Annotated in this window: 47 protein-coding genes and 2 tRNA genes (2 of these 49 cut by a window edge); 43 read left to right on the top strand and 6 right to left on the bottom strand. The window is 39.9% G+C overall.

Features of this window, described 5'->3' with window-relative positions:
• On the bottom strand, positions 1-617 hold the 5' portion of the coding sequence (locus tag BUA16_RS08675; RefSeq protein ID WP_072764360.1) for an isoaspartyl peptidase/L-asparaginase family protein. It extends 376 nt beyond the left edge of the window; 617 of the gene's 993 nt are visible here — the first part of the coding sequence; its start codon is at positions 615-617; the stop codon falls past the left edge of the window.
• Positions 618-659: 42 nt separating this feature from the next.
• Between BUA16_RS08675 and BUA16_RS08680 the strand changes: the two genes are divergently transcribed.
• The 3 genes from BUA16_RS08680 to BUA16_RS08690 all read left to right on the top strand — a co-directional run bounded on the left by BUA16_RS08680 (position 660) and on the right by BUA16_RS08690 (position 3,050).
• Positions 660-1,385, top strand: coding sequence for a copper homeostasis protein CutC (locus tag BUA16_RS08680; RefSeq protein ID WP_072764361.1), 726 nt, complete (start codon positions 660-662; stop codon positions 1,383-1,385).
• A 49-nt stretch (positions 1,386-1,434) separates the two neighbouring features.
• Entirely contained in the window at positions 1,435-2,664 is a 1,230-nt protein-coding gene (locus BUA16_RS08685) for a metallophosphoesterase (protein WP_072764362.1), read from the top strand.
• Positions 2,665-2,753: 89 nt separating this feature from the next.
• Positions 2,754-3,050 carry a thioredoxin family protein gene (locus BUA16_RS08690; RefSeq protein ID WP_072764363.1) on the top strand — a complete coding sequence of 99 codons (297 nt, stop codon included), beginning with the start codon at positions 2,754-2,756 and terminating at the stop codon, positions 3,048-3,050.
• 696 nt (positions 3,051-3,746) lie between these two features.
• On the opposite strand, the gene BUA16_RS08695 is transcribed toward BUA16_RS08690, so the two are convergent.
• On the bottom strand, positions 3,747-7,040 hold the full coding sequence (locus tag BUA16_RS08695) for a DUF2723 domain-containing protein (RefSeq protein ID WP_072764364.1): 3,294 nt from the start codon (positions 7,038-7,040) through the stop codon (positions 3,747-3,749).
• A 166-nt stretch (positions 7,041-7,206) separates the two neighbouring features.
• Here BUA16_RS08695 and BUA16_RS08700 point away from each other — a divergent pair.
• The 5 genes from BUA16_RS08700 to infB all read left to right on the top strand — a co-directional run bounded on the left by BUA16_RS08700 (position 7,207) and on the right by infB (position 12,635).
• A tRNA-Gln gene (locus BUA16_RS08700) sits at positions 7,207-7,278 on the top strand.
• Positions 7,279-7,413: 135 nt separating this feature from the next.
• A tRNA-Gln gene (locus tag BUA16_RS08705) sits at positions 7,414-7,485 on the top strand.
• 392 nt (positions 7,486-7,877) lie between these two features.
• On the top strand, positions 7,878-8,345 hold the full coding sequence (gene rimP, locus BUA16_RS08710) for a ribosome assembly cofactor RimP (RefSeq protein ID WP_072764407.1): 468 nt from the start codon (positions 7,878-7,880) through the stop codon (positions 8,343-8,345).
• A gap of 13 nt (positions 8,346-8,358) precedes the next feature.
• A complete protein-coding gene (gene nusA, locus BUA16_RS08715) occupies positions 8,359-9,591 on the top strand; it encodes a transcription termination factor NusA (RefSeq protein ID WP_072764365.1) in 1,233 nt (410 codons plus the stop codon).
• Between the two features lie 44 nt (positions 9,592-9,635).
• Positions 9,636-12,635, top strand: a complete 3,000-nt coding sequence (gene infB / locus BUA16_RS08720) for a translation initiation factor IF-2 (RefSeq protein ID WP_072764366.1) — start codon at positions 9,636-9,638, stop codon at positions 12,633-12,635.
• Positions 12,636-12,678: 43 nt separating this feature from the next.
• On the opposite strand, the gene BUA16_RS08725 is transcribed toward infB, so the two are convergent.
• Entirely contained in the window at positions 12,679-13,050 is a 372-nt protein-coding gene (locus BUA16_RS08725) for an SPOR domain-containing protein (protein WP_072764367.1), read from the bottom strand.
• A 231-nt stretch (positions 13,051-13,281) separates the two neighbouring features.
• Between BUA16_RS08725 and BUA16_RS08730 the strand changes: the two genes are divergently transcribed.
• From BUA16_RS08730 to tsaB, 32 genes are all read left to right on the top strand, one after another.
• Positions 13,282-14,631 carry a c-type cytochrome gene (locus BUA16_RS08730; protein ID WP_072764368.1) on the top strand — a complete coding sequence of 450 codons (1,350 nt, stop codon included), beginning with the start codon at positions 13,282-13,284 and terminating at the stop codon, positions 14,629-14,631.
• 35 nt (positions 14,632-14,666) lie between these two features.
• Positions 14,667-17,756 (top strand): TAT-variant-translocated molybdopterin oxidoreductase, encoded by a 3,090-nt coding sequence (locus BUA16_RS08735; RefSeq protein WP_072764369.1) that lies wholly within the window; start codon positions 14,667-14,669, stop codon positions 17,754-17,756.
• Positions 17,757-17,791: 35 nt separating this feature from the next.
• Complete coding sequence (gene nrfD, locus BUA16_RS08740; protein ID WP_072764370.1) at positions 17,792-19,519, top strand: NrfD/PsrC family molybdoenzyme membrane anchor subunit; 1,728 nt, start codon at positions 17,792-17,794, stop codon at positions 19,517-19,519.
• Positions 19,520-19,521: 2 nt separating this feature from the next.
• Positions 19,522-20,043 (top strand): DUF3341 domain-containing protein, encoded by a 522-nt coding sequence (locus tag BUA16_RS08745; RefSeq protein ID WP_072764371.1) that lies wholly within the window; start codon positions 19,522-19,524, stop codon positions 20,041-20,043.
• Positions 20,044-20,054: 11 nt separating this feature from the next.
• Positions 20,055-20,615 carry a c-type cytochrome gene (locus tag BUA16_RS08750; protein ID WP_072764372.1) on the top strand — a complete coding sequence of 187 codons (561 nt, stop codon included), beginning with the start codon at positions 20,055-20,057 and terminating at the stop codon, positions 20,613-20,615.
• An 18-nt stretch (positions 20,616-20,633) separates the two neighbouring features.
• On the top strand, positions 20,634-21,950 hold the full coding sequence (locus tag BUA16_RS08755) for a quinol:cytochrome C oxidoreductase (RefSeq protein WP_072764373.1): 1,317 nt from the start codon (positions 20,634-20,636) through the stop codon (positions 21,948-21,950).
• A 31-nt stretch (positions 21,951-21,981) separates the two neighbouring features.
• On the top strand, positions 21,982-23,040 hold the full coding sequence (locus tag BUA16_RS08760; protein WP_072764374.1) for a cytochrome c oxidase subunit II: 1,059 nt from the start codon (positions 21,982-21,984) through the stop codon (positions 23,038-23,040).
• 48 nt (positions 23,041-23,088) lie between these two features.
• Positions 23,089-24,909 (top strand): cytochrome c oxidase subunit I, encoded by a 1,821-nt coding sequence (locus BUA16_RS08765; RefSeq protein ID WP_072764375.1) that lies wholly within the window; start codon positions 23,089-23,091, stop codon positions 24,907-24,909.
• A 213-nt stretch (positions 24,910-25,122) separates the two neighbouring features.
• Complete coding sequence (locus BUA16_RS08770) at positions 25,123-25,947, top strand: GIN domain-containing protein (protein WP_072764376.1); 825 nt, start codon at positions 25,123-25,125, stop codon at positions 25,945-25,947.
• 111 nt (positions 25,948-26,058) lie between these two features.
• Complete coding sequence (gene ruvB / locus BUA16_RS08775; protein WP_072764377.1) at positions 26,059-27,081, top strand: Holliday junction branch migration DNA helicase RuvB; 1,023 nt, start codon at positions 26,059-26,061, stop codon at positions 27,079-27,081.
• Positions 27,082-27,292: 211 nt separating this feature from the next.
• The gene (locus BUA16_RS08780) at positions 27,293-27,574 is read left to right on the top strand and encodes a hypothetical protein (protein ID WP_072764378.1); all 282 of its coding nucleotides are present in this window, start codon (positions 27,293-27,295) and stop codon (positions 27,572-27,574) included.
• A 187-nt stretch (positions 27,575-27,761) separates the two neighbouring features.
• On the top strand, positions 27,762-28,682 hold the full coding sequence (gene queG / locus BUA16_RS08785) for a tRNA epoxyqueuosine(34) reductase QueG (protein WP_072764408.1): 921 nt from the start codon (positions 27,762-27,764) through the stop codon (positions 28,680-28,682).
• A 165-nt stretch (positions 28,683-28,847) separates the two neighbouring features.
• Positions 28,848-31,145: an NADP-dependent malic enzyme gene (locus BUA16_RS08790; RefSeq protein WP_072764379.1), complete on the top strand. Its 2,298-nt coding sequence runs from the start codon at positions 28,848-28,850 to the stop codon at positions 31,143-31,145.
• A 101-nt stretch (positions 31,146-31,246) separates the two neighbouring features.
• Positions 31,247-31,828 (top strand): Holliday junction branch migration protein RuvA, encoded by a 582-nt coding sequence (gene ruvA, locus BUA16_RS08795; RefSeq protein WP_072764380.1) that lies wholly within the window; start codon positions 31,247-31,249, stop codon positions 31,826-31,828.
• Between the two features lie 32 nt (positions 31,829-31,860).
• The gene (gene sov / locus BUA16_RS08800) at positions 31,861-39,000 is read left to right on the top strand and encodes a T9SS outer membrane translocon Sov/SprA (RefSeq protein WP_449371709.1); all 7,140 of its coding nucleotides are present in this window, start codon (positions 31,861-31,863) and stop codon (positions 38,998-39,000) included.
• Positions 39,001-39,226: 226 nt separating this feature from the next.
• Positions 39,227-39,607, top strand: a complete 381-nt coding sequence (gene gcvH / locus BUA16_RS08805; protein ID WP_072764382.1) for a glycine cleavage system protein GcvH — start codon at positions 39,227-39,229, stop codon at positions 39,605-39,607.
• Complete coding sequence (locus BUA16_RS08810) at positions 39,576-40,001, top strand: VanZ family protein (RefSeq protein WP_178338864.1); 426 nt, start codon at positions 39,576-39,578, stop codon at positions 39,999-40,001. Before gcvH ends, BUA16_RS08810 begins: the two co-directional genes overlap by 32 nt.
• A gap of 269 nt (positions 40,002-40,270) precedes the next feature.
• Entirely contained in the window at positions 40,271-40,972 is a 702-nt protein-coding gene (locus tag BUA16_RS08815; protein ID WP_072764383.1) for an energy transducer TonB, read from the top strand.
• A gap of 190 nt (positions 40,973-41,162) precedes the next feature.
• Positions 41,163-42,062 (top strand): heme o synthase, encoded by a 900-nt coding sequence (gene cyoE, locus BUA16_RS08820; RefSeq protein ID WP_072764384.1) that lies wholly within the window; start codon positions 41,163-41,165, stop codon positions 42,060-42,062.
• Positions 42,063-42,067: 5 nt separating this feature from the next.
• Positions 42,068-42,649 carry a cytochrome c oxidase subunit 3 gene (locus tag BUA16_RS08825; RefSeq protein ID WP_072764385.1) on the top strand — a complete coding sequence of 194 codons (582 nt, stop codon included), beginning with the start codon at positions 42,068-42,070 and terminating at the stop codon, positions 42,647-42,649.
• A 146-nt stretch (positions 42,650-42,795) separates the two neighbouring features.
• Positions 42,796-43,770: a cytochrome c oxidase subunit 3 gene (locus BUA16_RS08830; RefSeq protein ID WP_072764386.1), complete on the top strand. Its 975-nt coding sequence runs from the start codon at positions 42,796-42,798 to the stop codon at positions 43,768-43,770.
• 52 nt (positions 43,771-43,822) lie between these two features.
• A complete protein-coding gene (locus BUA16_RS08835; protein ID WP_072764387.1) occupies positions 43,823-44,206 on the top strand; it encodes a cytochrome C oxidase subunit IV family protein in 384 nt (127 codons plus the stop codon).
• Positions 44,207-44,326: 120 nt separating this feature from the next.
• Positions 44,327-44,968, top strand: a complete 642-nt coding sequence (locus BUA16_RS08840) for a hypothetical protein (protein ID WP_317045392.1) — start codon at positions 44,327-44,329, stop codon at positions 44,966-44,968.
• Positions 44,968-45,696: an SCO family protein gene (locus tag BUA16_RS08845; RefSeq protein WP_072764388.1), complete on the top strand. Its 729-nt coding sequence runs from the start codon at positions 44,968-44,970 to the stop codon at positions 45,694-45,696. The genes BUA16_RS08840 and BUA16_RS08845 overlap by 1 nt, the downstream gene beginning before the upstream one ends.
• Position 45,697: 1 nt before the next feature.
• Positions 45,698-46,231, top strand: a complete 534-nt coding sequence (locus tag BUA16_RS08850; RefSeq protein WP_072764389.1) for a DUF420 domain-containing protein — start codon at positions 45,698-45,700, stop codon at positions 46,229-46,231.
• A 33-nt stretch (positions 46,232-46,264) separates the two neighbouring features.
• A complete protein-coding gene (locus BUA16_RS08855) occupies positions 46,265-46,477 on the top strand; it encodes a hypothetical protein (RefSeq protein WP_072764390.1) in 213 nt (70 codons plus the stop codon).
• 516 nt (positions 46,478-46,993) lie between these two features.
• The gene (locus BUA16_RS08860; RefSeq protein WP_072764391.1) at positions 46,994-47,698 is read left to right on the top strand and encodes an ABC transporter ATP-binding protein; all 705 of its coding nucleotides are present in this window, start codon (positions 46,994-46,996) and stop codon (positions 47,696-47,698) included.
• Positions 47,688-48,917: an ABC transporter permease gene (locus BUA16_RS08865; RefSeq protein WP_072764392.1), complete on the top strand. Its 1,230-nt coding sequence runs from the start codon at positions 47,688-47,690 to the stop codon at positions 48,915-48,917. Before BUA16_RS08860 ends, BUA16_RS08865 begins: the two co-directional genes overlap by 11 nt.
• A 1-nt stretch (position 48,918) precedes the next feature.
• Complete coding sequence (locus BUA16_RS08870; protein ID WP_072764393.1) at positions 48,919-50,181, top strand: ABC transporter permease; 1,263 nt, start codon at positions 48,919-48,921, stop codon at positions 50,179-50,181.
• A 33-nt stretch (positions 50,182-50,214) separates the two neighbouring features.
• A complete protein-coding gene (locus BUA16_RS08875) occupies positions 50,215-51,345 on the top strand; it encodes an efflux RND transporter periplasmic adaptor subunit (RefSeq protein WP_072764394.1) in 1,131 nt (376 codons plus the stop codon).
• Between the two features lie 45 nt (positions 51,346-51,390).
• A complete protein-coding gene (locus BUA16_RS08880) occupies positions 51,391-52,821 on the top strand; it encodes a TolC family protein (RefSeq protein ID WP_072764395.1) in 1,431 nt (476 codons plus the stop codon).
• Between the two features lie 19 nt (positions 52,822-52,840).
• A complete protein-coding gene (gene tsaB, locus BUA16_RS08885; protein ID WP_072764396.1) occupies positions 52,841-53,512 on the top strand; it encodes a tRNA (adenosine(37)-N6)-threonylcarbamoyltransferase complex dimerization subunit type 1 TsaB in 672 nt (223 codons plus the stop codon).
• Here tsaB and BUA16_RS08890 read toward each other — a convergent pair.
• The 3 genes from BUA16_RS08890 to BUA16_RS08900 all read right to left on the bottom strand — a co-directional run bounded on the left by BUA16_RS08890 (position 53,509) and on the right by BUA16_RS08900 (position 55,676).
• Complete coding sequence (locus BUA16_RS08890; RefSeq protein ID WP_072764397.1) at positions 53,509-54,342, bottom strand: mechanosensitive ion channel family protein; 834 nt, start codon at positions 54,340-54,342, stop codon at positions 53,509-53,511. The genes tsaB and BUA16_RS08890 overlap by 4 nt on opposite strands.
• A 161-nt stretch (positions 54,343-54,503) precedes the next feature.
• Entirely contained in the window at positions 54,504-54,704 is a 201-nt protein-coding gene (locus BUA16_RS08895; protein ID WP_072764398.1) for a dodecin family protein, read from the bottom strand.
• Positions 54,705-54,773: 69 nt separating this feature from the next.
• Positions 54,774-55,676 carry a NifU family protein gene (locus BUA16_RS08900; RefSeq protein WP_072764399.1) on the bottom strand — a complete coding sequence of 301 codons (903 nt, stop codon included), beginning with the start codon at positions 55,674-55,676 and terminating at the stop codon, positions 54,774-54,776.
• A 117-nt stretch (positions 55,677-55,793) separates the two neighbouring features.
• Here BUA16_RS08900 and BUA16_RS08905 point away from each other — a divergent pair, with 117 nt between their 5' ends.
• The 3 genes from BUA16_RS08905 to fabD form a co-directional block, all read left to right on the top strand.
• A complete protein-coding gene (locus tag BUA16_RS08905) occupies positions 55,794-56,786 on the top strand; it encodes a PorP/SprF family type IX secretion system membrane protein (protein ID WP_072764400.1) in 993 nt (330 codons plus the stop codon).
• 243 nt (positions 56,787-57,029) lie between these two features.
• A complete protein-coding gene (locus BUA16_RS08915; protein ID WP_072764402.1) occupies positions 57,030-57,539 on the top strand; it encodes a gamma carbonic anhydrase family protein in 510 nt (169 codons plus the stop codon).
• A gap of 117 nt (positions 57,540-57,656) precedes the next feature.
• Positions 57,657-57,671 carry the start of an ACP S-malonyltransferase gene (fabD, locus tag BUA16_RS08920; protein WP_072764403.1) on the top strand. Its footprint extends 870 nt past the window's final position, so only the first 15 of its 885 coding nucleotides appear in the window; its start codon is at positions 57,657-57,659; the stop codon falls past the right edge of the window.

Here is a 57,671-nt window from a genome sequence, read left to right on the forward strand (position 1 = left end):
GCACCTGCAATATCCCCATTTTTATCGATGGCCAACATGCCTATAGTATCGTGGTTTTCTATGTTAATGATGGTTTCGTATTTAGAGGTCTCCTTCCATGCCAACCAATCTTTCTTGGCCTTTTCGGTCAGTAGGTTTACTTTAGGGAAGCCCTTTTCGTACGCGAATTGTTCGGCTCCTTTTCCTGCTAGCATTACATGAGGGGTGTCTTCCATCACCTTGCGGGCCACAGAAATAGGGTGTTCTATATTTTCCATGCACAATACCGCCCCGCAGTTGCCATCCTTGTCCATAATACAGGCATCAAGGGTTACATTCCCGTCTCTATCGGGCCTTCCTCCGTTCCCTACGGTTTCGTTGCTTAGGTCGGCCTCTTCAACCATAACGCCCTGCTCTACGGCATCAAGGGCAGAACCTCCTTTGTCTAAAACTTCCCAGGCTTTTGCCGTGGCATTCATAAAATTCCACGTGCAAATGGCAATAGGAATGATTGCTTTTCCTCCTTCGTTCGGTAGGATAGAGGCTTTTTTATCTTCTTGGCAAGAGGCTAAAATTGGGGCTGTAATTAGACCTGCGGTGCTAAGGGTCGAATTTTTAAGGAAGTTTCTTCTTTTCATTGCTTTGTGATACTTAAATTTAAGGCATTAAATATAAGAAATATGATTGTAGAAGTATGTGCCAATTCCATAGAATCTGCCATAAATGCCCAAAGTGCTGGCGCTGATAGAATTGAACTTTGTGCAGAACTGGCCGTAGGAGGGCTTACCCCCTCATCGGGGTTTCTGAAATTGGTAAAGGAATATATCAGCATCCCTGTCAATGTCCTTATTAGACCAAGAAGTGGCGATTTTAGTTATTCGGACTATGAGTTCCAGATTATGAAAAACGATATTCAACGCTGTGTCGATATGGGGTTTAATGGGGTAGTTGCTGGAGTATTACAGCGCGATTGTACCTTGGATGTAGTTCGCACCCAGGAATTGGTCGATTTGGCGAAACCGTTGGAATTTACCTTCCACAGGGCTTTTGATTGGGTGGCCGACCCTTGGGAGACTTTGGTGCAACTAGAATCTATGGGGGTCCAAACAATTTTGAGTTCGGGGCAGCAGCCTTCTAGTTTAAAAGGTATTGATACTTTGATGCAATTACAGGAACAAGCTGCAAACTGTACTATTATGCCTGGTGGAGGTGTGCGTCCAAATAATGTGAACAATTTTAAATCGAAGGGGTTTAAAGCAATTCATTTGTCGGGGGTGCAATTCCAAAAAAACTTGGAAGTAGTCCCTGTAATACCTATGAGTAGCCCTGGCTTTTTAAAGGACGACGAAATTCTGATCAGTAATTTAGATATTTTGAAAGAGGTAGTGCGGATTGTAAAAGAATAGACGGTGCTGTCATAAAATGAAATACCTTTAAACCTATTAAAATAAGCTTATGTTGCGTTGGATAGTTTTCGTTGTCATTTACATAGTACTTGGAATATATACTCTACAGGCCTTACGGACCGCCTCTCGATTTCCGTGGGTATATTATTTGTATATGTTGCTGTCGTTTTTGGTGTTGGGAAATTTTATTTACCAATTTACATGGGGCGATAACGAAGGGCGGGTGCTCAGTATCGCCAAAAGTTATTCCTTTGGTTTTTTATTGGCCATGCTTACCTTTAAGTTGATAACGATGGTATTCTTGTTTTCTGAGGATATGTTTAGGTTTCTTACTGCTGCCTACCATAAAATTTTCGGAAAATCCAAGGAGTTTAGTTTTCCCGAACGTCGCAGAATTTTAAGTCTTATAGCGATGGGCATTGCTGCGCTGCCGTTCTCGGCCTTGTTGTACGGAATGTATAAGGGGAAGTATAATTTTAAGGTGTTGAAGTACGAATTGGAATTTGAGGATTTGCCAAACGCTTTTAATGGTTACCAAATAACTCAAATCTCGGATATACATAGTGGCAGTTTCGATAATAGGGAGAAAATTACTTATGCCATAGACCTTATTAACCGACAAAAAAGCGATCTGCTTGTTTTTACAGGCGATATGGTTAATAATAAGGCAGAGGAAATGTATCCGTGGAAAGATCTTTTTGCTGGTTTGGAGGCCCAAGACGGCAAGTATTCCGTCTTGGGGAACCACGATTATGGGGACTATGTGAATTGGGAGACCGATGCTGCGAAAAAAGAAAATCTTGAGGCTTTAAAAGCCTTGCAGAAAGATATAGGGTTTAATTTGTTGTTGAACGAAAGCCAGTACTTGCAAAAGGGCAACGATAAAATAGCACTTATCGGGGTGGAGAATTGGGGAAGAGGTGGATTTAAAAAGGCTGGGGACCTAGGGAAAGCTACGGCACAGATAGGTGAAAATGATTTTAAAATACTGATGAGCCACGATCCCTCGCATTGGGAAGATGTGGTCCTTCATGATAAACTGCACTATCACCTTACCTTAAGTGGCCATACCCATGGGATGCAATTTGGTATAGAGATCCCTGGTTGGGTTAAATGGAGTCCGGCGAAGTGGCGCTATAAATACTGGGCCGGAGTGTATGAGGAAAGGGGGCAGTTGATAAATGTTAACCGTGGTTTTGGGTTTTTGGGCTACCCTGGTCGGGTAGGGATATGGCCAGAGATAACGGTGATTACCTTAAAAAAGAAGGCCTTGAGCTGATTTTAATGTAGCTTTAGAAGCAAAAGACTGCGTTGGGTTAACCTTTTCGTATTTTTTCTTACTTTTGAGTATAACCAAACACATGGTATATGTCTAAATTTGGCGAATTAATAGATGTTAATGTTCCGGTGCTGTTAAATTTTTATGCGGAATGGAACGAACCCTCGACTTCAATGCATCCGGTTTTAAAGGATGTGGCAGCTGCTTTGGGCGATAAGGGCAAGGTTATAAAAATTGATGTGGATAAGAACAGAGAGCTTTCTAGGGCATTAAGGGTAAGTGGACTTCCGACGCTGATGATCTACAGGAAAGGGGAAATGGTTTGGCGCCAAAGTGGGGAACAGGATGCCAATACCCTGATTGGGATCTTAAACGAATATATCTAAAAGTAGAATTCCCTTTGGTAGTATAGCGATAGTTTGTTGGTTTTTTCTTTGTGATAAAACCCAGCTGTTGTTATAAGGCTATCTTAATTCATTTTTTTTGCTAGTTGTAGAAGGCTATAATAGTACCTTATAAGAGTATCAGGTTTTTTTAAGATACTTTGTGAAGAAGACTATATAGTGCTTACTATAATGTTTACCTAAAATAAACCGGGTGCAAAACCTAGGTTTGATGGTTTGTGTATAAAATTTAGAGCCTCCATATTGGAAGGGATTTAAATTGGCTCCTCCTCCAAAACATCCTTGTGATTTTATTGATAAATGGGGTCGTAGGCTTTAGAATCGCTGCCATTACGGTTGATTCGGAAAAAGTAGGGCTATTTCTGTTGCTTGTTTCATTCTTTCCAAGGTTCTTCTTCTGTAAGAAATTTGATTATATCTGACTATGTATTCCTGTTTTGTATTAGTCCTTGTTCTAAATGATAGAATGAATCAATGGTGTTGGTTTGTGTTCTTATAGGGGTTTTTCTGCGTTAGGGACCGGGGCGGCATCCCCGCAGCGGAGCAAGGGATATAGCCAAGGGCCCGCCCGACGAAGGAGGGAACGCCCAAATAATAACCTTTATAACCATAAAAAAATCCCGAGCCATAGACCCGGGAATTTCTGTGTTACTTGTTTTGGTAAGTGAACTACTCTTTTTACTCGGGAATAGACTCCATTTTCATAGAATCTGGATTAGTAGCTGAGGGATCTATGTCATCTAAAGGACTGCTGCCGTAAAACCGTTCAAATTTATTGACGTATTCGTTAAAAATAAGCGTTTCTTTTTCGGCAAGTTCCTTGTCCCTATTTCTAATCAAGATATCTATATTTCTGCTGTACGCCTCTAAATCGGGGATAATTTCGCTTAAATTAAGCTGTTGTTCGTTAAAGGGTAAACCGGCATAATAATTTAATCTTTCTTGGTAAATAGTTTTAAGTTTATGGAAGAGGTCTCTAGCTTTTTGCGTTTCTCCAACTTTGTAATATCCATCTACAAAAGGCTCTACAAAGGTGTAGTAGCCATAATGCTCAACCGGCAAGTTTTTCATGGTAAGGTCAATGATGTCCTTTGCTTTTTCGATCTTGTTTTCATTGATCAAGGTTTCCGTAAGTCGGGCTAAATTGCCACGGAAAGACAATCCTTGGATCCTGATCTGCGCATCGTGGTAAATATCTGGGCTTCCTGAATTTCCCCAATCCCATTTTTTAACAATATCGTACATTAAATCGCTGTCGATACGGCCCATTTCATAGGCGCTCTGGTTTTTGGTTTTTATAGGAACCAATTTATATACCAAGCCATCTAACTGAAGGTAGTCCTTCATGTAGATATATTCGGCATTGTCAAAACTCCCGCCAGAGAAATAGATAGGACGTTTCCAGTCGTTGTTGGCCAATATATCTAACATTAAGATCCTGTTTTTTGGCAAGGCAGATTTAGGGAGGTCAATATCGATATAATCGACGATCAGGGCCGAGTCCTTTGCTTTTACCAAACCACTTTCAAGAACGTTTTTCTTGTTCACCGGAACCCTAATCTTATTGGTAGGGTAATACACTACATCTAAATTGCTTTCGGAGTACTGACTAAGATCGGCACCTTGTTTTTGAAGGATAGACCTGAATTTTGTTTGCTCCTTATCGCTGGCTACCCAGTTCATAAAGTCTTTAATATCCCATCGGTTTTCGGTAAGTCCGTTGTAATAAATAACGTCTCTAGATCCAAATCGGTACTTTTCATGGGTCAGTTGCGATGGAATAGGCTCGCTTTCATAGGCTTGCATTTTCATCTGGTCTATATACCAATCCGTAGCAAAAAGGCTGGTATTGATAACCCTTACATCGGTGCGGTAGCCTTCTATTTCTTGGGCATACCATAGCGGAAAGGTGTCATTGTCGCCTATGGTGAACAATATGGCGCCCGCGTTTTCTTGGGTAGATCCTAAATAAGAGTGTGCCGTAGAAGTGGCGGTATACCTATTAGACCTGTCGTGGTCGTCCCAGTTTTGAAAGGCCAGGACTCCTGGAACGGCAAAAAGACAAAGGACGGTAATTGCCGGGGCCAATATTTTTGGGTTGATTAATTTTCTGAATTCCTCAAAAAGTGCATACACGCCCAATCCTATCCAGATGGCGAAAATATAAAAAGATCCTACCAGGGAATAATCGCGTTCCCTAGGTTGAAAAATGGCAGGGTTGGTATAAAACTGTATGGCGATACCGGTAAATATAAAAAAGACAAAAAGGACCCAAAACTGTTTTGGGTTTTTACTGATCTGGAAAAATATACCAATGATGCCCAAGATAAGGGGTAAAAAGAAATAGGTATTTCTTCCTTTATTGTTCTTAATGTCGCTAGGTAGGTTTTCTTGGCTCCCAAGGCGGGCACTGTCTATAAAGTTAATTCCGCTCAGCCAGTTACCGTGGTTGTCGTATCGGCCTTGGATATCGTCTTGCTTACCTACATAATTCCACATAAAATAGCGCCAGTACATATATCCGAACTGAAACTCGAACATATAGCGGATATTTTGGGCGAGGGTAGGGGGGGTAACGTCTATATATTCGCTAAATTCCCTTAAAAAACGCACATATTGCGCGGTATCTATTTCTCCTTTGGCATAGCCGTCTTTAAATTGGTTCACGGCATTCCTTAGTTCTTGGTTCCCTAGGTAGGACGATTTGATTTTAAAGGTCAAGGGATCAAAATACTTCATGTAATTTTCGGCATTCTGTTCGCTCCACAACCTTGGCAATAGGCCTACATGGTTTGGGTTAGGGCCTTGTAATGCATTTTTATAGTGGTTGACGATGATATACTTGCCTGTTTTTTCGTCCTGCTCATATTTAGGTTTCTCGTCCATTTCTTCTCCAGCAGGGGCAAAGGAGTTAGAGTAATAGGACCCGTAAAAAGGGCTTTCTACGCCAGGATATTGTTCTCTGTTGTAATAGGCTAATAAGGAACGGGCATCTGAAGGGTCGTTTTCGTTGATCACTACATTGGCATTGGCCCTGATAGGGAGCATGACCCATGTAGAAAATCCTAGGAAAAGGAACATTAAACACAGCACAATGGTGTTTGCTGTAAAATAATTGTTCTTGCGGGTATATTTCAATCCAAAATAAAAGGCTGCTATAAAAATTAGGCCCATTATGATGGTTCCCGAATTAAAGGGGAGTCCGATAGTATTTATAAAGAACACCTCGCTCCAACCAAAGGCTTTTAAAACATAGGTAAGGGAAAATTTATAAACCAACATTAATATGGCCACTACGGTGATATTGGCAAGTAGAAAATTCTTGACAGTAGTGGTCTTGTAAGTTTTAAAGTAATAGAGTAAACCTACGGATGGAATGGCCAAAAAGCCCATGAATTGAACTCCAAAGGTAAGTCCGATTACAAAGAAAATAAGGACGACCCATTTATTGCCTCTCGGGTTTTCTAAATCGTCTACCCATTTTAGGCCAAGCCACAATAGTAGCGCCATGATTAAACTAGCCATGGCATATACCTCTGTTTCTACGGCGTTAAACCAAAAGCTGTCTGTAAAAGTAAAGGCCAGGGAGCCCACAATTCCGCTTCCTAATATAGCTATAGCCTTACTATTGGTAAGAGCTTCGTTTTTGACGATTAATTTTCTGGTCAGATTGGTAATGGTCCAGAACATAAACAGAATGGTAAAGGCGCTAGAAACCCCAGACACATAGTTGACCATTCTTGCGATCTGATCGGCCTCGAGGGCAAACATAGCAAAAAATGCGCCTATCATCTGTAATAATGGTGCTCCTGGAGGATGGCCTACCTGTAATTTTGCCGAGGTGGCTATATATTCACCTGCATCCCAGAAACTGCTGGTAGGTTCTACGGTTAATCCGTAAGTAATAAGGGCTATTGAAAATACAGACCATCCCATGATGGTGTCCCATTGCTTGAAATTCTTTGAAAACATGCGCTTTGTGGTTTATGCAAAAAGGCGAATTTAATAATTATAATAGAGATGATGACATTATTTTTATAAAGCTTTAACAAGGGGCAGGATTATTTTTTTATTTTTTTTGAAAAAATGTTTGCGTAATCGAAAGTAAGCTCTATCTTTGCACGCTCAAATAGCACGGTGGCCTATGGTGTAATTGGCAACACAGCTGGTTTTGGTCCAGTCGTTCTAGGTTCGAGTCCTAGTAGGCCAACAAGTACAGAAAACCCTTTAAACGTTCAAGTTTAAAGGGTTTTGTATTTATGAAGACCTTGTGTGTTTTTTTTAAGTAAAATATATTATTTTATTTCAAAAGTATATTTTATATTTGCACGCTCAAATAGCACAGTGGCCTATGGTGTAATTGGCAACACAGCTGGTTTTGGTCCAGTCGTTCTAGGTTCGAGTCCTAGTAGGCCAACTGAAAGTTGGGAATCCCGGAGCTGAAAAGTTTCGGGATTTTTTTTGCCTTAAAATCAACTTGGTTTAAGGTGTTAAAAGCGCTCTTGGTAATTGGTTTAGGTGTTTGGTGTTGGGGGTAGGATAGGGTTTGTGAAGGGTAATCTTTTTAGATTAAGTGATTTAGATTGTTGAATGATGCAAAAAAATTGTATATTTGCGCTGCTGAAAGGATATAAAGTATTCGGGAGGGGACAATTTGTCCCCTCTTTTGTTCACAATATTTTATCTGGAAGTAGAGAATAAAGACGGCTCTTAGGGGGTTGAAATAGTGGTTCTGCATATTTTTGCAGAATAGTGATGGCGCCTGGTTTTAATGTTGTTGAGGCTAGGTGTAGAGTAAAATTGAGATTTATGTTGAAAGATAAAGTTGTTGAGCTTTTAGAGGGGGTGTTAAAGGAGAATGAATCACTGTTTTTGATTGATTTTTCGATGACTCCAGATCATAAGATAAAAATTGTTATCGATGGTGATCACGGTGTGACGGTTCAGGATTGTATGACTGTTAGTCGGGCTATTGAACATAATATAGATAGGGATGAAGAAGATTTTGCATTGGAAGTTGCTTCTGCTGGAGCGGCATCTCCCTTGAAATTGCCAAGACAATACCGTAAAAATTTAGGAAGGACCATAGAAGTAAAGCTTCAGGGGCAAGAGGGAGAGCTCGAAGGGCAGTTGACCGAAGCAACGGAAGACGATATTACCTTAGAGTGGAAAGCTAGAGAGCCAAAACCTGTTGGAAAAGGTAAAGTTACGGTTCAGAAAAAGCAACAAATTGCAATTTCTGATATAAAAGAAGCTAAAGTTGTATTAAAATTTTAATTGTAGTACGAAAATGGAAAATATTGCGCTAATCGAATCTTTCTCGGAATTTAAAGATGATAAATTCATTGACAGAGTAACGCTAATGGCGATTTTGGAGGATGTTTTTAGGAATGCGTTAAAGAAGAAATTTGGTTCGGATGACAATTTCGATATTATCATAAACCCTGATAAGGGCGATTTGGAAATATGGAGGAATAGGGTTGTTGTGGAAGATGGGGAGGTAGAAGATCCTAATGAAGAGATTTCTCTAAGCGCGGCCAGAAAGATAGAGCCTGATTTTGAAGTAGGTGAAGATGTTTCTGAGGAAGTGAAATTGATTGATCTTGGAAGAAGGGCTATTTTAGCCCTAAGGCAAAATCTTATTTCTAAGATTCACGAACACGATAATACTACGATCTATAAGCATTTTAAGGATCTAGAAGGAGAGATCTATACGGCAGAAGTGCATCATATTAGGCACAAGGCTATCATTCTTTTGGATGACGAAGGAAATGAGATTATCCTTCCTAAGGATAAGCAGATTCCGTCCGATTTCTTTAGAAAAGGCGATAATGTTCGCGGGATAATTGAAAGCGTTGAGTTGAAAGGAAATAAGCCTACAATTATCATGTCTAGGTGTTCTCCATTGTTTTTGGAGCAACTGTTTTTTCAGGAAATACCAGAAGTTTTCGATGGTTTGATTACCATAAAGAAGGCGGTTCGTATCCCTGGGGAGAAGGCAAAAGTGGCTGTAGATTCTTATGATGATCGTATTGATCCTGTTGGTGCTTGTGTGGGTATGAAAGGATCAAGGATTCATGGTATTGTACGTGAGTTGGGCAATGAGAACATAGATGTTATTAATTGGACCAATAATCCTCAGTTGTTGGTTACCCGGGCTTTGAGTCCGGCCAAGGTTTCTTCAGTGAAGCTGAACGAGGAAAAAATGACGGCACAAGTTTACCTAAGGCCAGAGGAAGTATCCAAGGCGATAGGTAGAGGTGGTCATAATATTAGGTTGGCAGGACAGCTGACCGGTTATGAGATAGATGTGTTCCGTGAAGGAGTCGAGGAGGATGTAGAGCTTACAGAGTTCTCTGACGAAATTGAAGCATGGATCATAGAGGAATTTAAGAAGATCGGAATGGATACCGCTAGAAGCGTCTTGGAGCAAGATGTGGAGGATTTGGTGAAAAGAACCGATTTGGAAGAGGAGACAATCTTAGAGGTTGTGCGAATTCTTAAAGAAGAATTAGAAGATTAAGCTATATATTAGCAGTAAATTACAAGAATAGGAATTATTTATTTATGGCAGATAATGCAACGATAAGGCTTAATAAAGTCCTAAGAGAACTGAATATTTCATTGGACCGGGCGGTAGACTATCTCGGGTCCAAAGGGCATGACATAGAAGCAAGGCCTACTACTAAAATATCCAATGAGGTATACCAAGTTCTTTTGGACGGGTTCCAAACGGACATGAGCAAGAAAGTTGCGTCCAAAGAAGTTGGTGAAGAGAAGAGGAAGGAGAAGGAGGCTATAAGATTGCAGTTGGAGCAAGAGCAAGAAGAGAAAAAACTCGCAAGAGAAAAGCGTGCTAAGGAAGGGATTGTGAAAGCAAGAGTAGAGCTAGCCGGACCTAAAACGGTCGGGAAAATAGATCTGGACCAACCTAAGAAGGCCGCAACTCCAGTCGCTCCAAAGGAAGAAGAAAAAACAGTGAAAGAGCCCGAAACAGCTCCGGAAGTAACTGTTGGGAAAGCTTCTGAACCTGTAGTCGAAAAGACCGTAGACAAAGTGGATGCTCCGGTAGAAAAAGAAGAAGTGGCGCCCAAAGTGGAGGCTGCAGCTCCTGAATCTCAAAAGGCAGAGCCGGTAAAACCAGCTCCTGTAAAAGAGGAGTCGGTGAAAGAGGAACCTGTGAAAGCGGCGCCGGTGAAAGCTGAGCCTAAAAAGACAGGGCCCGTGAAAAAAGAGGAAGTGAAAGATGTTCCTGTAGTAAAGGAAACTGAGAAGAAGACCGACGAGGTTAAGCAGGCGCCAGTGAAGGAGGTAACAGAGAAAAAAGAAGCCGAGAAGGTGGAGACAGACAAAAAAGAAGCTATTGTTGGTGAAGACGGACGCGCTATAGAGACCGAAGTGATTACCACGAAATACCAGAAACTTTCTGGGCCGAAAATTATGGGGGCCAAAATTGACCTTACACAGTTTGAGAAACCTAAGAAAAAGAAGGAAGTAGCGAAGGCAGGGGATGCTGCCGATAAAAAGAAAAGAAGGAAACGAATTGTTACCAAGCCAGGAGCGGGAGGCGATGCTAATAAACCAGCAGCAGCTAGACCAAGAGGGCCGGTAGTAAGACGTGCGCCAGGACAGCGTTTTACTCCTGCCGCAAAGGTAGAGCCTACTGAAGAAGATGTTCAAAAGCAGGTAAGAGAAACCTTGGAGAAGCTTCAAGGGAAATCTAAAAAGGGTAAAGGCGCCAAGTATAGAAGAGATAAGAGAGATCAGCACCGTCAGCAGACTGAAAAAGATCTTGAAAAACAAGAGTTGGAAAGCAAGATCTTGAAAGTTACGGAGTTTGTTACGGCAAGCGAAGTGGCAACGATGATGGATGTGCCAACGACGAAGATTATTTCGGCCTGTATGTCTTTGGGTATCATGGTGACCATGAACCAACGATTGGATGCTGAAACCCTGTCTATTGTAGCTGATGAATTTGGGTATGAAGTAGAATTTGTTACAGCAGACCTAGAAGAAAGTATTGTAGAAGAGCCGGATGCAGAAGAAGATTTAGTGGCTAGAGCTCCTATTGTAACGGTGATGGGACACGTAGATCACGGTAAGACTTCTTTGCTGGATTATATTAGAAAAGAAAATGTTATTGCAGGTGAGAGTGGTGGGATTACCCAGCATATCGGAGCTTATGGTGTAACCTTGGAGGGTGGACAGAAAATTTCCTTCTTGGATACCCCGGGTCACGAAGCCTTTACGGTGATGCGTGCTCGTGGGGCTCAAGTAACGGATATTGCTATTATTGTAGTGGCAGCGGATGATGCTATCATGCCCCAGACTAAAGAGGCTATTAGTCACGCCCAAGCAGCGGGAGTGCCTATCATCTTTGCTATTAACAAAATAGATAAACCTCATGCTAACCCAGATAAGATTAAAGAAGGATTGGCGCAGATGAACCTATTGGTAGAAGATTGGGGTGGGAAAGTTCAATCTCACGATATTTCGGCCAAAATTGGTACGGGGGTTAAAGAGTTGTTGGAAAAGGTGCTTCTAGAGGCTGAGCTTCTAGAGTTGAAGGCTAATCCAAAGAAATTGGCTTCGGGTACTGTGGTTGAGGCTTTCTTGGATAAAGGTAGAGGATATGTTTCTACTATTCTTGTTCAGGCAGGTACTCTAAAAGTCGGAGACTATGTCTTGGCGGGTACTTGTAGTGGTAAAGTGAAAGCTATGCACGATGAGCGTGGGAAAATCGTAAAAGAGGCAGGTCCATCTAGGCCGGTATCCATATTAGGTTTGGACGGAGCGCCACAGGCGGGTGATAAGTTTAATGTGCTCTTGGATGAAAGAGAAGCGAAACAAATCGCAACCAAGCGTTCTCAGTTATTGCGTGAGCAATCTGTAAGAACACAACGTCATATAACCTTGGATGAGATCGGAAGACGTATCGCATTGGGTGACTTTAAAGAGTTGAACATAATCCTGAAAGGAGATGTGGATGGTTCTGTTGAAGCATTGACCGATTCTTTCCAGAAATTGTCTACAGCAGAGATTCAAGTAAACATCATTCATAAAGCAGTAGGTCCTATTACAGAGTCCGATGTTCTCTTGGCTTCGGCTTCAGATGCAGTTATCATAGGGTTTAACGTAAGGCCTATGGGGAATGCAAGAATGTTGGCAGATAAAGAAGAGATAGATATCAGAATGTATTCAATTATATACGATGCTATCAATGATCTTAAGGATGCTATGGAAGGAATGTTGTCTCCAGAGATGAAAGAAGAGATTACAGGAACTGCGGAAATTCGTGAGACCTTTAAGATTTCTAAAGTTGGAACAATTGCCGGTTGTATGGTAACTACAGGGAAGATCTATAGGAATTCTAATATTAGATTGATTAGAGATGGTGTGGTTATCTATACCGGAGAGCTATCATCGCTTAAGAGATTTAAAGATGATGTTAAAGAAGTGGCTAAAGGCTACGATTGTGGACTGCAGGTGAAAAACTATAACGATATTAGAGAATTGGATATCGTGGAAGCATTCCAAGAAGTTGAAGTGAAGAAGAAGTTGAAATAAATGACTTCTTCCTGAAAATGGAATTAAGACAAAAAAAAACGACCTATTTGGTCGTTTTTTTTGGTTTTAGCAACATCGCTTCTGGGTATTTTTTTCGCACATCCATAAGGGTGCGTTCCCCTTCTAGCTTTGTTTTAAATTTCCCTAAGCGCACTCGATAGCTGGGGTATTCGAAATCTATTGTTGCCGGTAGCGTAGGGTAGTCCTTGTCTATATTCGTTTTAAGGGCCTGTGCTTGTTGGTCGGTTCCAAAACCTACTTGTATGCGGTAATGGCTACTGGTTTCGTTAACGCTTTTGTAATGCGCTAACAAGCTGTTAATCTTTTGATCTTGTTGAATATTGACTTTGGCTTGTTGTGCTGTGCAAAAAGTTGCAGAGGCGAGTATAAAAGTAAGTAAAGAGGCAGTTTTCATAGCGTGATAATCTTTCTGTTTTAGCTTTGTGCAAATGTAAAATATTAAGAATCAATCAATATATTTTAATGTTATTTAGAACAGTTATAAATTATACATTATAGATCCCTTAACATTTCCCAAATAAAGTGTATTGTGTATTTTTGCCATCAATTTGGGCGTGGTTTAGAAAGGGTGTATTATTTACATACGAAAAAATCATGCCAAAAGTCCGACAGAAATATTTTTAATATGAAAAAGGTTCCATACCGCAATCTAATTTCTAGAATTTTAGGTGTCAGTTTGGTAGTTGTACTACTGCTTTCCAATTCGCTTCATGCAAAAGAAACTGCTGTTCTTCAGGAGTCGTCTGCTGTGTCGTCCGGGGAGGGCGATCCTGTAAAGGGGAAGCAATTATTTAATCAGAATTGTGCTGCGTGTCACTCTCTAACAAAGAAAATGACCGGTCCGCCCTTAGCTGGGGTGACAGAGAAGCACGATAGGGAATGGTTGTATTCGTGGATTAAGAATAGTTCAGCTATGATTAAGGCTGGTGATGCAGCAGCTGTAAAGATTTACAATGAGTATAATCAGGCGGCGATGACTGCCTTTCCAACCTTGTCTGATCAGGAGTTGGAGGATATTTTGGCGTATACCGATGCGCCTCCGGTGGCTCCTAAGCCTGTTGTTAGCGCAGAAGCCGGTGCTGGTGCGGGGCAAGTTCAATCATCCGGGATTTCCAATGAATTGATTCTTGGTGCCTTGGTGTTGGTTTTTGGTTTGTTGGTGGTGATGTTGTTTTTGGTAAATTCTACATTGAGACGTATTGCCGAGGCTAATGGGGTGTTGTTGGAAAAAGAAGCTGCTAAAAAAGGTACTCCGATTTGGAAAGCTTTTGCCAAGAATCAGTTTTTGGTAATTGTCTTTGTGATCTTTCTTTTATTGAATGGTGCTTACTTCGCTTATGGGTGGATGATGCAGGTAGGGGTAGATCAGGGCTATGCTCCTATTCAGCCGATACATTATTCGCATAAGATCCATGCCGGAGATAATAATATTGAGTGTAAGTACTGTCACTCTTCTGCTAGGGTTTCTAAAACCTCTGGAATTCCGTCATTGAATGTTTGTATGAACTGTCATAAGTCTATTGATGAGTATAAGGGGAATCCGGAAGGGCCTAGTGCAGAGGATTTGGCTAATGGGTATACAAATGAATTCTATACAAAAGAAATTCAGAAGTTGTATGATGCTGTTGGTTGGGATAAAGACAATCAGAGGTATACGGGTGAGACGAAACCGGTAGAATGGGTGAGAGTGCATAATCTTCCTGATTTTGCTTACTTTAACCACTCTCAGCACGTTTCTGTAGCGGGTATAGAGTGTCAGACTTGTCACGGTCCCGTTGAGGAAATGGAAGTGATGTATCAATATGCTCCTTTAACTATGGGATGGTGTATTAATTGTCACCGTGAAACAGATGTGAAAGTAGAGGGGAATGCTTATTATGAGAAAATTCATGAAGAGCTTTCTAAGAAATACGGTGTAGAGAAACTTACAGCTGCTCAAATGGGTGGATTGGAATGTGGTAAATGTCACTATTAATCAAATTAACTAGAAGATAATTTTAGATATATCATATGTCATCAAACAAAAAGTATTGGAAAAGCGAGGCGGAGTTAAATCCTAACGATTCCATTGTTGAGACGCTAAGACAGAATGAGTTTATTCAAGAGATTCCAACAGGTGAATTCTTGGAGGATAAGCAAACGTTGGCGGCTAGCTCTACTAATAGAAGGGATTTTCTTAAGTATGTTGGGTTTAGTACGGCTGCAGCTTCCTTAGCTGCTTGTGAAGGGCCGGTTACAAAATCTATTCCTTATGTAGTTAAACCGGATAATATTGTGCCTGGGGTGGCAAACTTTTATGCTACCACCATTGCCAATGGTTTTGACTTTGCTAGTATTTTGGTAAAGACTAGAGAGGGAAGGCCGATTAAAATAGAAAACAATACGGATGCCAAGGTTGCAGGCGGTGCAAATGCACGTGTCCAGGCTTCGGTACTGTCATTGTACGATAGCAATCGTTTGCAAGGGCCTTTGTTTAATGGAGAGGCGGTTTCTTGGGAAGAAATGGATTCGGCTGTAAAAGCTAAATTAGCATCTCTTAAAGGAGGGGCTCAGAAGATTGCTGTTTTGACGCAAACCTATGCGAGTCCTTCTACTTCTAGGTTGATTGCAGAGTTTAAAGAGGTCTATGGGAATGTGGATCATGTAACATATGATACTATTTCTGAAGATGCTGCGCTTTCTGCTTTTGAATCAAAATACGGCGAAAGAGCTTTGGCTGATTATGATTTCGAAAAAGCAGAATTGATTGTTTCTTTCGGTGCTGATTTCTTAGGAGATTGGCAAGGTGGAGGTTATGATAGTGGTTATTCAAAGGGACGTGTTCCGAAGAACGGTAAAATGTCGAGGCATGTGCAGTTCGAGGCAAATATGTCCTTGACTGGTGCGAATGCTGATAAGCGTGTGCCGTTAAAACCTTCTGAGCAAAAGCTTGCTTTGGCTTATTTCTATGGGAAATTAAGTGGAACTTCAGTTTCTGTTGGTCTTTCTGATAATGTGAAAGCTGCTGTCGATGCTGTGGTTGCTCAGGTATTGAAAAATAAATCCAATACGGTAGTAGTTACTGGTATTGATGATATAAACGCTCAGGCAATAGTCTTGGCGATAAATGAATTCTTGGGAAGTAAGGCTTTTGATGCTGCTGCTCCTAAGTATGTAAGACAGGGAAGTGTTAAGGCTGTTAATGCTTTAATAGCTGATATGAAAGCCGGTAAAGTTGGAGCCTTGTTGATAGATGGTGTGAATCCGGTTTACTCTTTGGCAAACGCTGCCGATTTTGTGGCAGGATTGGAGAAAGTGGCGCTTTCAGTAGCTTTTTCTACAACCCGTACGGAAACTACGGAAGTGGTTCAGTATGTAGGTGCTGCGAATCACTATTTGGAGTCTTGGGGTGATGCTCAGCTGAAAAAAGGATTCTATAGTTTGGCACAGCCTACTATTAAAGAATTGTTCGATTCTAGGCAGTTTCAAACTTCTTTGTTGAACTGGATTGGAAGTGATAAAACGTACTACAGCTATATAAAAGAGACTTGGTCTGCGGGAATACTTGGAGAAAGTGACTGGAACCAAGCTTTGCACGATGGTGTATTCACTACAACTGCAGCAGCTGTCGTAGAAGCAAGTGAAGAAGCTGAAGCTCCGGTTGATTTATCTGCTGCTCTAAGGAGGTTGTCTGCATCTGCTAATGAAGGAATGGAATTGATTCTTTATCCTAAAGTTGGTATGGGGGATGGGCAACAAGCCAATAACCCATGGTTGCAAGAATTTCCGGATCCTATTACAAGAGTGTCTTGGGATAACTACCTTACTGTTTCCAAAGCCGATGCTGAGCGTTTAGGTTTGGTTAATGAGAATGTGGCTGATGGTGGTTTAAACGGTAGCTATGTAAATCTTACGGTAGACGGTGTTGTCTTGAATAATGTTCCTGTTATCATTCAGCCAGGTCAGGCTAACGGTTCTGTTGGTTTATCATTTGGTTATGGTAAGAAAGCAGGAATGCAGGCAGAAATGCAGACAGGGGTAAATGCTTATACTTTGTACAAAGATTTCTCTAACGTACAATCCGTAAGCATCGAGAAAACCCAAGGAATGCATGAGTTTGCCTGTGTGCAGTTGCATAAGACTTTAATGGGTAGGGGAGATATTATAAAAGAAACTACTCTAGAGATATTTAATACGAAGGATTCGCGCGAATGGAATGTTGTTCCTGTGGTTTCTTTAGACCACCAAACGGTAGATGCTAGTTCTGTGGATTTATGGGGTAGTTTTGATCGTTCTATTGGGCATCATTTTAACTTGTCTATAGATCTAAATGCATGTACGGGTTGTGGCGCATGTGTTATAGCGTGTCACGCGGAAAATAATGTACCGGTAGTTGGGAAAGAAGAGGTTAGGAAGTCTAGGGATATGCACTGGTTGCGTATTGATAGATACTACTCTTCCGAAGAAACTTTTGAAGGGGATAACATTAAGAAAGAAGAATTCGATGGCTTGTTCGGGGATAAAGGTTCCTTGGGTGGATTTGGTCAAATGGAGGACCCTTCTGCAAACCCTCAGGTGGCTTTCCAGCCTGTAATGTGTCAGCACTGTAACCATGCTCCTTGTGAGACTGTTTGTCCTGTTGCTGCTACGTCACACGGACGTCAAGGACAAAACCATATGGCGTACAACAGATGTGTGGGTACAAGATATTGTGCAAACAACTGTCCTTATAAAGTAAGACGTTTTAACTGGTTCTTATACAACAACAATGACGAGTTCGATTACCATATGAACAATGACCTAGGGAAGATGGTTATCAACCCAGATGTTACTGTTCGTTCTAGAGGGGTAATGGAAAAATGTTCTATGTGTATCCAGAAAACTCAGAAGACTATTTTAGATGCTAAACGCGATGGTCGTTTGGTTGAGGATGGTGAGTTCCAAACAGCGTGCTCTGCGGCATGTAGCAACGGAGCAATGACGTTTGGGGATATTAACGACAAGGAAAGTAAAATAGCAGCATTAAAGGAAAGTGACCGTATGTACCATTTATTGGAGCATGTCGGAACTAAACCAAATGTTTTTTATCACGTAAAAGTGAGAAATACAAACGAAGCTTAATCAATTTATACAGGAACGTAACTATTAATTATATTATGGCGTCGCATTACGAAGCACCTATACGAAAACCCCTAGTTCTTGGAGATAAAGGATACCACGATGTAACTGTGGATATCGCAGCTCCAGTAGAAGGGAAAGCCAATAAGCATTGGTGGATTGTATTTTCCATCGCATTAGCGGCATTCCTTTGGGGTGTTGGTTGTATAATCTATACGGTATCTACGGGTATCGGTACATGGGGATTAAATAAAACAGTAGGCTGGGCCTGGGATATTACCAACTTCGTTTGGTGGGTAGGTATCGGGCACGCAGGAACCTTGATTTCTGCAGTACTATTGTTATTTAGACAAAAATGGAGAATGGCTATTAACCGTTCTGCTGAAGCAATGACCATCTTCTCGGTGGTGCAGGCAGGACTGTTCCCAATTGTACACATGGGGCGTCCATGGTTGGCATATTGGGTATTGCCTATACCAAACCAATTTGGTTCCCTATGGGTGAACTTTAACTCTCCCTTGCTGTGGGATGTATTTGCGATCTCAACCTATCTTTCAGTTTCCTTGGTGTTCTGGTGGACTGGTTTGTTACCAGATTTCGCAATGATCCGTGATAGGGCAGTAAAGCCGTTCCAAAAGAAAATATATAGTTTAATTAGTTTTGGTTGGACAGGACGTGCTAAGGATTGGCAACGTTTTGAGGAAGTTTCCTTGGTACTGGCAGGATTGGCAACGCCATTGGTGCTTTCGGTACATACCATTGTATCTTTTGACTTTGCTACTTCGGTAATCCCAGGATGGCATACCACTATTTTTCCTCCATACTTCGTTGCGGGAGCTATTTTCTCTGGATTTGCAATGGTGAACACCTTGCTTATCATTATGAGAAAGGTTTGTCACCTAGAGGCTTATATTACTGTTCAGCATATTGAATTGATGAATATCGTAATCATGTTAACAGGCTCTATTGTAGGTTGTGCCTACATTACGGAATTGTTCGTAGCATGGTATTCTGGAGTTGAATATGAGCAGTATGCTTTCTTAAACAGAGCAACGGGGCCTTACTGGTGGGCTTATTGGGCCATGATGACCTGTAACGTGTTCTCGCCACAGTTTATGTGGTTTAAAAGGCTTAGAACAAGCATCATGTTCTCTTTCTTTATCTCTATTGTGGTAAACATAGGAATGTGGTTTGAGCGTTTCGTTATTATCGTTACTTCATTGCACAGAGATTACTTGCCATCTTCATGGACGATGTTCTCTCCAACTTTTGTAGATATAGGGATATTTATCGGAACAATTGGATTCTTCTTTGTATTGTTCTTATTATATGCTAGAACCTTCCCTGTGATTGCACAGGCGGAAGTCAAATCTATCTTGAAATCTTCAGGAGAGAAGTATAAAAAATTAAGGGATGCTGGGAAACCAACTTATACGATCACTAAAACAACTGTGGTAAAGGAGGGAATCGTTAGCGAAACTGCTTTGTCTACCGAAAAAAATCAACAGAAATTAGCGGTACTTTTAGACGCGATTGGAAAATTCGACCCGTCAACAGGAGCACCAGACAATTTACAAGAGGTGAAAGGTATTGGTCCATTGATGGAGAAAGCTCTAAATCAGATGGGGGTGTTTACTTTTGCTCAGCTAAGTAAAATGACCCAAAAGGAATATGATTTATTAGATTCCATTACAGAGTCTTTCCCTGGAAGGGCCCTTAGAGATGATTGGGCAGGTCAAGCAACGATTTTAAACAATAAGAAATAATTATGGCGTCTAAAGTTATACATGCATTTTACGATGATGACGATGTGTTAATGCTTGCGGTTAAAAAAGTAAAAGCAGCTAAACATCATATAGAGGAAGTTTATTGTCCTTTTCCAGTTCATGGTTTAGACAAGGCAATGGGATTGGCTCCGACAAGATTGGCAATTACATCTTTTTTATACGGATGTGTTGGACTTACGGTAGCGGTAGTCATGATGAATTATATAATGATCGAGGACTGGCCACAGGATATTGGTGGAAAGCCAAGTTTTAGCTACTTGGAGAATATGCCGGCTTTTGTGCCTATTATGTTTGAGTTGACGGTTTTCTTTGCCGCTCACTTAATGGTAATTACCTTCTTTTTAAGAAGTAGGTTGTGGCCTTTCAAAGAGGCTGAGAACCCAGACGTAAGAACAACCGATGACCATTTCTTGATGGAAATAGAAATCCATAACAACGAACAAGAATTAAAAGACTTGTTGATGGATACTGGAGCGGTAGAAATTAATATTACAGAAAAGTAGTCAAAGATATTATGAGCAGTTTAAGCAAAATAGGAATCGTTTTATGTTCGGTATTATTCGTTGTTTCTTGTTCCGATAAAAATAACAGAAACTACCAGTTCATGCCAAACATGTACGAATCTGTAGGTTACGAAGCCTATCAGAAAGTAGACTTTTTACCTAATGGAATGGAAGCAAGTCTTCCTGCAGAACACACCATCGCAAGAGGGTGGATGCCTTATGGGATAGAAAATACTATTGAAGGTAAGGAAATAGCACGGGAGAATCCGAGTCCATTAGATGCTTCAAAAAACGAAGAGAATTTAAAAGTTGGTAAGGAAATGTACGATATCTACTGTGGAATTTGTCACGGAGATAAAGGAGATGGACAGGGGAACTTGGTAAAAAGAGAGAAGATTTTGGGGATTCCTTCCTATGCAGATCCTGCGAGAAATATCACTGTAGGATCTACCTATCATGCCATTTACTACGGATTGAACTCAATGGGTTCTTATGCCAGTCAATTGGATATCGAAGAACGTTGGCAGGTTGCTGAATACGTGATGAAATTGAAACAAGATTTAACAAAATAAGACCTAGATATTAGCAATATGTATACTTTTTCAAATAGATTAAAAATTGCCTCCTTCATTCTAATGGCTGTTGGCGTTTTAGGAATTGGTATCGGTTTTATGGCTGCGCCAAGTACTGTAGAAGAGGCAAAGGCAATAGTGGCCGCTCAGGGTGATGGTCATGGTGATGCCCACGCTGTGGTAGCCGAAGGCCATGGTGCCGATGCTCAGCATGGCGAAGCGCACGATGCTTCCCATGACGAACATTTATTGCATCAATTGCAAAATAAACCGTGGTCGGCGCTGTATGTGGCTGCCTTCTTCTTTATGATGATATCATTGGGAGTGCTGGCATTCTACGCCATCCAACGCGCTGCACAAGCAGGTTGGTCGCCCTTATTGTTTAGGGTCATGGAAGGAATCACGGCTTATTTGGTTCCTGGTGGAATAGCAGTATTTATAATATTGGCTTTATCGGTAGCTCATATGAACCACTTGTTCGTATGGATGGATGCCGATGTAGTGGCGAACGATAAGTTGTTATTAGGAAAAGCAGGGTACTTAAATGGTCCCTTCTTCTTAATAAGAGCTGCTATTTTCTTAGGAGGATGGATGTTGTATAGAGAGTATTCTAGAAAATTATCATTGGCACAAGATGAATCCAATGATGATGCTAATTTTAAGTTGAACTTTAGAATATCAGCGGCGTTTTTAGTATTTTATCTGATCACAGAATCGATCATGTCTTGGGACTGGATCATGAGTGTAGACCCGCACTGGTTTAGTACCTTGTTCGGATGGTATATCTTTGCTTCAATGTTCGTCTCAGGGATTACGGTGATAGCACTGGTGACCATCTACCTGAAATCTAAAGGATATTTGCCTGATGTAAATGATAGTCATATTCACGATTTGGCCAAATTCATGTTCGGGATAAGTATTTTCTGGACCTACTTATGGTTCTCACAGTTTATGCTGATTTGGTATTCCAATATTCCTGAAGAGGTAACGTATTTTGTATCGAGAATAGCCGATTATAAATTGCCGTTCTTTGGTATGGTTGCCTTAAACTTTTTGTTCCCATTGTTACTGTTAATGAACAGTGAGTTTAAAAGGGTAAACTGGTTTGTAGTTATGACTGGGGTGGTTATTTTATTTGGCCATTACTTGGATATTTATACCGCTATTATGCCTGCAACTGTTGGAGACCAATGGTCTATCGGGATACCAGAAATTAGTTCTGTATTGTTCTTTTTGGGGATGTTTATATTTTTCGTCTTCAGAGCCTTGTCTAAAGCGCCATTACAACCAAAACGTAATCCGTTTATAGAAGAGAGTAAGCATTTTCACTATTAGTAAATATTAAAGTATAATTTCATATCATACGATGACTCCATTATTAACCATAATTGTTTTAATTTTAGTTGCAATCGCTATCTGGCAAATGACCAAGATATTCGAATTGTCACAAATTAAAACCGACAATTCGCAAATAGCAAACGATAAGGATAATAAATACAATGGGTATTTAATGTTCGGTTTTTTAATCTTCATTTACGCTTTGACTATTTTCAGCTTTTGGAAATATTCAAAGGTACTTTTACCTGAGGCGGCTTCAGAGCACGGAGAGGAGTACGATTCATTGATGTTGGTTTCTTTTATCATTATTTTCTTTGTGCAAACCTTAACACAAGGATTATTGCACTACTTTGCCTTTAAATACCGAGGAGAGAAGGGTAGAAAAGCCTTGTTCTTTGCAGATAATGATCGCTTAGAGTTTATCTGGACCATTATTCCTGTAATTGTATTGTCTGGTTTAATTCTTTGGGGATTGTATGCATGGACTAATATTATGGATATTAATGATGAGGACGATCCAATTACGATTGAATTGTACGCACAGCAATTTAGCTGGACAGCGAGGTATGCAGGAGATGATAACGTTTTAGGGGATGCCAATGTAAGGATGATCGATATTGATAATGCCAATATCCTAGGAATAGATATGGCCGATCCTAATGCCGCGGATGATGTCATCGTGAGAGAAATACACTTGCCGGTAGGACGTAAGGTGAATTTTAAAATGCGATCTCAAGATGTGCTGCACTCTGCCTATATGCCTCATTTTAGAGCACAGATGAACTGTGTTCCCGGGATGATAACCCAGTTTTCATTTACTCCTACCATTACTACTGCCGAGATGAGACAAAAACCCGATGTAGTTGACAAGGTAAAAGGGATTAATAAACAAAGAGCTGAAAGAGCAGCAAAGGGTGAAGATAATACAGATCCCTGGGAATTTGACTATATTTTGTTATGTAACAAAATCTGTGGAAAATCCCACTATAACATGCAGATGAAAATTATTGTAGAAACCGAAGAGGAGTACAATAAATGGATGGCCGAGCAGAAAAGCTTTGGAGAAAGCATGGCTTCTGTACAATAATTTACGCTTTAACTAAGAACAATAATTTAAAACAATAAAAATACAACTATGTCTGTAACAGCACACGCACACGTAGAGGACCATTCTGATGATCACGGACATCATCACAAAGAAACCTTTGTGACCAAGTATATTTTTAGTGAAGATCACAAAATGATTTCTAAGCAGTATTTGGTTACTGGATTGATCATGGGCTTCATAGGGATTGCGATGTCGATATTATTTAGAATGCAATTGGCATGGCCAGGGGAAGCTTTTCCTTTGTTCGAGGCAGTATTGGGTAAATGGGCTCCAGGTGGAGTAATGGATGCCGATGTTTATCTTGCTTTGGTAACGATTCACGGTACCATTATGGTATTCTTTGTATTGACAGCCGGATTAAGTGGTACCTTTAGTAACCTGTTGATTCCATTGCAAATTGGTGCTAGGGATATGGCTTCCGGGTTTATGAACATGGTATCTTACTGGTTATTCTTTTTAGCTAGTGTTATCATTGTAATTTCCCTTTTCGTCGAATCTGGGCCTGCCGCGGCAGGATGGACAGTATATCCTCCATTAAGTGCCTTGCCAATGGCACAGCCTGGATCTGGTTTGGGTATGACTTTGTGGTTGGTGGCCATGGCCATTTTTATCGCATCTTCTTTGTTGGGGTCTCTAAACTATATCGTAACCGTTATCAACTTAAGAACCAAGGGTATGTCTATGACTAGATTGCCTTTGACTATTTGGGCATTGTTTGTTACCGCTATTATTGGGGTTATTTCTTTCCCTGTATTGTTCGCTGCTGCCTTGTTGTTGATCATGGATAGAAGTTTTGGTACTTCGTTCTTCCTCTCGGATATCTTTATACAAGGAGAGGTATTGCATTACCAAGGAGGATCTCCTGTTTTGTACGAACACCTTTTCTGGTTCCTAGGACACCCTGAAGTATATATTGTTATCTTACCAGCGATGGGTATTGTATCTGAAATTATGGCCGTAAATGCTCGTAAACCAATCTTTGGTTATAGAGCGATGATCGCTTCTATTTTGGCTATCGCATTCTTGTCGACAATTGTTTGGGGACACCATATGTTTATTTCTGGAATGAACCCATTCCTAGGATCGGTATTTACCTTTACAACTTTGTTGATTGCTATTCCATCTGCAGTAAAAGCCTTTAACTGGATTACTACATTATGGAAGGGTAACCTTCAGTTGAACCCTGCAATGTTATTCTCTATCGGAATGGTTTCTACCTTTATTTCTGGTGGTTTAACAGGAATTATTTTAGGTGATAGTACTTTGGATATTAATGTTCACGATACCTACTTTGTCGTAGCTCACTTCCACTTGGTAATGGGTATATCTGCTATCTATGGATTCTTTGCTGGTGTGTACCACTGGTTCCCTAAGATGTATGGTAGAATGATGAATAAGAATTTGGGGTATGTACATTTTTGGATCACCGCTATTTGTTCTTACGGGGTATTTTTCCCAATGCACTTTGTTGGAATGGCAGGTGTACCACGTAGATACTACGAAAACACGGCATTCCCAATGTTCGACGATTTAGCCGATGTTCAAATATTAATGACCGTATTTGCTATTATTGCGGCCTTGGTTCAATTGGTTTTCTGTTATAACTTTATAAAGAGTATGTTCTATGGTAAGAAAGCAGAGCAGAACCCATGGCAAGCAACTAGCTTGGAATGGACTACACCAGTAGAACACATACACGGAAACTGGCCTGGTGCTATTCCTGAAGTTCACCGTTGGGCGTATGATTACAGTAAAACCCATGAAAATGGGGAGTATATTATACCAGGACAAGATTATGTTCCACAAACGATACCTTTACAAAAAGATGAAGAGGAATTGCAACATTAAGCGACCTCATAATATATAGAAAAAAAAGTCCATCCAAAAGATGGACTTTTTTTGTATCTTCAAAGTAGCTATTCTTCCATAGAAGTGAGGAAAAACATGTGATTGAATAGGATAGTGTGAACGTTCCGGGCTAATTGCCCTTATAACAATGGCCAAAGCTTTCTATGTCTTTGGCAATACTGAGGTGCTAATTCTCTCTAAAATCATACTATTATGAAAAACTTCCTGCTACTTTGCATTCTTTGCTTTTACTGTATGTCCTATGCGCAAAGGAAACCTAAAATAAAAGGGAATAGAGTTGTTACGGAAGTCGTAGAATCCTTGCCCGCCTTCACTGCACTAAGGTTGGAAGACAATTTGGATATTGTTCTTCAAAAAGGATCCAGTACAGGCTATAATATTACTGCCGATGAGAATTTAATTGGTGTTCTAAAGCTTGAAGTCATCGCGGATACCTTGGCTATTAGTTCTTTTTATAAGATTACTTCCAGTAAAAAACTGAATATTGTAATCGATTTTGTAAATCTAAACGCCATTGCCCTTTACGATGGGAAACTCGAAATAAAGGATCATTTTACTACAGATCATTTAATGGTGAATACTTATGGTAATTCCAAATTGGAATTGAATGCCAGTGCCCAACAAGTAGATATCAATATGAAGGATCGCAGTTGGGGCAATTATAATATTGTTAGCGATTCTTTGTACCTCTTTATGGATGATAAAAGTGATTTAAAGTTATTCACTTCCAACAAGAGCCAGTATATTACGTTAAAAAATAATTCCAAGGCGGATATAGGAGGTACGGTAGACAGTTGTCATCTTCAGTTAACTGAAAGCGCTAGTTTAAAAGCATCGGAATCACAGGCTACTACCGTAGTAGCAAATGTATCGGGAACTACTACAGCGAAGATAAATGCCGCTACGACCATACACCTTTCTTCCAGGGATGATGCAAAAACCTATATATACGGGGATGCTACTATGACCCTCAAAGATTTTTTAGGCACTTCAGAACTCTACAAACGTAACAATTAAGGCGTATTAAGAGCATTCTTAGCTATTTTATGCTGCTTCTACATTCCATATGGCTTGCATTCCTAGATTCTGCTTAAAAGTATCCTTAAATTAAATTATCTTTGTTTTTGTATGAACGAAAACCTAGATCCTACTACGGGAAATTATTCGGCAGAAGAGCTGGACATCGATAGAGCTTTGAGACCTGTATCCTTTGATGACTTTACGGGTCAAGAACAGGTATTGGAAAATTTAAAGGTATTTGTAGAAGCTGCGAACTTAAGGAACGAAGCCTTGGACCACACCTTGTTTCATGGCCCTCCAGGACTTGGTAAAACCACCTTGGCAAATATCTTGGCCAATGAGTTGGGGGTAGGTATTAAAATTACCTCTGGGCCTGTATTGGATAAACCAGGGGATTTAGCCGGACTCTTGACTAATTTACAAGAGAGGGACGTATTGTTCATTGATGAGATTCATCGATTAAGTCCAATTGTAGAAGAGTACTTGTATTCGGCAATGGAAGACTATAAGATTGATATTATGATCGAGTCTGGTCCCAATGCGCGTTCGGTACAGATAAACCTAAACCCCTTTACCCTAATTGGGGCTACCACCCGTTCTGGATTGTTGACATCTCCGATGCGGGCCCGTTTTGGCATCCAAAGTAGGTTACAATATTACTCTACAGAACTATTGGCCACGATCGTCGAGCGTAGTGCAGAGATATTAAAAGTACCTATTACCATAGACGCAGCTATAGAAATTGCTGGTAGGAGCCGGGGAACACCAAGAATTTGTAATGCCCTACTGAGAAGGGTCCGAGATTTTGCCCAGATTAAAGGCAATGGAAAGATCGATATTGAAATGGCCAGGTATAGTTTGAAGGCATTGAATGTTGATGCCCATGGCCTAGATGAAATGGATAATAAGATTTTAAGTACCATTATCGATAAGTTTAAAGGAGGGCCGGTTGGGATAACTACTTTGGCCACCGCAGTCTCCGAAAGTGCCGAAACCCTGGAAGAGGTGTACGAACCTTTTTTAATCCAAGAAGGCTTTATCATGCGTACCCCAAGGGGTAGAGAGGTAACCGATTTGGCATATAAACATTTGGGAAGGATTAAAGGGGGCACTCAAGCTGGTTTATTTTAAAAGAACTAAGTGCTAACTGTAGGCTATGGCAAGTCAGCCAATATCGTTACGCAAAAGTATGGCGTTGTGGTCTTATAAAATTATGGTTATGCAGCACCCTCGCAAAACCGTGGTGCTGCCGGCCAATTTTAAAATCCACCTATTGATGCATAGTTCTATTTCTAGATTTTAACAACAGTACATTACCCAATTGAGCATAGCTTATTGTTACTTGATTCTCGCGTTAGGGACCGCGGCGGCATCCCCGCAGCAGGGCAAGGGGTATAGCCAAGTGCCCGACCGACGAAGGAATATTTTAAAAGCTTTTGAATATTATCAAGATATTAGGTTGCCTGGCAATTTAATAGGTGATATTCATAGGGAATATCCAGGATGGATACCGGATAATTCCAGATATATTGTGTCTTATGGCAGCAATAAGGAAGTGAAAAAAGTGTATAAACTTTGGTTGGCCAAGGATGATAGCCGTAAAAAATTGAAATTATCCCTGTAGAAAACCAAGAAGGCATATTTTAAGACTCCGTTTAAGTTTATGGCAACGGAGTCTTTAATTTGACAAGGAAGCAGTAGTGGTTATTCTAGATAACCAAAAGAGATTTGTACCTTAGCCATGAAATAGATTGCCTCCCTTATACGCCATAGTGCAGAAAGAATGTAAAGAAGTTAAAGCGATAGGACCCATGACAGCCCATCAAAAGAATACAGAACTCATAAAAACCGAAGCTAAACGCCTCGGTTTTTTGTCTTGCGGTATTTCGAAAGCCGAATTTTTGGAAGAAGAGGCCCCGCGTTTAGAAAAATGGCTCAACAATAACATGAACGGTGAAATGCAGTACATGGAGAACCATTTTGACAAGCGTTTAGATCCTACTAAACTGGTAGAAGGATCAAAATCTGTCGTCTCGTTGTTGCTCAATTATTATCCCGAGGAAAAACAGGTCGATGGCACTTATAAAATTTCCAAATATGCTTATGGCCAAGATTACCATCATGTCATAAAAACGAAATTGCGACAGTTGCAAGAATTTATTTCCGAGGAAATTGGCGCGGTAGATGGCAGGGCTTTTGTAGACTCTGCCCCGGTATTGGATAAGGCATGGGCAGCTAAAAGCGGCCTGGGGTGGATAGGGAAACACAGTAATCTGATCACCCAAAAGGTAGGTTCTTTCTATTTTATTGCAGAGCTGATCCTGGATTTGGAATTGGAGTACGATGCTCCGGTAACCGATCATTGTGGTTCCTGTACAGCATGTTTGGATGCCTGTCCCACCCAAGCTATTGTTGCACCCTATGTGGTAGACGGCAGTAAATGTATTTCCTATTTTACCATTGAGTTAAAAAATGAGATTCCTTCAGGTTTTCAGGGGAAATTTGACGATTGGATGTTTGGTTGTGATGTATGCCAGGATGTGTGCCCATGGAACCGTTTTTCCAAGCCGCATAGCGAACCGCTTTTTCAACCAAATCCAGAACTGCTGTCCATGACAAAAAAGGATTGGGAAGAAATTACCGAGGACGTTTTTAGAAAGGTCTTTCAAAAATCTCCTGTAAAAAGAACTAAGTTTTCTGGCCTAGAGCGAAATATTAAATTCCTGAAATAATTTTTTTATATTTCATGGTCCTGCTGTAGCCATAAGTTGACTATGGTGCTATTTTAGGAATAATTAATTTATAGGGCTTCTTTTTGGACCCAATTTGCATTAACTTCGATATTCTTATGAAATGCGAAGAATACGTTTAAATTTGTTATACAAAACCATAACTATATGAGTAAGGAAAAGACCAGACGGGAAGCATTGGTATATCATGCCAAGCCTCAACCGGGTAAAATTAAAATTGTTCCGACAAAACCATACGCTACTCAAAGAGATTTAGGGCTTGCTTACTCCCCTGGGGTAGCAGAACCTTGCTTAGAAATAGCCAAGGACAAGGATAATGTGTATAAATATACGGCCAAAGGAAATATTGTTGCCGTTATTTCTAACGGTACCGCCGTATTGGGACTTGGAAATATTGGTCCCGAGGCATCTAAGCCTGTCATGGAAGGGAAATGTCTTTTGTTCAAGATTTTTGCCGATATAGATGGTATAGATATAGAATTGGACACTACAGATGTTGATAAGTTTGTAGAAACCGTAAAAGCAATAGCACCTACTTTTGGTGGTATTAACCTAGAAGATATTAAGGCTCCCGAGGCCTTTGAGATCGAAAGACGTTTGAAAGAAGAATTGGATATTCCTGTGATGCACGATGATCAGCACGGAACTGCTATCATTTCTGCCGCGGCACTTTTAAATGCCTTGGAACTTTCCGAGAAAAAGATCGAAGAGGTCCGTATTGTAATCAGTGGCGCTGGAGCGGCAGCCGTTTCTTGTACCAGATTGTACAAGGCTTTTGGTGCCTTGGGTGAAAATATTGTCATGTTAGACAGTAAGGGCGTTATCCGTTCCGATAGAGAGTCCCTATCTGTGGAAAAACAAGAATTTGCATCGGATAGGAAAATAGACACCTTGGAGGAAGCCATGGTCGATGCCGATGTGTTTATTGGGCTCTCTGTTCAAGATATTGTTACTCCAGAAATGTTATTGTCCATGGCCGATAATCCAATTGTATTTGCGATGGCCAATCCAAACCCTGAAATCGACTATAATTTAGCCATTGCAACCAGGAAGGATATAATTATGGCCACCGGAAGATCGGACCATCCTAACCAAGTAAACAATGTTTTAGGTTTTCCTTTTATTTTTAGAGGAGCTTTGGATGTTAGAGCGACAAAAATAAACGAAGCCATGAAAATGGCGGCGGTAAAAGCTTTGGCGGATTTAGCAAAAGAATTGGTGCCCGAACAAGTGAATATCGCCTACGGGCAAACAAGGCTGGCTTTTGGAAAGGAATATATAATTCCCAAACCTTTTGACCCTAGACTTATTACCGAAGTTCCGCCAGCAGTAGCAAAGGCCGCCATAGAAAGTGGTGTGGCTAAAATGCCGATAACCGATTGGGAAAAATATAGGGAAGAACTTTTACAGCGTTCAGGAAACGATAATAAAGTGGTGCGATTGCTGCACGATAGGGCTAAAACAAATCCTAAGAGAGTAGTTTTTGCAGAAGCCGATCAATTAGATGTTCTTAAAGCAGCCCAGATAGTATACGAAGAAGGTATTGCAGAGCCAATTTTATTGGGGAATAAGGAGATTATTACCGAATTGAAAAATGAACTGGAATTTGATGCCGATATTCAAATCATAGATCCACATGGCGAAGAAACACTAGCGAAACGTAACCACTATGCCGAAAAGTTTTTCCAAAACAGACAGCGTAAAGGAGTTAGTTTGTACGGGGCAAGAATTAAAATGAGAGAACGCAATTATTTTGGTTCCATGATGGTGTTAGAAGGCGATGCCGACGGGATGATTTCTGGTTACTCCAGGGCCTATCCTACAGTGGTAAAACCGGTGTTCGAGGTTATAGGAAGGTCTTCCAAGGTTAAAAAGGTGTCCACGGTAAATATCATGATTACCGAAAGAGGCCCCCTGTTCCTGGCAGATACCTCTATTAACATAGACCCAAATGCCGAAGAACTTGCCGAAATTGCAAAAATGACCTCTCGAGTGGTCGCTACTTTTGGCTTTAATCCGGTAATGGCTATGTTGTCCTATGCTAATTTCGGGTCTTCTTCCCATGCCGATGCGACCAAAGTTAAGGACGCGGTGAAAATGTTGCACCAAGAAAATCCAGAATTGGTGGTCGATGGAGAAATCCAGATAGATTTTGCGCTGAATAAGGAACTGCATCAGAGTAAATTCCCTTTCTCCAAAATAGCAGGAAAAAATGTGAATGCCCTTATTTTTCCAAACTTGGAATCTGCCAATATTACCTATAAACTTCTAAAAGAATTGAATAAGTCCGATTCTATTGGGCCAATTATGGTAGGCTTAAGAAGACCAGTTCACATCCTTCAATTGGGGGCAAGTGTGGCCGAAATGGTTAATATGACCGCCGTAGTAGTTTGCGATGCTCAGGAAAGAGAAAAAAGGAAAGAGGCCAAAGCAAACGAAAAATAAGAACTGATTTTTTTAAATTAGATGGTTTCTATTGTTTTATAAGCTTGCTTATTTAACAGTAGAAACCTTATTTTTATCCACCTATTTATTCTATAAAAATTATGATTACCCATTTAAGAGGAAAACTTGTCGAAAAGAACCCCACCTATCTTGTGGTCGAATGTGCTGGAATAGGGTACTTTGTAAATATTTCTTTGCATACTTTTTCTAAAATCGGAGATTCCGAAAATGTTCAGGTGTTTACCCATCTTCAAGTAAAAGAAGATTCCCATACCTTATTCGGGTTTATGGAAAAATCGGAACGCGAAATATTTAGACTGTTATTGTCCGTTTCTGGTATAGGGGCCAGTACGGCAAGAACCATGTTGTCTTCCTTGACCCCTAGTCAAATAAGAGATGCTATAGCTGCCGGAGATGTGCCTACTATTCAAAGTATAAAGGGGATTGGTGCTAAAACAGCCCAAAGGGTGATCCTGGATTTAAAAGATAAAGTATTGAAAATTTATGGTATTGATGAACTTTCTGTACCGACGAACAATACAAATAAAGATGAAGCGTTATCAGCATTAGAGGTCCTGGGATTTGTTAGAAAGCAGGCGGAAAAAGTTGTGGAAAAGGTAGTAGGCCAAGACCCTGCACTAAGCGTAGAAGATATTATAAAAATTGCGCTTAAAAATTTATAGTAAATTTGAGAAAGGCAGATAAGTATTATCATATAAGGGTAGTTGGGTTTTTTGTACTACTCTTTATTTTCTTAGGCGCATCGCAGCTGTCGATGGCCCAAGAAACGGGAAAGGAGCAGGAAATAGATACCGTAAAAACGGGTGTGGCCTTAGGAAAATTGGTCATGGAAAATCCAGAGAGTATCGTGTCCAAATACACCTATGACCCTAATATGGACCGGTATATTTATACGGTTAGCTTGGGCGATTACGATATTAATTATCCCATTATTCTCACTCCCTCACAATACTTGGACCTTGTTCAGAAAGAAGGTATTAAAAACTATTTTAAAGATAAGGCCGATGCCGTAACAGGAAAGAAGGAAGGCAGTGAAGCCGCCCGGAAAAACTTGTTGCCCAATTTTTATCTTAACAATGATTTTTTTGAAACTATTTTTGGAGGTAACTCTATAGAAGTTATTCCGCAAGGTTCCGTAGCCATGGATCTAGGGGTGATATGGCAAAAAAATGACAACCCATCCCTTTCTCCCCGAAACAGGACCAATCTTTCTTTCGATTTCGATCAGCGAATAAGCCTTAGTATGTTGGGGAAAATTGGGGAACGCCTAAAGGTGAATGCCAATTACGATACCGAAGCAACCTTCGATTTTCAGAATTTAGTAAAGTTAGACTATACTCCTACGGAAGATGATATTCTTCAGAAAATTGAAGTGGGTAATGTGAGCATGCCACTTAACAGTTCGCTGATAACCGGGGCTCAAAGTTTATTTGGTGTCAAGACGCAATTGCAATTTGGAAAAACAAAGGTTACTGCCGTGTTTTCAGAACAACGCTCGCAAAGCAATACAGTGGTGGCACAAGGAGGAGGGACCCTTAATAAATTTGAGTTAAGAGCTCAGGATTACGACAAAGATAAACACTACTTTTTGGCCCATTACTTTAGGGATACCTATGACAAAGCCTTGGAAAATTATCCCTTTATAAGGAGTCAGGTACAAATAACCAGATTGGAAGTTTGGATTACCAATAGAAGTCAGCAAACCTTGAATGTCCGAAATATAGTGGCTTTGCAAGATTTAGGGGAGGCAGAGGCAGATAAAACAAGGATAGGTAGAAATAACGGAGATCCGGCAGGTTTTTTCAATTCCTCTCCCGCAGGGAATTTGCCTAGAAACAGTGCCAACGATTATAACCCGTTGCAAATAGGGTCGGGAGGAGCCCTGAACAAGAACATCCGCGATATTGCTACAGTGCAAAGCGGATTTAATATCCCGGGGTATACCGTTAACCAAGGCTTTGATTATGCCATCTTGGAAAATGCCAGAAAACTGGAACAAGGCCGAGATTTTACCTTCAATTCTCAGCTAGGTTATATTTCCTTAAATCAACGTCTTAGTAATGATGAGGTGCTAGGGGTTGCCTTTGAATATACCTATAACGGCGAAGTCTATCAGGTAGGAGAATTTGCCAATGGTGGTTTAGACGCTACTACCGTTTCTCCAGGAACCGAAATCCCGGTCAACAATAATACGCTCATATTAAAACTCTTAAAGAGTAATATTACCAATGTTGTAGATCCTATTTGGGATTTGATGATGAAAAATATTTATGCGACGGGTGCCTACCAACTGAGTCCCGAAGATTTTAAGCTCAATATATTATACGCAGAAACTACCCCTAGGAATTATATAACTCCTGTGGCTTCCGGTATTGGCTCTGGATGGCCAACGACACCGAAACCTTTGGAAGAACGGATTTTGTTAGATGTCTTTAATCTAGACCGCTTGAATTCCTATAACGACATTCAGTCCGGAGGAGATGGTTTTTTCGATTATGTTCCCGGGATTACCATAGACCCAAAATCGGGAAGCATTATCTTTACCAAGGTCGAACCTTTTGGAGAATTCCTGTTCGAACTCCTAGGTGGTGGTACCTATGATGTTGCTAATGATCAAGGGTATAACGAAAACCAAAAGAAGTACGTATTTAGAAATATGTATGCCTTACCAGCAGCAGCGGCACAGCAAGATGCAGAGAAAAACAAATTTATCCTAAAAGGTTCCTATAAGTCCCAAGGGATGAACGGTATTCCGATCGGAGCGTTTAATGTTCCTAGAGGCTCGGTAAGGGTGACCGCCGGTGGAAGGCAATTGCGAGAAGGCATAGATTATACCGTAAACTATCAGGCGGGAACTGTTCAGATATTGGATCCTAGCTTAGAGGCTTCCAATACTCCAATCAATATTTCAGTAGAAAACAATGCCGTTTTTGGTCAGCAAACAAGGCGTTTTACAGGTGTCAATGTAGAACATCAATTTAATAAGAACTTTGTGATGGGGGCTACTTTATTAAATTTAAACGAGCGGCCTTTGACCCAAAAATCAAACTATGGGATTGAACCGGTAAACAATACCATCTTTGGTTTGAACAGTAATTTCTCTACTGAAGTTCCCTTTTTAACTAGGTTGGTCAACAAACTACCGAATATAGATACCGATGTTCCTTCAAATCTATCGGTTAGGGGAGAGGTAGCCTTTTTGCAACCTAGTGCTCCCAAACATGCTAGTTTCGAAGGGGAGACCACTACGTATTTAGACGACTTTGAAGGGGCGCAATCCCTCATCGATATTCGTTCTTTTATGGGGTGGACCATGGCGAGTCCCCCGGTAGAATTCCTGAATCCCGATAATAGCTTGAAATCCGGATTTGGTAGGGCAAAAATGGCCTGGTATACCATAGATCCGGTGTTTTATTCTAATCAGCGTCCTTCGGCTCTGAATGATGATGATATCTCTACCAATGCCACAAGACGAATCTATATTCAGGATGTGTTCGACCAAGATGTGGCCCAAGGACAAACCTTGGCACAGAATACCTTGGATTTAGCCTATTATCCCAATTTAAAAGGGCCTTATAATGCCAATCCTAATTTTACTTCCGAGCAGCCCCAAGACAAATGGGCCGGGATAATGAGGTCTCTAAGCAGTACCGACTTTGAACAGTCTAACGTAGAATATGTGCAATTTTGGGTGATGGATCCTTTTGTAGATGGAATTGCTACCAGTGCCGGAGACTTGGTGCTAAACCTTGGAAACATATCAGAAGATATATTGCCCGACGGTCGAAAGCAATATGAAAACGGATTGCCCTTGAACGCAGACTCAAATGATCTTACCTATAAAACAGCCTGGGGGAAAGTGCCCGCGACACAGTCGCTTGTGTATGCCTTTGATGCCGACCCCAAGAACAGGGAAAAACTAGACCTAGGTTTCGATGGCTTAGGCGATGAAGAAGAGGCTGCCTATACCTTTGAAGGGGGAATTAGTTATAACGGCCCGGCAGAAGATCCTGCCTTGGATAATTACGAGTATTTCCTAAATAGGGAAGGAGGTATCCTAGAGCGATATTTAAACTTCAACAACCCTCAAGGCAACTCCCCAGTACAAGTAAGCAATACTAATAGAGGGTCTACGACCTTGCCCGATGTAGAAGATATTGATAGGGACGGGACTATGAATACGGTAAACAGCTATTACGAATACCGTATCAGGATAAAACCCAATACCAATATAAACGATAAATATGTTACCGATATTAAGGAAGGGGTCACCAGATCCTTGCCTAATGGAAAAACCTTAAATGAGCGATGGATTCAATATAAAATTCCATTGAGCGATTTTAGTAACGCTATTGGCGGTATCAACGATTTTAGGTCTATTAGCTTTATGAGAATGTACCTTACCGGATTTAGCAGCGATGTGGTATTGCGATTCTCTAACTTGGACCTGGTCCGTGGCGATTGGCGTTCCTATAATAAATCCTTACAGCCAGAGGTAGATCCCAATCCGTCCGATGATGGTACCTTGGTCGATGTCAATGCCGTTAATATAGAAGAGAATTCAAATCGTAGCCCTATTCCCTATGTATTGCCACCGGGTGTCGCTAGAGAACGGTTAAATAACAATAACACTATTATTAGACAAAATGAACAGTCATTGTCATTTGTGGTCGAAAATTTGGAGCCGCAAGATGCTAGAGGGGTGTTTAAAAACCTCAATATTGATATACGGCAGTACAAGCGGTTAAAAATGTTTATGCATGCCGAAAAGTTAATCAATGCTGATTATACCGATGACGATACGCCTTTGGTTGGATTTATCCGAATAGGGGCAGATTTTTCTCAAAATTTCTATCAGATAGAGCTGCCTTTGCAATTCACCCCCTTTGGAGCAACTTCGGCATCTGAAATATGGCCAGAAGTAAATGAGTTGGACATATCCCTAGAAGATTTATCAAAGGTGAAATCCTCGGGCATCGCCTCCCAAACGCTGAATACTATAAATTATTACGAACTTAATAATGGCGAAGTGGTTCAGGTAAACGAATCAGACCCAAGAACCCTAGGGAAGATAAGGATCGGTATTCGTGGTAACCCTTCTTTGGGAAGCATTCGAAGTATGATGGTGGGAATAAAAAACAACGATAACCTGCCAGCTAGAGGAGAAGTGTGGTTTAATGAGCTACGCCTCTCGGGACTGGATAATAATGGCGGCTGGGCCGCAGTAGCTGCCATAGATATGAACATGGCCGATTTTGCCAACCTATCGGCAACAGGAAGTAAAAGTACCTCCGGTTTTGGGGCTATAGATCAAATGCCCAATGAGCGGGCAAGAGAAGATGCTTTATCTTATGATGTGGTGACCAACTTAAATATAGGGCAGTTGTTTCCTAAAAATTGGGGCTTGCAATTACCCGTAAATTATGGGATTTCTGAGCAACTGATAACTCCAGAATTTGATCCGGTTTATGACGATCTTAAGTTAAAGGCCCGTATTGATGCCTCACAAACTCCCGAAGATGCCAAAACTGTGGCACAACAAGGGGAAGATTATACCAAAAGAACGAGTGTAAACCTTATAGGGGTGCGTAAAAATAGAAGCGAAGAAGGGGATGCTAATTTTTATGATATAGAAAACTTTACCTTTAATTATTCGTACAACGAATTAAACCATAGAGATTTTGAAATAGCCAATTTAAAAGATCAAAATGTGGTTACTGGTTTTGTGTACAATCATAATTTTAAACCCGTGCCGGTGGCGCCTTTTATTAAAAAAGACTCCCTCTTTACGGCTAGTTATTTAAAATGGCTAAAAGATTTGAATTTTAACCTCTTGCCAACTAGTATGGCTGTGCAATCCAATATCAACCGCTCTTTTAATCAGCAACAGTTTAGGGATGTTTTTGAACCCGGAGTAGAGAAATTGTCCTTGCCTTTTTTACAACAGCGGAACTACCTCTTTAATTGGCAGTATAATTTTGTGTATAGTCTGACAAAATCGCTGAAGTTAAACTTAACGGCATCGAACAATAATATCGTAAGAAACTATTTTTCGGACGAAGGTAGCCCAGGGTCGGCCATCGATCAGGACCTAGGGCTTTGGGATGGGTTTTTCGATTTGGGCGAACCCAATAGGCATTCCCAAGAAATGCAATTGAATTACGAGCTGCCATTGGATAAAATTCCTGGGCTTAACTTTATTACTGCACAATATAGTTATACCAGTAATTTTGATTGGCAACGGGGTGGCGATGCAATAAGAGAAGTTGCAGGGGAAGATGTCAATACCGTACAAAATGCCAATACCCATAATGTAACTGGTGCTTTTAACATGCAAAAGTTCTATGAGCTCCTAGGGGTTTCAAAGAGAAATAGCAATAGGAGACAGATAAAAAGTGCCAGATTGGACAAGGCAGGTAATCCTGCGAATATAGAAGCTGCTGCAGGAAAAGATAAAAGTGAAAACGGATGGGGCGCCCTAATAGATGTGCTGACCATGGTAAGACGCGTCAATGTTTCATATACCGAAAATAGCGGAAAAGTATTGCCGGGCTATACAAGGTCGATTGGTTTTATCGGTACCGCCAAGCCTACCATAGGTTTCGTTTTTGGTAGTCAGGCCGATGTGCGCTATGAGGCGGCAAAAAATGGATGGTTGACTAGCTTTCCAGAGTTTAACCAACAATTTATGGAGAACACTAATAAACGCCTTAATATAACCGCAACGGCACAACCTATGCCCGATGTGACCATAGATTTGGTTGCCGATAGAGAATACTCCCAAAGTTATCAGGAGAGTTTTAATGTTGCCGATAGTGGTAATGGGGTGTTCGACTATGTAAATCTTTTAGGTAATAATTATGGCCGTTTCAGTATTTCTACCCTAATGATAGGGACCGCCTTTAAAAAGAGTGACGAGTTTAATTCGGAAAACTTTGAAACCTTTAAAGAAAATCGGATGACCGTGGCCAACAGAATTGTTGCGGAAAGAAATCATGATACCGGAGTGGTCGATGAAGATGGCTTCCCAGAAAGATATGGCAAAACAAGTCAAGACGTATTGTTACCCGCATTTTTTGCCGCCTATACGGGTCAGGACGCCAAAAAGGTTAGCTTGGGTGCCTTTAGAAATATACCCATTCCTAACTGGAACGTAAAGTATACCGGGTTAATGCGGAATCCTTGGTTTAAGAAGAAATTTAAACGGTTCTCCCTTAGTCATGGTTACAGGGCGGCCTATAGTATGAATTCCTTTCAAACCAACCTGGCGCGTACCCAGCTTATTAATGATGGCTTGCAACCAATAGATCCGGAAACAAAAGACTTTTTGCCAGAAAACATTATCAATAACTTGGTGCTTACAGATCAGTTCAATCCTTTGGTGAAAGTAGATTTTGAAATGAGAAACTCTCTAAGTGTAATGGCCGAAATAAGAACGGATAGAACGTTGTCATTGAGTTTTGATAATAACTTAATGACCGAAATGAATGGAAAAGAATATACCGTAGGTTTGGGGTATCGATTTAAAGATGTAAAACTGGTTACCAACTTTGGAGGCGATCAACAACGATTAAAGGGCGATTTAAATCTGAAGACCGATCTAACCCTAAGAGATAATATTACCATTATAAGGAATTTAGATATCGATAACAATCAGATTACTTCCGGACAAAACCTGTTGTCGATGAAATTTGTAGCAGATTACGCCTTGACAAAGAATCTAAATGCCCTGTTCTTTTACGATCATTCCTTTTCTAAGTTTGCCGTTTCTACAGCCTTTCCTCAAACTTCTGTCAATACAGGGTTTACCTTGAGATATAATTTTGGGAATTAATGTACAGTGCATCAATACATTTCTAGGGATTTTTTAGTAAAAGAAACAGTTTGCTGTTTCTTTTACGTGGTAGGAACCTATTTGAATGGCTTCGTAGGTTTGGGAAAGGAGGTCCTTGCTAGTCTTCTTTTAATATCAAATTATAAGATTGCTGCAATTGCTCTCGTTTTTTTTTGATTAGCTAGTGATAATCTTATACATTTGTTTCTTTTAATAAATAGATATAATGAATATACCTTCTGATTTAAAATACACCAAAGACCACGAATGGGTTAAGATTGACGGTGATACCGCAACCATCGGGATTACAGATTTCGCGCAGGGCGAACTTGGCGATATCGTTTATGTAGAGGTAGAGACCTTGGATGAAACCTTAGATAAGGATGAGGTTTTTGGGACTGTAGAAGCGGTAAAAACTGTTTCGGATCTCTTTCTTCCCTTGAGTGGAGAAATTGTAGCCTTTAACGAAGCCTTAGAGGATGAGCCAGAAAAAGTCAATACAGATCCTTATGGAGATGGTTGGATTATAAAAATAAAGATCAGCGATACCTCAGAGGTAGATGGGTTGCTTAGCGATGCAGACTACAAAGAATTGGTTGGTGCTTAAGAAATACTTTTTTACGTTAACGTTTATAAGCTGGACGGTGTTTATTACACTGCTCAGCTTATTTTCGTTTAGTGAATCGAGCTTGCCAAGGGTCGATATTCCTAATGTTGATAAATTAGTGCACGCGGCTTTTTATTTCGGAGTAGTTGTTTTGGGATGCCTCTTTATCAGAGAAATTTCACAGGGAAAAATCTCTAAAAAAACAGGAATGACGGTAATGGGCTTGTTTGCAGTTGTTTATGGTATAGTTATTGAGGTATTGCAAGGAGCGCTCACACAAACTAGAGAGGCCGATTTTATGGATGCAGTGGCCAATAGTGTAGGCGTATTGTTAGGACTGTTTTTGATAAATGTAATTTTTTCGGGAAAAACCGCTTTTAAGTGGAATGATTAGTACTTTTTTTAGGTACTTTAGACCCCAATTAAGATTTATTTAAGATAAATTTGAACTGTTAATGAAATGCTGTTTACGGAAGCTAAAGGCAGTGTTAAGTTGATTATAAGTGTACTTTGACCTTAAATAAGGAAAATTAAGGAGGGGTAAAAAGGCTGTGATCGATAGAACAATACAGGAGAAGGTAAAATTTTTACATCATTTTTTTCTGAAAAATTTTAAACACATAAAATAAATATATAAATTAGCGAACCTTTAAATTAATAATTATGGAACTTAAAAAGAATCCAAAAGCAGACTTGACCAAAAATAGTGGACTATATTTTGTTATCGGTCTATTCTTGGTGATGTTATTGACGTACGTAGCCTTTGAATGGAAGACCTATGATGAGCAGAATGATTTTAACTATACCATGAATGTAGAAGACGTTTTGGATGAAGAAGTGCCCATGACGGAACAAATAAAAACACCACCGCCACCACCGCCACCAGCTGCACCAGAGATTATCGAGGTAGTAGAAGATGAGGTAGAGGTAGAGGAAACGGTAATAGAATCTACAGAATCAAGTGAGGAAAAAGTTATTGAGGTCGCAGATGTAGTGGTAGAAGAGGTAGAGGAGGATCTAGATATCCCTTTTGCTGTTATTGAAGATGTACCTGTTTTTCCTGGATGTGAAAACGAAAAGGACAAAAGAGCATGTTTTAACAGTATGATCCAAAAACATATTGCTAAAAACTTCCGTTATCCAGAAATTGCTCAGGAAATGGGTGTTCAAGGTAGGGTGAGCGTGATGTTCGTGATCCAGAAAGATGGAAGTATCGGAAACATTAGAATGCGAGGACCGGATAAAAACTTGGAGGCTGAAGCAGCAAGGATTATTGGTAAATTGCCCAAAATGACGCCAGGAAAGCAAAGAGGAAGAGCTGTGCGAGTTCCATTCAGTATTCCAATTACTTTTAAGTTGCAATAAGTACTCCTAATTATAAAACAAAAAATCCTGAGCGAAAGCCCAGGATTTTTTGTTTTACCCAAGTTCTTATATTTTATAGGATGTCTAACGCATTTTTTTGTCCAATTGATGCGGGGGTAATTAAAGATTGGTATTTGGTTGCAAAAAATTCGAATCCGATGTATCTTTGCGGTCTTATTAAAAAATGTGCATGAAAACGGCGGTTAGTTCAGCGAATAGTTCCAGATTGGCACTTGTGTTTGCTGATTTTAAGGAGATTACGAAGGCGAGACTGGCGGTTAGTGTGGTTTTTTCGTCTATAACAGGCTACTTACTTGGAGCCGTTGAAATCAATTATTTCTCCCTTTTGTTATTAGCTTTTGGAGGATATTGTATGGTTGGGGCTTCTAATGCCTATAACCAAATCATCGAGAAAGATCTCGATGTTCTAATGGATCGTACCAAAAATAGACCTATCCCCTCCGGTAGAATGTCGGTAAATACCGCTATGTTCATAGCTGTATTGTTAACCGTACTTGGGTTGGTTTCCTTATATTTTTTAAACCCCAAAACTGCTATGTTTGGGGCCATTTCAATTTTCTTATATACGAGCGTGTATACGCCCTTAAAAACAAAGACGCCTTTGGCCGTATTCGTAGGGGCTTTTCCAGGAGCCATTCCTTTTATGTTGGGGTGGGTGGCTGCGACCAACGAATTCGGGGTAGAACCAGGTGCGCTGTTTATGATTCAGTTCTTTTGGCAGTTTCCACACTTTTGGGCCTTGGCTTGGATGTTGGATGACGATTATAAAAAAGGCGGATTTAAAATGTTGCCAACTGGAAAAAAAGATAAAGGTACTGCCCTGCAGATAATTATGTATACCATTTGGATGGTCATCATCTCTATTGTTCCGGCCTTCGGCTTTACAGGGAGATTGCAGTTGTCAGTGGTCGGCGCAACGGTGATATTTATTATGGGATTGTTTATGTTATTCTTTGCGTTCCGGTTGTACGAAAACAGAGATAATGTCTCCGCTAAAAAACTAATGTTGGCAAGTGTCAGCTATATCACCTTAATGCAGGTGGTTTTTGTAATCGATAAATTTATTTAAATACAATGGACTTAACTCAAGGAACCTCTAAAGAAAAAAGAGATAGAGCACAGAAAATGATGCTTTGGTTTGGGATCGTTAGCTTGCTGATGGGCTTTGCCGGATGGACAAGTGCATACATCGTAAGTAGCGCCAGAGAAGATTGGGCCAGTGATGTGGCACTTCCTGCTTCGTTTTTTGCCAGTACTATAGTTATTATTATAAGTAGTATTACTTATGTTCTTGCTAAAAATACCATAAAAAAAGGTGACGTTAAAAAAACCACTACCTGGCTGTTAGTTACTTTAGGATTGGGAATAGCCTTTATAGCCTTACAGTTTAACGGCTTTTCTCAGTTGATAAATGAGGGGTATTATTTTACGGGGCCTACTAGTAGTATAAAAATGTCCTATGTGTTCTTAATAGCAGCCGTGCATATTGTGCATGTGGTAGCCGGGATGATCAGTTTATTGGTGGTGCTGCGGAATACTTATAAAAATAAATATTCCGCAGAAGAAACCCTTGGTTTAGAAATGGGGGCTACTTTTTGGCATTTTTTAGATATACTTTGGGTATATTTAATTCTTTTTATGTATTTCGTTAACTAATTAACGGAAAAAAAGGAATCTTTGATTCCTTTTTAGTGAAGGCTTATTTAGAATGTATTTTTTTTGCCTTTTTTAAAAGGCAAAAATTTTGTTTAGCCGAAAAAAATGTAAATTTGTGAAAATTTTATTAACGCGATTATTTTAATATGGATTCTACGGTTACTACGGGTACAGAGGAAAACGTTTGGGGAGGGGGAAACCAACCACTAGGTGTTAGTTATGGAAAATTAATGATGTGGTTTTTTATTGTTTCGGATGCTTTAACATTTTCGGGCTTTCTTGCTGCGTATGGTTTTTCAAGATTTAAGTTTGCAGATACTTGGCCAATAGCCGATGAAGTATTTACACACGTGCCATTCTTTCATGGGAATTATCCTATGTATTATGTGGCTTTTATGACTTTTATCTTAATTATGTCTTCTGTGACGATGGTGTTGGCCGTGGATGCAGGGCATAAATTACAAAGAAACAAGGTTACTTGGTACATGTTCTTTACTATTATTGGAGGTATTATATTCGTCGGGTCACAAGCCTGGGAATGGAAAACCTTTATAAAAGGAGATTTTGGTGCCTTGGAAACAAAAGGAGGTAGAATACTGCAGTTTGTCGATGCCAATTCCGGTGAGCGTTTGGCTTTAAAGGATTTCTCGGAAACAATTCCTTCCGAACGTGTAAACCACGAAAGAAACAAAGGAATTTGGTATTATGGCGAAACAGCCTTACCAAGCTACTCACTCAATGAGGTTGTTCAAGGGGTCAAGGCCAATGATAACGTGCTGATCCGTACGGAGGTCATTAATGACGAAGGACACAAAACCTTATTGACAAGAGAAGAAACTATAGAGAAATTGAACGATGCCGTTCTTGTAGTAGAAGGAGCCAACCTGATACGTAATGAATACGGAAGCCGTTTGTTTGCCGATTTCTTTTTCTTTATTACAGGTTTTCATGGTTTTCACGTAGTTACTGGGATACTGATAAACCTTATTATATTCTTTAATGTCCTATTGGGGACTTATGAGAAAAGAGGACATTACGAAATGGTAGAGAAAGTCGGATTGTACTGGCACTTTGTAGATTTAGTGTGGGTATTCGTATTTACGTTCTTCTACTTGGTATAATAAAATTAAAGCAACACTTTTCCGCGGAGCGGACATTTAAAAAAATATAATAATGGCACACGGACATAAACTAGAAATCTTTAGAGGTCTTTGGAAATTTAAATCCAATACCCAAAAAATATGGGGAGTATTAGCTTTTCTTACTTTTATTACTGCAATTGAAGTAGGACTAGGGATCGCTAAACCAAGAATATTTACCCACAACTATTTCTTGGGAATGAAATTGTTAAACTGGATATTTATAATCTTGACCATTGTAAAGGCGTATTATATCGCTTGGGATTTTATGCACCTAAGAGACGAAAAAAGCTCTGTGAGAAGGGCTATCGTATGGACTCCCGTGTTCTTGGTGTCTTACCTAATATTTATAATGTTGTTCGAAGCAGATTATATCTATAATGTGTACCATTCTGGGTTTATAAAATGGAATTTCTAACGAATAATTAACAACTTTAAAAGACGGTATCACTACCGTCTTTTTTATTTTTGTACAACGGCTATTGAAGCGTGTTTTTATAGTTTTTTCAATAGTTTTTAATTTGGTAATAGCATGCATATGGCACAGATAAAGAAACCCCTGGTATTAATAACCTTGTTTGTATTACCGGTCTTAATTTACTTGTTTTTTGCCTCAGGAGTAACCAAGTTCGGAAAACTGTCCCTTATGACAGAAAACGTACCAGAAATATCCACCTCTTCTACTGAAGTCGTCCTAAAAGATAAAATAACAATACTAGGGTTTTTAGGGTCGGTCAACAACGAAAGAGAAGTGGTTGCCTTTAACTTAAATCAAAAAATTTACAAGCGCTTTTATAAGTTCAATGATTTTCAATTCGTCATGATGGTTCCAAAAGGTGCCGAGGAGAAAGTGGAAGAATTGAAAAAAGAATTGGGCCAATTGGAAGATATTAGCAAATGGAACTTTGTTTTTGCCGATGAAAGCGAAATTCGAAACTTGTTCAAGGGCCTGCAAACCAACCTTTCCTTGGAAGATGATCTAGGGTCGCCAAAGGTTTTTATCATAGATAAAAATAAGAACCTAAGAGGAAGGGATAATGACGAAGATGAGGGACTAAAATTTGGCTATGATTGTACTTCGGTGTCAGAATTGAACAATAAGATGGTCGATGATGTAAAGATTCTTTTGGCCGAATATCGGATGGCTTTAAAAAGTAATAACGCAGAACGGATTAAATAATGAAAAAGAACAATTATACCTACGTATGGGTATCCTTTATCTTATTGGTTTTTGGAATCATCTTTGTACCTAGAATAATAGAAAGGGTTAACAGTGGAAAAGTGGTGCAAACCGGGCGCCTAAACCTAGAAGGTCCCAATGAAAAACTGGCCTTTATAGAAATCAACGGGGAAAAACGTAAAGTGCCGCCCTTCGCCTTTATTAATCAAGATAGCATAATGATTACCAATCAGGATTATGCTGGAAAAGTGTATGTGGTCGATTTCTTTTTTACTACCTGTCCGACCATATGTCCTATCATGAGTAAAAACTTGGTGCAGCTACAAGATCAATTTAAAGATTTTGAGGATTTTGGTGTGGCTTCTTTTACCATCAATCCCGAGCACGATACCCCAAGGGTTTTAAAAACCTATGCCGAGGACTACGGAATCACCCATATGGACTGGCATTTAATGACCGGAGACCTCACCGAAATTTATGAGTTGGCCAATACTGGCTTTAGCATTTTTGCAGCACAGGTACCAGAAGCGGCCGGTGGCTTCGAACACTCCGGTTTATTCGCTTTGGTCGATAAAAATGGATATATTCGCTCACGGAAAGATCAGTTCGGAAATCCAATTGTGTACTATAGAGGCGCTATAACACAAGAAGAAGGTGAAAACGACCATGGGGAAACAGAACAGATGTCTATCCTAAAAGAAGATATTAAAAAACTATTGGAAGAGTAATATGGATACAATCGCCTTAAAAGAAAAAAAATTCAATATTTGGATTAATGTTGTTTCTGTGGTAATACCACTTGTGGTAGCGATATTGTTTGGGGTAAAATTGCCCAATGTAGAGCCCTTGAGTTTTTTACCGCCCATTTATGCGACCGTTAACGGACTTACCGCTGTATTATTAGTGGTGGCTGTGGTAGCCGTTAAGAACGGAAAATTGGCGCTGCATCAAAAATTAATGACTGCCTGTATTGGGCTGTCCTTATTATTTTTGCTGATGTATGTGGCCTACCATATGACATCCGATTCTACCACTTTCGGTGGAGAAGGATGGATAAAATACGTGTACTATGTTATTTTAATAAGCCATATTATTCTATCTATTGTCATAATTCCTTTGGTGCTGCGTACCTTTGCCAAAGGGTATTTAAAACAATTTGAAGCACACCGAAAATTGGCAAAAATAACCTTCCCAATCTGGTTGTACGTAGCGGTTACTGGGGTGGTGGTCTATATAATGATAGCCCCGTATTATAATTATTAATTTGTCTCTGCCAAAGAGAATTTGTATCCTATTATGAGAAAAGTTGTAGTGGTCTTAGTGGTGTTGTTTCTTTTGGTGCCTCAATTTTCCGAAGCCCAATGCGCCATGTGTAGGGCCGTGCTAGAAACCGAAGAGGCCGGTGATGCCGCTAAGGGAATAAACAATGGAATAATGTATTTAATGGCAATTCCGTATTTATTGGTTGGTGGCCTGTTTTTCTTCATCTATCGAAAAATGAAGACCTAATCGCCTTTTTTAAGGTCAATAGCGATGGCTGCCAAATAAGAAATAATTTTACAGCCTGTCTAATAATCAGTAGGGCGTTCCCTCCTTCGTCGGTCGGGCTCTTGGCTATATCCCTCGCTGCGCTACGGGGATGCCGCCGCCATCCCTAACGCAAAATAAAACCTCGCTCAAAACCATCTCCCAACTAATTAAAAAGCTAAGCCGTAACTAAGAACAATCTTTATTGTTGGGTTTTATTATCTTGTATAGCTAATCCTTAGTTCCCTACTACATCCTAGAAGCTCTATTCTTTTAAAAAAAACTTAAAGCCTTTCAGGAAAACCGATAAAACAAGAGTTTGATGTGACTTCACTCCTTAAAGAAAGGGCTGTTAGGCCTTTTCTTACCTACACGCTTGGTGAAGGATTAAGTTTTTTTTATTTTAACATAATTTTTAGAGTCCTAAGTGTAACAACATTTTTGTAAATTAGTCTTATTACCAACTATTTGTAATCTTCAACGGCTAATCCTTATAATATGATTGAAATAAAAGATCTCCATAAGTCCTATAAAATGGGGAAAAATTCCTTACACGTACTAAAAGGCATAAACTTTTCGGTCGAAGAAGGAGAGTTGGTGGCCATTATGGGTTCCTCGGGCTCGGGAAAATCTACCTTGTTGAATATTTTAGGAATGCTCGATGTTCTCGATGAAGGGTCTTATTCCTTGGATAAGGTGCCCATTATAAATTTAAACGAAACCAAAGCTGCCCAATATCGAAATAAATTTTTGGGATTTGTATTTCAGTCCTTCAACCTAATCAATTATAAGACTGCCTTAGAAAACGTGGCTTTACCACTGTATTATCAAAGAGTAGGAAGAAAGGAACGCAATATAAAAGCCTTGAAGTATCTAGAGCAAGTTGGGCTTAAGGAGTGGGCAACACACCTTCCCAATGAACTGTCTGGTGGTCAAAAACAAAGAGTGGCAATAGCTAGGGCAATGGCGGCCGAACCAAAAGTGTTGTTGGCCGATGAGCCCACAGGAGCCTTGGATAGTAAGACCTCTTATGAAGTTATGGATCTAATCCAGAAAATAAATGATTCGGGAAATACTATTCTTATAGTAACACACGAACCAGATATCGCCAATATGTGTAAACGCGTGGTGCATTTAAAAGATGGGGTCATTGTTGAAGATAAAAAAATAACCCAGGTAAGAGCGTCACAATATGTTCAGTAGAGATAATTGGAAAGAAATTTTTGATACCATTAAAAAGAATAAACTCAGGACCTTTCTCTCGGGGTTTACCGTGGCCTTGGGTATCTTTATTTTCGTGGTGCTATTCGGTTTTGGAAACGGCCTTATCAATACCTTCGATGATTTTTTTGGAGACGATGCTACCAATGTGTTTTTTATCTTCCCAGGTAAAACCACTAAACCCTACAAAGGATATAAATCTAATCGGCAAATAGAATTTGATAACAGTGACCTGGCCGATATAGAAAAGAATTTTACCATGTTTTTAGAGTATACAACACCTAGGATAACTAGGGGGGCATTGGTGAAATACAACAATGAATCTAATAACTATACCACAAGGGCTGTGGCTCCGGCCCATCAATATGCCGAAAAGACCATCGTTATGAAAGGTCGTTTCTTAAACCAAGAAGATATAAAGAACAAGACCAAATATGCCGTCATTGGAAGGCTTGTAGAAAAAGACCTTTTTGGTACTAAGAATCCTATTGGTGAATACATAGACATTGGAGGAAGCGCCTATATGGTCATAGGGGTTTTTCAAGATGAAGGTGGTGACAATGAAGAGCGGTATATCTATATCCCCTATACTACCAGACAATTGATAGAAAAAAATACCGATAAGATAGATCAGATTATAGTGGGCTTTAGACCAGAAATAGGATATGTGGGGGCCATGGCATTCGATAAAAGTCTCGATAGGTTTATTAGAGACAAGAAAAATATCAGTCCAGAAGACCAAAGTGGGATTTTTATTAGAAATGTAGCGGACCAATTAAAGCAAAACCAGCAGTTTGCCAGAGTGCTTCAAATTATTGTCGCTTTTGTGGCCTTTGGGACCATTATAGCCGGAATTATAGGGATTAGCAATATCATGGTTTTTGTGGTAAAGGAACGCACTAAGGAATTGGGAATACGGAAAGCATTGGGGGCAACGCCAAGATCCGTCATAAGTACCATCTTGTTAGAATCTGTTTTTATCACCACTTTTTCAGGCTTCACAGGAATGCTGGCCGGAATCGCGCTCTTGAGTTCCATGGGTGAAAAATTAGAGGATTTCTTTATTACCAATCCTTTTATAGATCTGGGTACAGCCATCTTTGCCACCTTCATTTTAATACTTTTTGGGGCAATTGCCGGATATATCCCTGCAAAAAGAGCGGCAAATATTAAACCAATAGTAGCATTAAGGGACGAATAATATGCGATTTATATTTGATAGTAATACCTGGCAAGAGATTTTTGGTTCTATAGGAAAAAATAGAACCCGTACCATCATAACCATTATCGGTGTTTTATGGGGGATATTTATCTATATAGCCCTCTCGGGTGCGGCAAAAGGATTGGACAACGGCTTTGAAGAGCAGTTCGAAAATGTAGCCATGAACAGTTTGTTTACTTGGGCACAAACCACAAGTATGCCTTATGAAGGATTTAAAACCGGTAGGCCGCTGCAATTAAAACTCAGCGATGTTACCGTATTGGAAAATAGAATTCCCGAAATCCAATACATCGCTCCCAGAAACGTAAAAGGAGTCTTTGGAGGATCGCCTGGACTTATAGTAAGAGGAACCAAATCGGGGAATTATAATGTGTACGGCGATTATCCTGTGTATACCAAAATTGCGACCAAAAAGATATACGATGGCGGCAGGTTTATCAATGATAAAGATATTGAACTTACTAGAAAAGTCTGTGTCATTGGCGAACGAACCCAAAAAGAACTGTATGAGAAAGAAGAAAATCCTATAGGAACATTTCTTCGAATAGATAATATTTATTTCCAAGTGGTGGGGGTACATAAATTTACCCCAGGAGGAGGCTTCGAAAGCGATAGCGATATCTATATTCCATTTACAACCTATAGAAAACTCTACAATACCGGGGACGATGTCGGATGGCTTACAATAGCCGCCTATGATGATGCCGATGTGGTACAGGTAGAAAAAGATGTAAAAGCAATTCTGAAAAGTATCCATAGAGTAGACCCTAGGGACGAACGTGCCTTTGGATCCTTTAATCTAGGCGAGATATTTACCAGGATTAGTGGGTTTGCGAACGGACTTACCTTTATGTCATTGGTAGTGGGGATAGCGACCATCTTAGCAGGTGTTATCGGCATTGGAAATATTCTGCTCATCTCGGTAAAGGAACGAACCAAAGAATTGGGCGTGCGCAGGGCCTTGGGAGCAACCCCAAGAGAAGTAAAAGCACAAATTATTCTGGAATCGGTCTTTTTAACCATGATTGCCGGGATTATGGGAATTATTTTAGGTGCGATAACCTTATACGGTATCAATTTAGGGACCGAGGACCTAGACTTCCCTTATACCAATCCAACAGTGCCTATACCCTATGTCCTAGGGGCGTTGGTCATTATGGTAGTGCTGGGCACCCTGATAGGATTAATACCCGCACAACGTGCGGTGAGCATAAAACCAATAGACGCATTGCGCGAAGAATAAACTAAACCATTATAAATACTAATTCAATCTAAAATGAACAAAATCTTGAAATATGTAGGGATCGCTATCTTGGTGCTGGGAGCATTATGGGCTGCGGCCTTTTTTGTGAAATCAAATAGTAAGTCGGCTATTACCTATGAAACTACAAATCCCTTTACCGCTAGTATCGAAAAGAAAACCGTGGCTACAGGGAAGGTAATTCCAGAGGACGAAGTAGAAATCAAACCTCAGATTTCCGGGATTATTGAAAAAATATATCTGGAAGAAGGAGCTGTGGTAAATGCCGGGGACCTGATCGCTAAAATTAAGGTGGTGCCCAACGAGCAATCCCTAAATCAGGCCCGGGGAAGGGTGAAAAATGCCGAGATTACCTTGAATAATACTAAAGTTGAGTTCGATAGAAACAAACAACTATTCGATAAAGGAGTAATCTCGAGCCAAGACTTTAATACGCAGAATTTAAGATATGATCAGGCCAAACAAGAACTCCAAAATGCCCGGTCCGATTATCAGATTATTCGCTTGGGATCGGCAGATGGTTCCTCAACAGCAAATACCAATATTAGGGCTACCGTAGCAGGGACAGTATTGGAAATCCCCGTGAAAGAAGGAGATCAGGTTATTCAAAGTAATAATTTTAACGATGGTACTACTATTGCCACCATCGCCGATTTGAGTAAAATGATTTTTGAAGGGAAAGTCGATGAAGGTGAAGTAGGGAAATTGGCAATTGGGATGCCCCTAAAAATAAGCCTAGGAGCCATTCAGGATAAGTCCTTTGATGCAAATTTACGCTTTATAGCCCCTAAAGGAATAGAAGAAGCCGGAGCGGTACAATTTAAAATCGAAGGGGATGTTACCGTAGAGGACGATTTTTTGATTCGTGCTGGGTATAGTGCTAACGCCTCCTTGGTACTAGAAAAGAAAAACGATGTATTAGTAATTCCCGAAGCCCTTTTGCAATTCGATAAAAAGACCGACGAGCCCTTTGTTGAAATAGAAATAGGAGATCAAAAGTTTGAACGCAAGGATATTGAAATAGGTATTTCCGATGGGGTGAATGTCGAAATTGTTTCGGGACTGACAAAAACTGACAAGGTGAAAGTATGGAACAAGACCGAACCGATTAAAATTGGAGACGATCAGGAAGAAGAAAGTAAATAATTAGGAACAAAACATTAATCTTAGAGATAACTAATACCTAGATAAATGAAGCTAAAATTAACAGCAACATTATCCATATTCTGTGTTGGAATAATGATGGCTCAAGAAAAAAAATGGACCTTGCGCGACTGTGTAGAGTACGCCTTGGAACATAATATTTCCATAAAGCAATCGGAGTTGGATTTGCAAAATGCCGATTTGGCCAAGGCCGATGCCAAAGGAAACTTTTTACCGACCGTAAACGCCAATGCTTCCCATTCGTGGAATATTGGATTGAACCAAAATATCACTACAGGGCTATTCGAAAATATTACGACCCAATATACCTCGGCAGGAGTTAATGTAGGGGTCGATATTTATAACGGCTTGCAAAACGTAAACCGATTGCGAAGAGCTAACCTGTCCATTCTGGCAAATCAGTACCGATTAGATAATATGAAGGACGATATTTCCTTGGCCGTAGCCAATGCCTATTTGCAGATTTTGTTCAATAGGGAATACCTAAACATATCCAAAGCTCAAATATCGGTGACAGAACAGGACCTAAAAAGAACCAAAGAATTGGTGAGTTCCGGTGTAGTTCCCAAAGGCGATTTGTTGGAAATTCAAGCCACGGCAGCCACCCAAGAACAACAAAAGATAAATGCAGAAAATGCCCTTCGATTGGCAAAAATATCTTTGGCCCAATTATTATTGATCCAAGAGTATGAAAGCTTCGATGTGGTCGATGAAGACTTTATGATTCCCTCTACCGTGATTTTGGACTATACTCCTAAAACAATTTATGAGAAGGCCTTGACGGTTAGAAATGATATTAAACTTTCTGAAGCCAATGTGGCCCTGGCAGAAACAGATATAAAAATAAGCAAGGGAAGCCTGTATCCTAGACTATCGGCTTTTTATGGTTATAATACCCGAGCCTCATACCAAGATATCGTTTCCGGAGCAGAACAAGACCCAGACAATCCCAACAGGCAAATAGGTGTGGTCCAAGAAACAGGGCAGTCGGTCGTAACGCCCAATTTTAGATCTATTATTTCTGGCCCCAATAATATCTTCGAGCAGTTTGGAGACAATGGCGGACATGGGTTTGGAGTGCAACTCGCAATCCCTGTTTTTAACGGCTTTGCCACTAGAAATAATGTCATGCGAAGCAAGGTAAATTTAGAGCGATCGAAACTTCAATTACAACAGGATAAGCTTAACTTGGAGAATACCATTAATCAGGCCTGGAACGATGCCATAGCTACTTATAAAGCTTATGAGGCTGCAGAGAAAACCCTAGAAGCGCGTAGCGAGGCTTTAAAGTATGCCAAGGAACGTTTTAATGTCGGCCTAATGAATTCCTTCAATTTTAGCCAGGCACAATCTAGAGTAGACAATGCCGCCGCAGAATTGATCCGGACAAAATATGATTATATTTTTAGGCTAAAAGTATTGGAGTTCTATTTTGGACTGCCAATTTCAATAAACTAACTTATATTTGTAGCCAATTATGGCTATCATTTTAAATTTAGAAACAGCAACGACCAATTGTTCGGTAAGTATCGCCAAGGATGGCGAACTAATAGTGTTAAAGGAAGATAATACTCCTGGATATTCACATGCAGAACAATTGCACATTTTTATAGAGGAAGCCTTGGTAGAGGCTTCCTTAACTTTTAAGGATATAGACGCTATTGCGGTTAGTAAAGGCCCTGGTTCTTATACCGGTTTGCGCATAGGAGTGTCCGCAGCAAAAGGACTTTGTTATGCCCTGGACCTGCCTTTAATATCGGTGCCTACCTTAGAAAGCTTGGCTTGCCAAGCAGATCGCACTGAAATTGAATACATCATACCGCTTTTAGATGCAAGGCGAATGGAAGTATATTCGGCTGTATTCGATCATAAAGGAACTGAAATTAGAGCTACCAAAGCCGAAATTATCAATGAAGAATCCTTCTCGGAATATAGCGCTAAAGGAAAGGTATTACTTATCGGAGATGGCGCAGAAAAGTGCAAGGAAATATTGAAGCATTCCAATTTTAATTTTCTTGCCGCTTCTCCATCGGCTTCGGAAATGAGTAGGTTATCAAATAAAAAGTTCAAAGCAAACGACTTTGAAGATGTCGCCTACTTTGAACCTTACTATTTAAAAGATTTTATTTTGCAGACCAAAAAGTCCTAAGACCCTTGGTGAATAACACGTTGTGGGAACGGGATATCTATACCTGCCTCGTCAAATCTAAGTTTTAATTCTTCCATTACATGGAAATGTGCAGCCCAAAAAACTGGCGTTTCTGCCCAAAATCGCAACGATAGGTTTACAGAACTATCCCCTAGTTCTGCGACAAATACTTGTGGAGCAGGATCTTTTAGGATGTCCTCGTTCTCGGCACATATTTGCAAGAGGATTTCTCTAGCTTGTTTAATGTTAGAGTTGTACCCGATACCAACAGTAATATTATCCCTTCTGGTACTTTGCGCATTGTAATTAATAATATTGTTGTTAGACAATTGTCCGTTTGGTATAATGGCAATCTGATTGCCAGCTGTACTCAGCTTGGTGGTAAATATGGTAATCTCCTTAACAGTTCCGTCAACACCTTGTGCGGATATCCAATCCCCCACCTTAAAAGGCTTAAAAACTAAAATCAATACTCCTCCTGCAAAATTGGCCAAAGAGCCCTGTAAGGCCAAACCAACGGCCAGACCCGCAGCACCTATAACCGCAACAAGAGAGGTAGATTGGACACCGAGTTGTTGAATGACAACTACAAATAACATTAGCTTTAAACCAATATTGATAAAGCTTTGCAAAAAGGACTCCAAAGAAGGGTCGTAATCGGTCTTTTGGAAGAATTTTTTAACCATTCGGTTAATAAATTTAATGACCCATAACCCTAATACAAATATTATGATGGCGGTTACTAAGGTGGTCACCGCTCCTGGGAGGTTTTCCCATAACCAAGTTTCTAATTGCTTAATGTTTTCTTCGTAATCTGAAATTAAACTCATATATGTTTTATTTTGTTAACGGTCAATAATATAATAATTAATGATTTTAAGACAAATATAAATTATTAAACAAATGTTAATAGTATTTATAAAATGTCACTTTAATAAAAAGCAAAAAAAAACGCCTTTCAAGGCGTTTTTTTGAGTACGGTTATGGACCGTTAATTTACTTCGAAAGTGATTTTTACATTCACTCTATATTGGTCTATTTTTCCATCTTTAACAGTAGCACTTTGCTCGTGCATATAAACGGATTTAATGTTTTTGACGGATTTAGAGGCGTGCGCAACAGCTTTCGCTGCGGCGTCCTCCCAACTTTTATCAGAATTCGATAATATTTCAATAACCTTTAGAACTGCCATAACGTAGTGTTTTAGATTTTCTTAAAGTTAGCAAATAAAAAAGAAAATTACTATAATAATTGTTGAAAATCAGCCATTTATAGAAACGACCTCGTTTACCTTATCTCCCATCATATTTTTTAGCATCGTTTCAATACCGTTTTTTAGGGTAAAGGTCGATGAAGGACAACCACTACAAGCACCTTGTAAAATAACGTTTACGGTTTTAGTGTCTTCCTCATAAGATTTAAAAAGAATGTTTCCTCCGTCACTCGCTACGGCCGGTTTCACATATTCTTCCAAAATATCTATGATTTGCTTGGAGGTATCGTCCAAATTCTCATCCTGTAATTTTGCTTTTGGTGCTTCGGTATTTTGTTTTTGAATACTGCCAGCAGAAACAACTTCCTTCCCGTCAGCCAAGAAATCCCTTATTTTTTCCCTTAATTCAAAAGTGATTTCTTCCCATTCCGCGACGTCATATTTATTGATAGAAACGTAGTTTTCATCAAAAAACACTTCCTTTACAAAGGGTAGCATAAACAATTGTTTTGCCAATTCCGAATCTTTGGCATCATCGATGTTTTTAAATTCGAAGGTGGTAGGGACAATTTTTTTGTTCGCTACGAACTTCATCACCGATGGGTTAGGGGTTACTTCGGCATATACGGTGACTGCAACTTTTTTGGTGCTTTCCGCTTCAATAACCACTGGTTCCCCAGCATTGAGATAATCTACCAATTGCTGGGCTACACTATCCTTAACATCATCCCATTCCACAATATTATAACGCTCTAGCCCTATAAAATTACCAGAGATATAAACGGTCTTGATAAAAGGCAGGTAAAATAATTGTTGTGCCAAAGGTGAGTTTTTGGCATCGTCTATATTTTTAAATTCGTAATTGTTATTCTTTGTGATGAAATGGTTAGTTTCAAATTTTAGTATCGCCGGGTTGTTTGTAGGAACAACAGAAATTATAAACTCCTTCATATGATAATTTTTCACAAAAGTACGAAGGATTTCTAACTAAACCCGCATATAATAATGTAGTTGTTCCTTCGTTATTAGTTATATATGATAGTAGTCATAAATTTCCCCAACCTTTAAATGAAACACTGTACTTTCATGTTTTTTTTCACCTTTACTATAGGCTTTATGTCTGTTGCCCAAGAAGGTGTGCCTGTTTATTTCGATTATCAATCGGATAACTATTTCCTGTTACATCCTTCCATGGCCGGAATAGGGGAAGGGACCAAAATTAGGGCAACCGTAAGACAACAATGGTTTAATGTAAACGAAGCCCCTAATTTACAAACATTAAATGCCCATTCTAGATTGGGGAAAAACACTGGTTTTGGGGTTATTGTTTTCAATGATGCCAATGGGTACCATTCTCAAACAGGATTAAAACTAGGCTATGCACACCATTTGCGATTTGGGTCCGATTTTAGGGTCCTACACCAATTGTCGTTCGGAATAGGAGTGGGGGGGCAACAAAGTTCATTGGATGAATCCGAATTTGTTTCCATAGAACCCGATCGGACTATTAGCGGCACAAAAAATAGCAAGAGCTATTTTAATACAGATATTGGTATCTCCTATAATTACTTAGAACTTTATGCGCATGCCACCGTTCTTAATGTTTTAGGGAGGGGTAGGGACCTTTATGCTGCAACCGAGTCTAACGACCTAAGGCGGTATGTGGGGTCTGTAGGGTATGTTTTTGGGAAAAGTGAATGGCAAATAGAACCCTCTATCTTATTTCAATTGACCGAATTTAATCAAGAAAAGACCATCGATATTAATACAAAAATCTATAAAGAAATGAATTTTGGAACCCTGTGGGGCGGAATTTCTTACAGAAGAAGCTTTGAAGGCACCGAAATCCAAACCGCCGATACAATGGGAGAACAGCGGCTACAATTAATTACTCCTTTAATTGGGGCCAACTATAAAAAAATTATGGTGTCCTATAACTATTCCTACCAAATGGGAGATATGAGGATCGATGACGGGGGATTCCATCAATTGACCCTAGGCTATAATTTTGGACAGGAGAAAAAAAGATACGATTGTAATTGCCCTGCAGTCAACTACTAATCAACGGTGCCCATAAGAACTCTCCTTCTTATTTTTATATTTAAAACATAAAAAGCCCGATAGCTAAAACCCAAGAAATAAATCCAATACTTTGAAGTTGGTGGAAATGCAAAGGGTATTTTTGATTGCTGGCTTTTAAATAGGAAGTATTTCTTGTCGTATTTTTGTAATGTTAGGGTTGGTAATATTTTAATAGGAACTACAAAGAGATATAAGCTGGCATAAACGATTAAATTTTCAAAAATGATTAAGACTATCAATGGAAAAACACCTCAAATAGGAGAGGATTGTTATATAGCCGAAAATGCCACTATTGTAGGCGAGGTAAGTATGGGAAGCCAATGCAGTATATGGTTTAATGCAGTGTTGCGCGGCGATGTACATTTTATAAAAATGGGGAATAAAGTGAACGTTCAGGATGGAGCGGTTATTCATTGTACCTATTTAAAGTCGCCCACTACCATCGGAAACAATGTTTCTATAGGCCATAATGCTATAGTTCATGGTTGTACCATTCACGATAACGTACTTATAGGAATGGGAAGTATTGTAATGGACGATTGTATTATCGAAAGCAATAGTATTATCGCGGCAGGAGCGGTGGTGACCAAAGGAACAAGAGTGCCCTCGGGTACTGTTTTCGCTGGAATGCCAGCAAAAAAAATAAAGGATATCAGTACCGATTTAAGCGCAGGAGAGGTCGATAGAATCGCAGATAACTATGTTAAATATTCTAGCTGGTTTAAAGAGTAATTAATTTTTTTAAACGTATAAATGCTGAAAATCACCGCAGTATTTGAAGGCTTTTACAATGGGCTATCTAATTTATCGTATTATTTATTAAGTTTGTCGCATCAAAAAATATAAAAAATGAACGCATATATA

This window comes from Arenibacter nanhaiticus, from assembly GCF_900141935.1.
In the GTDB taxonomy this organism is placed as follows: domain Bacteria; phylum Bacteroidota; class Bacteroidia; order Flavobacteriales; family Flavobacteriaceae; genus Arenibacter; species Arenibacter nanhaiticus.

Excerpts from the sequence above, each read along its gene's own strand:
- BUA16_RS08680 (WP_072764361.1), top strand. The coding sequence starts at position 660 with ATGATTGTAGAAGTATGTGCCAATTCCATAGAATCTGCCATAAATGCC.
- BUA16_RS08685 (WP_072764362.1), top strand. The coding sequence starts at position 1,435 with ATGTTGCGTTGGATAGTTTTCGTTGTCATTTACATAGTACTTGGAATA.
- BUA16_RS08690 (WP_072764363.1), top strand. The coding sequence starts at position 2,754 with ATGTCTAAATTTGGCGAATTAATAGATGTTAATGTTCCGGTGCTGTTA.
- BUA16_RS08695 (WP_072764364.1), bottom strand. The coding sequence starts at position 7,040 with ATGTTTTCAAAGAATTTCAAGCAATGGGACACCATCATGGGATGGTCT.
- rimP (WP_072764407.1), top strand. The coding sequence starts at position 7,878 with ATGTTGAAAGATAAAGTTGTTGAGCTTTTAGAGGGGGTGTTAAAGGAG.
- nusA (WP_072764365.1), top strand. The coding sequence starts at position 8,359 with ATGGAAAATATTGCGCTAATCGAATCTTTCTCGGAATTTAAAGATGAT.
- infB (WP_072764366.1), top strand. The coding sequence starts at position 9,636 with ATGGCAGATAATGCAACGATAAGGCTTAATAAAGTCCTAAGAGAACTG.
- BUA16_RS08725 (WP_072764367.1), bottom strand. The coding sequence starts at position 13,050 with ATGAAAACTGCCTCTTTACTTACTTTTATACTCGCCTCTGCAACTTTT.
- BUA16_RS08730 (WP_072764368.1), top strand. The coding sequence starts at position 13,282 with ATGAAAAAGGTTCCATACCGCAATCTAATTTCTAGAATTTTAGGTGTC.
- BUA16_RS08735 (WP_072764369.1), top strand. The coding sequence starts at position 14,667 with ATGTCATCAAACAAAAAGTATTGGAAAAGCGAGGCGGAGTTAAATCCT.
- nrfD (WP_072764370.1), top strand. The coding sequence starts at position 17,792 with ATGGCGTCGCATTACGAAGCACCTATACGAAAACCCCTAGTTCTTGGA.
- BUA16_RS08745 (WP_072764371.1), top strand. The coding sequence starts at position 19,522 with ATGGCGTCTAAAGTTATACATGCATTTTACGATGATGACGATGTGTTA.
- BUA16_RS08750 (WP_072764372.1), top strand. The coding sequence starts at position 20,055 with ATGAGCAGTTTAAGCAAAATAGGAATCGTTTTATGTTCGGTATTATTC.
- BUA16_RS08755 (WP_072764373.1), top strand. The coding sequence starts at position 20,634 with ATGTATACTTTTTCAAATAGATTAAAAATTGCCTCCTTCATTCTAATG.
- BUA16_RS08760 (WP_072764374.1), top strand. The coding sequence starts at position 21,982 with ATGACTCCATTATTAACCATAATTGTTTTAATTTTAGTTGCAATCGCT.
- BUA16_RS08765 (WP_072764375.1), top strand. The coding sequence starts at position 23,089 with ATGTCTGTAACAGCACACGCACACGTAGAGGACCATTCTGATGATCAC.
- BUA16_RS08770 (WP_072764376.1), top strand. The coding sequence starts at position 25,123 with ATGAAAAACTTCCTGCTACTTTGCATTCTTTGCTTTTACTGTATGTCC.
- ruvB (WP_072764377.1), top strand. The coding sequence starts at position 26,059 with ATGAACGAAAACCTAGATCCTACTACGGGAAATTATTCGGCAGAAGAG.
- queG (WP_072764408.1), top strand. The coding sequence starts at position 27,762 with ATGACAGCCCATCAAAAGAATACAGAACTCATAAAAACCGAAGCTAAA.
- BUA16_RS08790 (WP_072764379.1), top strand. The coding sequence starts at position 28,848 with ATGAGTAAGGAAAAGACCAGACGGGAAGCATTGGTATATCATGCCAAG.
- ruvA (WP_072764380.1), top strand. The coding sequence starts at position 31,247 with ATGATTACCCATTTAAGAGGAAAACTTGTCGAAAAGAACCCCACCTAT.
- gcvH (WP_072764382.1), top strand. The coding sequence starts at position 39,227 with ATGAATATACCTTCTGATTTAAAATACACCAAAGACCACGAATGGGTT.
- BUA16_RS08810 (WP_178338864.1), top strand. The coding sequence starts at position 39,576 with ATGCAGACTACAAAGAATTGGTTGGTGCTTAAGAAATACTTTTTTACG.
- BUA16_RS08815 (WP_072764383.1), top strand. The coding sequence starts at position 40,271 with ATGGAACTTAAAAAGAATCCAAAAGCAGACTTGACCAAAAATAGTGGA.
- cyoE (WP_072764384.1), top strand. The coding sequence starts at position 41,163 with ATGAAAACGGCGGTTAGTTCAGCGAATAGTTCCAGATTGGCACTTGTG.
- BUA16_RS08825 (WP_072764385.1), top strand. The coding sequence starts at position 42,068 with ATGGACTTAACTCAAGGAACCTCTAAAGAAAAAAGAGATAGAGCACAG.
- BUA16_RS08830 (WP_072764386.1), top strand. The coding sequence starts at position 42,796 with ATGGATTCTACGGTTACTACGGGTACAGAGGAAAACGTTTGGGGAGGG.
- BUA16_RS08835 (WP_072764387.1), top strand. The coding sequence starts at position 43,823 with ATGGCACACGGACATAAACTAGAAATCTTTAGAGGTCTTTGGAAATTT.
- BUA16_RS08840 (WP_317045392.1), top strand. The coding sequence starts at position 44,327 with ATGGCACAGATAAAGAAACCCCTGGTATTAATAACCTTGTTTGTATTA.
- BUA16_RS08845 (WP_072764388.1), top strand. The coding sequence starts at position 44,968 with ATGAAAAAGAACAATTATACCTACGTATGGGTATCCTTTATCTTATTG.
- BUA16_RS08850 (WP_072764389.1), top strand. The coding sequence starts at position 45,698 with ATGGATACAATCGCCTTAAAAGAAAAAAAATTCAATATTTGGATTAAT.
- BUA16_RS08855 (WP_072764390.1), top strand. The coding sequence starts at position 46,265 with ATGAGAAAAGTTGTAGTGGTCTTAGTGGTGTTGTTTCTTTTGGTGCCT.
- BUA16_RS08860 (WP_072764391.1), top strand. The coding sequence starts at position 46,994 with ATGATTGAAATAAAAGATCTCCATAAGTCCTATAAAATGGGGAAAAAT.
- BUA16_RS08865 (WP_072764392.1), top strand. The coding sequence starts at position 47,688 with ATGTTCAGTAGAGATAATTGGAAAGAAATTTTTGATACCATTAAAAAG.
- BUA16_RS08870 (WP_072764393.1), top strand. The coding sequence starts at position 48,919 with ATGCGATTTATATTTGATAGTAATACCTGGCAAGAGATTTTTGGTTCT.
- BUA16_RS08875 (WP_072764394.1), top strand. The coding sequence starts at position 50,215 with ATGAACAAAATCTTGAAATATGTAGGGATCGCTATCTTGGTGCTGGGA.
- BUA16_RS08880 (WP_072764395.1), top strand. The coding sequence starts at position 51,391 with ATGAAGCTAAAATTAACAGCAACATTATCCATATTCTGTGTTGGAATA.
- tsaB (WP_072764396.1), top strand. The coding sequence starts at position 52,841 with ATGGCTATCATTTTAAATTTAGAAACAGCAACGACCAATTGTTCGGTA.
- BUA16_RS08890 (WP_072764397.1), bottom strand. The coding sequence starts at position 54,342 with ATGAGTTTAATTTCAGATTACGAAGAAAACATTAAGCAATTAGAAACT.
- BUA16_RS08895 (WP_072764398.1), bottom strand. The coding sequence starts at position 54,704 with ATGGCAGTTCTAAAGGTTATTGAAATATTATCGAATTCTGATAAAAGT.
- BUA16_RS08900 (WP_072764399.1), bottom strand. The coding sequence starts at position 55,676 with ATGAAGGAGTTTATAATTTCTGTTGTTCCTACAAACAACCCGGCGATA.
- BUA16_RS08905 (WP_072764400.1), top strand. The coding sequence starts at position 55,794 with ATGAAACACTGTACTTTCATGTTTTTTTTCACCTTTACTATAGGCTTT.
- BUA16_RS08915 (WP_072764402.1), top strand. The coding sequence starts at position 57,030 with ATGATTAAGACTATCAATGGAAAAACACCTCAAATAGGAGAGGATTGT.